Raw genomic sequence first — 56,252 nt, 5'->3', positions numbered from 1 at the left:
GAGGCCCGCCTCGATCATGTTGTTGACGGCGTTGCCGCCGGCGCCGCCGATGCCGAAGACGACGATCCGCGGCTTGAGCTCGGTGGCCTGCGGCGCTGACAGAGAGATGGCCATGGACGTCCCGTCCTTCCCCAGAATTCTTGCGGTCCGGCGCTTCGCGGACGACCCCTGCCGCGAACCGCCCGGTAACGGTGCGTTAAGTACGCGCCGACACCCTTAATCGAGAGTTAACCGCCATAGCGTGAGTCGGACTTTGGTCGAGCTTGGGCGAACGTGATTTTCTGCCTTGCGCATAAGAGAAAACGCGCGAATCGACAGTAAAGCCGCGACGTCGTGACTCAGGCCCGACCTAGAGGTTGTCGCGCAGCCAGAACGCCGCCTTGGCGAACGGATTGGCGGTCGGGTCCAGCGGTTCGCGGCGCAGCTTGGAAGAGGCGAGCTGCCGGGTCGAGACCGCCTCGCGCGGCCCGAAGGCCGAACGGTGCAGAATCCCCGCGGCGGCCGTGAAGGCCGGGCCCGAAGCGGCGTCGGCCAGGTGCGGCACGCGGCGCGGGCGGCCCAGGCGCACCGGGCGGTCGAAGACGCGCACGGCCACCTCGCGCACGCCGGCGAGCTGGCTGGCGCCGCCCGTGAGCACCAGGCCCGCGCCGGGCTCGATCGGGGCGCCCGACGCCTTCAGCCGGTCGCGCAGCAGTTCCAGCGTCTCCTCCACGCGGGGCGCGATCACGCCCTTGAGCAGCGAACGCGGCGCGACCACGGGGCCCGCGCCGGGATCGTCGCCGCGCGGCGGGGCCTCGATCATCTCGCGATCCTCGTTGGCCGAGGCGATGGCCGAGCCGTGCAGCGTCTTGATGCGCTCGGCGCCGGCGATGGAGGTGGAAAGCCCGCGGGCGATGTCCTGGGTCACATGCTGGCCGCCGACCGGCACGGTCTCCACGTGGACGAGGCTGCCGCCCCGGAACACCGCCGCCGATGTCGAACCGCCGCCCATGTCGATGCAGACCGATCCCAGGTCCAGTTCGTCCTCCTCCAGCGCGGCCAGGGCCGAGACGAAGGGCGCGGCGACCACGCCCTCGAGCTGGAGGTGGGCGCGCTCGACGCAGGCGCCCAGGGTGTTGAAGACGGTCTCGGCCACGGACACCACGAGCAGCTCGACGCCGAGCGTCCGGCCGTACATGGCGCGCGGGTCGCGCACGCCGCCCTGCCCGTCCACCGCCCACGCGATCGGCAGGATGTGGATGGCGCGGCGGCCGGGAATCTTGATCTGGGCCAGGGCGTTCTGGATGGCGCGCACGAGATCGCCGTCGGCGATGGGCCGCGCGCCCAGCGACACCCGGCCCGTCACGCGCGACGAGGCGAGCTGGCCGCCGGCGGTGGCGATGGTGACGCCCTGCACGTTCACGCCGGCCACGTTCTCCGCCCGCTCCACGGCCTGGGCGATCGCCTCGGACGCCTCGTCGAGGTTGACGATCGCGCCGCCGCGCACGCCCCGCGACTGGACGTAGCCGACACCGCAGGTGGTGAGCGTGCGGTCGCCGCGGCGCACGCCGTCGGGCTTCATGATGAAGCAGGCGACCTTGGCCGCGCCCAGGTCCACGGCGGCCACGAGCTTTGGCGGCGCAAGCGCGGCCTTCAGGCCATCCTTGCGGCCCTCCTCCTTCTTCGCAGCATCCGGACGCGGGGCGGTCTTCAGCATCGGGCGGACTTTCGGCTCCTTAGGCGCCTTCAGCGGGCGTGGCGGCGGGGGCGGCGGCAGCCACCGTGGGTCGCGGGCGCACCGCGACCATGTCGGGGTTGCGCAGGTCGATACGCTCGAACCCGAGTTCGAGGATGCGCGAGCGCAGGTCGAGCTGTTCCAGCTGCATCAGCGCCTGCTCCTGCTCGACGGCGGGAAGCTGGATCAGCGAGCCATCCTTGAGCCGCAGGTCCCAGCGCCGGTCATCGACGCGCACCAGCGCTTCCAGGCGGGCCATCAGCTTCGGCCGCTGGGCGAGGACGGGCAGGATCTCCGCGGCGTGCTTGTCGCCGCCCGCGCCCACCACGAGCGGAAGCGTCGCGAAGCGGGCGGGGTTGGCCTCGGGGATCGTGAGGCCGTGGTCGTCGATCACCACCGTGCGGCCGTCATGCTGCCAGACGGCGAGCTGGCGGCGTTCCTGGACCGCGATGACCAGGGTGTCGGGCATCAAGCGCACGACCTGCGCCTCCCGCACCCAGCCCACGGCCTCCACGCGCCGGCGCAATTCGTCGAGGTCGACGCCGAGGAGGGGCTGGTCCTTGTAGATGGCGGCCGCCTTCATGATGTCGGGCGAGGCCAGTTCCGAGGCGCCCTGGATGTGCACGGTCTTCAACCTGAAGCCGGCGTCGGCCAGGCGCATGTCGACCGCGTGGCCGACGGCTCCGGCCAGGCGGCCAGCCCGGCCGCCCGTGGCCAACACCACGACCAGCGCCAGCGCCAGCACGCCGGCGGCGATCGAAAGCACCTGGGTGGGTTTGAGGGTCCTGCGCGCGTCGCCGCCCTTGGCCGCGGCGCGCCGGGCCGGACTAGCGGACGCCTTGGCCCGAGGTTTCGCTTCCCCTCGCGATCCCCCCCGCACCGCCGCGGGCATAAGCGTCCTCCGTAATCCAAAGCACCAGACGGTCGAAATCCACCCCCCCATGCGCCGCCTGCTCGGGCACGAGCGAGGTGGGCGTCATTCCCGGCTGGGTGTTGACCTCTAGGAGGACCAGAACGTCGTTAATATCGTCATAACGCAGGTCCGACCGGGTAACGCCTCGGCAACCCAGGGCGGCATGGGCCCGCTCGGACAGTTCCTTAGCTTTTTCCGCCACATGGTCCGGAATCCTGGCCGGAAGTATGTGCTTCGAGCCGCCCTCGCCGTACTTGGCGTCGTAGTCATAGAAGCCCGTCGTCGGAACGATCTCGGTCACGGTCATGGCGCGGCCGTCCATCACCCCCACCGCCAGCTCCAGGCCGCGGATGTAGGGTTCGACCATCACCTCCTCGCCGAACGTCCACGACGGGGCCACCACCTCCTGCGGCGGGCTGTTGGCGCCCTCGAACACCAGGAACACGCCCACCGAGGAGCCCTCGGCGTTCGGCTTGACCACATAAGGCGGCTCCAGCACGTGGCGCGCGGCCACGTCGAAGCGGTTGAAGAGCCCGCCGCCGGGCACCACCACGCCGCCCGCGGCCAGCACGGCCTTGGCCTTGGCCTTGTCCATGGCCAGCGCGGAGGCCAGCACGCCGCAGTGGGTGTAGGGCAGGCCCAGGGTCTCCAGCACGCCCTGGACGCAGCCGTCCTCGCCCCACTCGCCGTGCAGTGCGTTGAAGCAGACATCGGGCTTGAGCGCGCTCAGCACCTGGGCCAGGTCGCGCCCGGCGTCCACGCGGCTGACCTTGGCGCCCAGCCGCTCTAGGGCGGCGGCGCATTCGCGTCCCGAGACGAGGCTCACCTCCCGTTCGGAGGAAAGCCCGCCCATGAGGACGGCGACGTGGTGTCCGGAAAGCGGCGAGGTCATGGGCGACTCGCAATGACGACAGATCGTGGCCTGCGGGTGGCCGACGGCGCAGCCGGGGTCAAGTGCGCGAGAACTTCCGGCGCAGTTTCGATGCGGCCCAGAACAGGACCGCCAGCCCGCAGCCCGCGAGGATGCCGGCGGTCAGGTCGTGCAGGATGGTCAGTCCGAAGGTGGCGATCAGCACCACGCCGGCCCGCCAGTTGGCCAGCAGGCTGGCGAACTCCTTCTTCTCGGCCATGTTCCAGGCGACCACGACCAGCACGCCCGCCAGGGCGGCCAGCGGGATGTAGCGGGCGAGCGGCGCGGCGATCAGCATGAACAGCAGCAGGAAGGCGGCGTGCAGCATTCCGCTCACCGGGCTCCTCGCGCCGGCGCGGATGTTGGTGGCGGTGCGCGCGATCGTGCCCGTCACGCTGATGCCGCCGAACACCGACGAGGCCACATTGGCCAGCCCCTGGGCCACCAGCTCCATGTTCGGGCGATGGACGCGACCGGTCATGCCGTCGGCCACCTTGGCCGAGAGCAGGCTCTCGAGCCCGCCCAGCAGGGTGAAGGACAGCGCGGCCGGCATGATCGCCTGGACCTGGGCCCAGGTGGCGGCCGGCAGATGCGGCGCGGGCAGGCCGCGGGGGATGCCGCCGAAGCGGGTCCCGATCGTTTCGACGGGAAGGCGCAGCAGGCTCGCCGCCACGGTGGCCAGCGCCACGGCCGCCAGCATGCCGGGCCACGTCGGCTTCAGCCGGCGAAGGATCAGGATGAACGCCGCGACGCCCACGCCCAGCGCCAGGGCCGCCGGACTGAACGTGGGGACGGCTGCGGCGAGCGCGATCAGCTTGGGGATCACGGGCCCCGGTTCGGCGCCGGACAGCTTCAGGCCGCCCAGGTCCTTGAGCTGGCTGGCCAGGATCGTCACGGCGATGCCGGCCGTGAAGCCCACGGTCACCGGATGGGGGATGTAGCGGATGAACCGGCCCAGCCGCAGGGCGCCCACCAGCGCCAGCATCAGCCCCGAGAGCATCACGGCCAGGGCCAGCCCCGTGACGCCGTACTTCGCGGCCGTGGCCGAGACCAGCACGATGAACGCGCCCGCGGGACCGCCGATCTGGAAGCGGCTGCCGCCCAGCGCCGAGACCAGGAAGCCGCCGATGATCGCCGTATAGAGCCCGCGGTCCGGCGAGACCCCCGAGGCCACCGCGATGGCCATGGAGAGGGGAAGCGCCAGGATCGCCACGGTCATGCCGGCCATGGCGTCGGCGCGCAGGTCGCCGAGCCCATAGCCTTCCGCCAGCGAAGTGGCGAGCTTGGGCCGGTAGAGGTGCGAAGTCGCCGTTCCGTCAGGCATCGGACATCACTCGGGAATCGTGGGCACTCTAGCCTTGATCGCGATCAAGCGGCAGATGCGCCGACGCCGCAGCATCCCGACCGGCCGCGACGGCCGCTATTTCGGCGCCGCCGCGCGGAAATCGACGTCGGAATTGGCCACCGCATAGACGAAGCCCGCCCACACCGCGACATTCTGGGCCAGCTGCGCGGGGTCGATCTTGTCCAGGGTGTCGTCGGCCGAGTGGTGCAGATCGAAGTAGCGGCTGGCGTCGGTGTTGAAGTCCACGACGGGCACGCCCATCGCCATCAGGCCTTCGATGTCGGACCCGCCGAAGCGGGGCGGCGCCGGGCTCACGGCCGTCTCGAGGGGCGGCAGCGAGGCGCGGAACGCCTTCATCGCCGGATGGTTCGCGCCGGGCTTGGGCAGGCTCACGCTCCAGATGCGCCAGGGCCCGGAATCGCTCTCGCCCGCCACCACGATCTTGCCGGCCTCGTCCTTGTGGGCGGCGGCGTAGGCGCGGCTGGAGCCGCCCTGCTCCTCCGAACCCCACATCACCACCCGGATGGTGCGCCGCGGCGGCCCCGCCTGGCCCGCCAGCTTGGCCGCGGCGGTCATGATGGCCACGCCCGAGCCGTCGTCGATGGCGCCCGTACCCGGGTCCCAGCTGTCGAGGTGGCCGCCGATGACGATCACCTCATCGGGCTTCTCGCGACCGGGGATCTCGCCCACCACGTTCCAGGCCGGCGCGGCCGGATTGACGCTGGACGTCATGTCGAGATGCACGGTCACCGGCTTGCCGCGGGCGACCATGTGCTCCAGCAGTTCGGCGTCGGGGGTGGAGAGCGCCGCGGCGGGAATCCCCGCGTCGGCCCCGCCGCCCGTGTGCGGCAGGCGGGTGTCGTCGGTGGAGATCGAGCGGATCAGGTAGCCCACCGCCCCGCGCCGCGCCGCCTCGGCCGCGCCCATGAAGCGCTGGATGCCCACGGCGCCGTAGCTGGAGCCGTCCTGCGTCCGGCCCATCCGCTGGGTGACCACGGCGATCTTGCCCTTCAGCGAGCCCGGCGGCTGGTCGAGCATCTCCTGATAGCTCTTGAAGAGCGCGATCGGGGCGGTGATCCCGCCCGGCGGCGTCGAGGCCGAGTTGCCGAGGCCCAGGATCACCAGCTTCTGCGGCCAGGGACCGACCACTTCCGCCGACTCCGCGCCCCGCGACCACGCCCGCGTCGTGAAGCTCTCCACGTGGACGTTCTGGAAGCCCAGCTCCTTCAGCTTGGCCACGCCCCAGTCGCGGGCGCGCTCCATGGCGGGCGAGCCCACCGGCCGGGCGCCGACCTCGGTGGTCAGCGATTCCACGACATCCCAGGCGGTCCCGTCGGTGAGCGCCTTGTCGCGGACGGCGGCCACGCCGGCGGCGAGGTCCTGTGCGGCGGCGGGCATGGCGGCCAGCAGGGCCGCGGCGGTCAGGGGGATGAATCTGCGCATGGATCGCCCGTGCTCCCCGGCGTGGCCCCCGTCAAGCCCGCCTGCGGCCAGCGTCGTGTCAGCAGCCGTCGGGCGCCCGGCGCCGGGTCAGGAAATCCGTTCCAGCAGCGCCCCGTCGGCGTCGAGCACGAAGACGTCGGGCATGTGCAGGCTGCGCCACAGGTCGTGAGCGTCGAGGCCCAGCTTCTCGGCGAGATAGAGGCTCATCACCGTGCCGTGGCTGACGGCCAGCAGCGGCGCGCCCTTGTGCCGGGCCAGCGCCTCCGAGAAGCGCACGCAGGCCTCTTCCGGGCTCTCGCCGCCGGGCGAGACCTCCGCCGGATTGGCGAAAGCCTGGGCGATGCTGTCGCGGAACTCCTGCTCGCTGCCGAACGAGGCGTGCGGGCGCTTGTGCTCGTGCAGGCCCGGATCGATCTCCACCTCCAGGCCGAGCGGCGCGGCCAGGATCTGCGCCGTCTGCAGCGCCTTGGGCTCGGGGCTGGCCACCGCGCGCGTGGGCTTCAGCGCCGTCACCCGCTCGATGATCTTTTCGCACCCTTGGCGGCCCTCCTCGCAGAGCGGCCAGGTCGGCGGCGGGGTGTCGGGGTCGATGGCCGGGCGGCCGTGCCGCACCAGGATCAGGGCCGGCTGGCTCATGCCGGCCTCCCGATCCGCTTGATCTCCCAGTGCAGGTCGATCCCGGTGCTGGCCTTCACGTCGGCGCGCACGGCTTCGCCCAGGCCCTCCAGGTCGGCGGCGGTGGCGGAACCGGTGTTGATCATGAAGTTGGAATGCAGTGGCGAGAACATCGCTCCACCGTACGCCTTTCCGCGCCAGCCCGCCTCGTCCACGAGTTTCCACGATGAATGGCCGGGCGGGTTCTTGAAGGTGGAACCGCCGGTCTTCTCGCGGATCGGCTGGGTCTGCTCGCGCCGAGCGGTGATCTCGTCGATGCGGGCCTGCACGGCGGCGGGCTCGTCCGGCCGCCCCTCGAACACCGCCTCCACCCAGACGATGTCGCCGGGCGCCTCGGAATGACGATACGAGTAGCCGAAGTCCGCCAAGGCGAGCTCCCTGCGCGCTCCGGAGCGGTCGTAGCCCCACGCCGAGACAAGCACGTCCTTGGTTTCCGATCCGTAGCACCCGGCGTTCATGGTCAGCGCGCCACCGATCGTGCCCGGGATGCCGGCGTAGAATTCCAGGCCCGCGATCCCCGCCTTGGCCGCCGCCCGCGCCACGGCCGCGTCGAGCGCCGCCGCACCCGCCGTGATCCGAAGGCCCTCGGCCGAGACGGCGGCGAAGGCGCGGCCCGCCAGCCGGATCACCGCGCCCTGCACGCCACCGTCGCGGATGATGACGTTCGAGCCCACGCCGAGAACCGTCACCGGTACATCGGCCGGCAGCGCCTTCAGGAAATCGCGCAGATCGTCCGCGTCGGCCGGCAGGAACAGAAGCTCGGCCGCCCCGCCCACACGGAACCAGGTGAACGGGCCCAGCGGTTCGTCGCGCAGCAGCTTGCCCCGGACGGACGGCAGGGCGTCTCGCCAGTCGCGCGCGGCCAGGCTCATTCCGCCGCCGCGGCCAGGGCGTCCAGCTCGCCGGGAAGCGCATAGGCCCAGCTGGTGATGTCGCCGGCGCCCAGCAGCACCACGAGGTCGCCGGCCTCCGCCTCCTCGCGCACCAGGGCGGCCAGGGCGGCCGGCGCCTCCAGCGGCAGCACCCGGCGGTGGCCGTAGCGGCGCAAGGCCGAGACGAGATGATCGCGGTCGATGCCGTCTAGCGGCGCCTCGCCGGCGGCGTAGACGTCGGCCACCACCACCACGTCGGCGTCGTTGAAGCAGTGGCAGAACTCGTCGAACAGGTCGCGCAGGCGCGTGTAGCGGTGCGGCTGGACCACGGCGATCACCTTGCCGCCGGTCACCGCGCGGGCGGCCTTCAGCACCGAGGCGATCTCGACGGGATGGTGGCCGTAGTCGTCGATCACCCGCACGCCGCCCGAAACGCCCGTGGTGGTGAAGCGGCGCTTCACGCCCTCGAAGCCGGCCAGGCCCTTGCGGATCGCCGCCTCGTCCAGCCCCAGCTCGCGCGCTACGGCGACGGCCGCCAGCGCGTTCAGCACATTGTGGTGGCCGGCCATCGGCAGATGCAGGTCGCCGAACCGCAGGGGATCGCCCTCGCGAGGTCGGATCACCACGTCGAAGCGGGCGCCGTCGGGGCCCATGCGGATGTCCTCGGCGCGCACCTCGGCCTGCGGATTGACGCCGTAGGTGACGAGCCGGCGGTTCTCGACCCGCGCCGCCATCGCCTGGACCTCGGCATGGTCGGTGCAGACCGCCGCGAAACCATAGAAGGGGATGTTCTCCACGAAGTCGCGGAAGGCCTTCTTCACCGCCTCGAACTCGCCGTAGTGGTCGAGGTGCTCGGGGTCGATGTTGGTGACCACCGCGCAGGTGGACTTCAGCTTCAGGAAGGTGCCGTCGCTCTCGTCGGCCTCGACCACGATCCAGTCGCCGGTCCCCACCTTCGCGTTGGTGCCGTAGGCGTTGATGATGCCGCCGTTGACCACCGTGGGGGCCAGGCCGCCGGCGTCCAGCAGCGAGGCGATCATCGACGTCGTGGTGGTCTTGCCGTGGGTGCCCCCTACGGCGACCGAGAACTGCAGCCGCATCAGCTCGGCCAGCATCTCCGCGCGCCGCACCAGCGGCAGGCGGCGTTCGCGCGCGGCGACCATCTCGGGGTTGTCCGGCTTGACGGCGGTCGAATAGACGACGGCGTAAGCGCTCTCCACGTGGGCCGCGTCGTGGCCGATGAAGATCTTCGCGCCCAGCTTCTCCAGCCGCTCGGTGTTGGCGCTGGCCTTGGCGTCCGAGCCCTGCACCGTGTAGCCGGTCTTCATCATGATCTCGGCGATGCCGCTCATGCCGATGCCCCCGATGCCGATGAAGTGCATGGGGCCGATTTCGAAGGGGACGGGTCGTCGCGTCATTGTCACGTGCTAGCGCATCGCGCGACGCTCGGGAACTGGCGCGGTTCAGCGGGCCTGGACGCTCGTCCGCGCCGTCTCCTCGACGACGTCGGCCAGGCGCTCGGCGGCGTCGGGGATGGCGACCGCGCGCGCGGCCGCGGCCATGCGCGCCAGCCGCGCCGGATTGTTCAGCAGCTTGGTGAGCGCGCCCGCCAGGGACTCGACGGTCAGCTGGTGCTCCCGCGCGATCTCGGCGCCGCCCGCCTCGGCCAGCAGCCGCGCGTTCTGGCCCTGGTCGTCGTCGAGCGCGATGGCCAGCGGCACCAGGATCGCGGGCTTTCCCGCCACGGCGAACTCGCAGACCGAGCCCGCGCCGGCCCGGCCGATCACCAGATGGGCGTCGCGCAGGCGGCTGGCGATGTCGCGGAAGAAGGGCGCGATCTCAGCGTCCACCAAGGCGTCGCGATAGGCGCGCCGCGCCGTGTTCATCGACTCGGCGCGGGTCTGCTGCTTGATCACCAGCCGGCGGCGCAGATCCTCCGGCAGGGCCTTCACGGCCTCGGGCACCAGTTCGGACAGCAGCCGCGCGCCCTGGCTGCCGCCGGTCACCAGCACGCGGACCGGGCCATTGGGCTCGGGCGGGATGTAGGGGATGTCGGCCAGCGCCCGCACGGGCGGGCGCACGGGATTGCCCACCACCACGGCGCGCGAGGCCACCTTGGCCGGGGCCTTCATCAGCGTCGGGAAGGCGCAGGCGACCGTCTTCACGTGGCTGGCCAGCATGCGGTTGGCCCGGCCCATCACCGCGTTCTGCTCGTGGATCACCGTGGGCCGGCGATCGAGGATCGCGGCCAGCAGGGCGGGCGCCGAGGGATAGCCGCCGAAGCCCACCACCACCTGCGGCTTGATCTCGCGGAACGCGGCGCGCGCCTGCAGCGTGCCCCGCAGCACGGCGAAGCCCGCCCGCGCCATGCCGATGGGGTCGCCGCGCCGGAAGGTGGCCGCCGACAGCCCGATCCGACGTTCGGCCGGGAAGTCCTGGGCGAGGCCCGCCACGCGTTCGTCGGACGCCAGCACCACGGTCCAGCCGCGGCCGATCAGCACCTCCGACAAGGCCTGTGCGGGAAACAGATGTCCGCCGGTTCCCCCGGCGGCGACGACGGCGACCTTACGCATGATAGCCTCGTGCCCTAGGTGAACGCGCCGGCCTTGGCGAGGCCTTCCTTGGGCGCGTAGGCGCCCGGTCGGCGGCGGGTGAAGGCGAGCGCCAGCCCGAGCGTCAGCCCCATGGCCAGCATGGACGAGCCGCCGTACGAGATGAACGGCAGGGTCATTCCCTTGGTCGGGATCATGTTGAGATTCACCGCCACGTTGATGATCACCTGCTGGCCGACCAGCACGAACAGCGCCGCCGCCGCCACCTGCTCGAACGGGTCCGACAGCTTCATCGAGCGGTAGAGGCCGCGGATCACCACGAACGCGAACAGCGAGATCAGCAGCAGCGAGAAGATCAGCCCGTACTCCTCGGCGCCGACCGAATAGATGAAGTCGGTGTGCAGGTCGGGCACGTGGCGCTTCATCACCCCCTCCCCCGGCCCGCGGCCGAACAGCCCACCGGCGGCCTGGGCCACCGCGGCGGCGTCGACCTGGTGGGTGTCGGCCTTGTCGGGCGAGAAGAAGCGGTCGACCCGGCTGGCCACGTGAGGGAACAGGAAGTAGGTCGACGACAGCCCCGCGATCGCCGTCGCCCCCAGCAGCATCACCCACGACATCGGCACGCCCGCCATCCAGAACGCCGCGCCGAAGGCCACGGTGATCAGCACCGTCTGGCCGACGTCGGGCTGGATGAGCAGCAGGGCCACCGAGATCGCGTACAGCCCGAAGGCGATGGACACGCCGGGCACGCCCTCGCCCTTCTGTCCCTCGGCGAACATCCAGGCCACCAGGATCACCAGGGCCGGCTTCATGTATTCCGACGGCTGGAAGGTGAAGCCGCCGAACTCGATCCAGCGGTTGGCGCCCTTGGCCGTGTGGCCGATGGCCGGCAGCGCCGCCATCACCGCGATGGCGATGATCCAGATGATGAAGGCCGCGCGCCGGGCGCCCTTCACGTCGAGCATCGAGGTCATCACCACGATCACCGACGCGCCGACGGCGAACACGCACTGGCGCACGGCGAAGTGGAACGGGTCGCCGATGTTCATCCGCGCGGCCGCCGCCGGGCTGGCGGCGAACGACATCACCACCCCGATCCCGATGAGCAGCGCCACCACGCCGAGGATCCAGCGGTCGACGGTCCACCACCACACGCCCAGCGGCGAGCGGTCGGAGCGCGGGAAGGCGTGAGCCTGGGAGACGGTCGTCATGCGGTCCCCTTTGCCGCTTGTCCGGCGGCGATGGCCTGGACGGCGGCGCGGAAGGCCTCGCCCCGTTGTTCGAAATCGGCGAACTGGTCGAACGAGGCGCAGGCCGGCGAGAGCAGCACGACGGCTTCACCCCCCGCCGCCCTGGCGTCCTTGAAAGCCGCCGCCGCGGCCGCGGCGATCGTGCCGCACCGGCGGACGTCGGCCTTGCCCTTCAGGGTCGCGGCGAAGGCCGCTTCGGCCTCGCCGACGAGGTAGGCGCGGATCACGCGCGGGAAGAGGTCGTCGAGGTCCTCGATGCCGCCGGTCTTCGGCTGGCCGCCCGCGATCCAGTAGACCTTGGGATAGCTGGACAGCGCCTGGCGCGCGGCGTCGGCGTTGGTGGCCTTGGAGTCGTTGACGAAGCGGACCTTGCCGATCACGCCGACGGTCTCCATCCGGTGCGCCAGGCCCGGGAAGGTCAGCAGCGCCCGGGCCGCCTGCTCGGGCGCGATCCCCAGGCCGCGGGCCGCGGCGTAGGCGGCCGCGCCGTTCTGCCAGTTGTGCCGGCCGGGCAACGAACGCGCCCGCTTCAGGTCGCAGACCTCGGCCGCCCGTTCGCCGGTGGCGTCGTAGAGCAGGCCGTCCAGGGCGTAGACGCCGCGGCCGATCGCCTTGCTGGCCGAGACCGGAACGACCGTCCGCCGGTTCGCCGCCATGATCTCGGTGCAGATCTGCTGCCCCCATGCGTCGTCCACGCCGATGACCGCCGTGTCGCCCTTCCCCTGATTGAGCAGGATGCGCCGTTTGGCGGCGACATAACCCTCCATGTCGCCGTGCCGTTCCAAGTGGTCGGGCGAGATGTTCAGGAGAACGCTGACGTCGGCCTTCAGGCTGGCCGTCAGGTCGAGCTGGTAGGACGACAGCTCCAGCACGTAGACCGCGCCGCCGTGCATGTCGTCGAGGCCCAGCACGCCCAGGCCGATATTGCCGCCGATCCGCACGTCGCGTCCGGCCTCGGCGCAGATGTGGCCGATGAGGGCGGTGGTGGTGGACTTGCCGTTGGTGCCGGTGATGGCGACCACCTTGGGCCGCTTGTGCTCGGGCGCGGCGTTCACCGTGCGGGCGAACAGCTCGATGTCGCCCAGGATCTCGACGCCTTCGGCTTTCGCCTTCTCGACCGTCCAGTGGGGCTTGGGATGGGTGAGCGGCACGCCGGGCGACAGCATGATCGCGGCGAAGTCCGACCAGTCGGCGGTGGTCAGGTCGGTGAGCTTGAAGCCTTCCGCCTTGGCCGCCTCGCGCGCGGCCGGCTTGTCGTCCCAGAGCGCCACCTTGGCCTTGCCGGCCTGGAGCGCGCGCGCCGCCGCCAGGCCCGTGCGGGCCAGGCCGAAGACGGCCACCGTCCTGCCCTCAAAGCCGCGAACCGGGTTCATGACGCGGGACTCACGGGCCTCCTAGCGCAGCTTCAGGGTGGCGAGGCCCAGGAGGGCCAGCATGATCGAGACGATCCAGAAGCGGATCACGACGGTCGATTCCGACCAGCCCAGCTTCTCGAAGTGGTGGTGGATCGGGGCCATCAGGAAGATGCGGCGGCCCGTGCGCTTGAACCACGCCACCTGGATCACGACCGACAGCAGCTCGGCCACGAACAGGCCGCCCACGATGCCCAGCACGATCTCGTGCCGCGTGGAGACGGCCACGGCGCCCAGCCCGCCGCCCAGCGCCAGCGCGCCGGTGTCGCCCATGAAGATCTTGGCCGGCGGGGCGTTGTACCAGAGGAAGCCCAGGCCGGCGCCGATCATCGCCCCCGTGTAGACCGCCACCTCGCCCACGCCGGGCACGAAGTGGAGTTGCAGGTAGTTTGCGAAGACGTAGTTGCCGACCAGGTAGGCGATCACGCCGTAGACGATGGCCGCGATCATCACCGGCACGGTCGCCAGGCCGTCGAGGCCGTCGGTGAAGTTCACCGCATTGGCCGCGCCCACGATGATGAAGGCGCCGAACAGGAGGTAGCCCCACGACAGGTCCACGACCACCGCCTTGAACACGGGGAAGGTCACCGAGGTGAGGAGCTCAGGGCTCTCCGGCGGCTTGGCGGCGAAGAGGATGATCAGGGCGATCGCCGCCATGGCGATCAGGGTCTCCATGACCAGCCGCATCCGGCCCGAGACGCCCGCGGTGCTCTGCTTTGTGACCTTGGCGTAGTCGTCCAGGAATCCCAGCAGGCCGTAGCCCGCGGTGACCAGCAACACGGCCCAGACATAGACGTTCGACAGGTCGGCCCACAGCAGCGTGCCTGCGAACAGGCCGGCCAGGATCATCACGCCGCCCATGGTGGGCGTGCCGGCCTTCTCCAGGACGTGCCGCTCGATCCCCTCGGCGCGGATCGGCTGGCCCTTGCCCTGCTTGGCCTTCATCCAGCGGATGAAGCGCGAGCCCATGGCCACGACCACGAACTGCGCCGTGATGATCGCCAGCCCGGTCCGCACCGTCTGGTACTTCAACAGGTTCAGGATCGGCACATAGCCGGACGAGGCGAAGGTGATGTAGAGCCAGTAGAACATCAGCGCGCGCCTTCGAGGCCCTCCGCGGACGAGGCGAGCGCGGCCAGCGCCTGGGCCACCGCCCCGGCCTTCGACCCGTTCGACCCCTTGACCATCACCACGTCGCCGGCCTCGACGGACCGTGCGACCTGCGGCGCGAGCTCCGCCGCCGTTTCGGCGTAGCCGCCGCGGCGAGTCGGCGGAAGGGCGTCCCAGAGCGATTTCATCAGGGGTCCCGCGCAGAAGGCGAGGTCGATCGACGCAGCCTCGATGGAGGCGGCCAGTCCGGCGTGAAACGCCGGAGCCTCGGGCCCCAGTTCCAGCATGTCGGTCAGCGCCACGAGGCGCCGCCCCGCGACCCGGCGCGCGCCCAGCGTGGCGATCGCCGAGGCCATGGAGACCGGGTTGGCGTTGTAGCTCTCGTCGATCAGCGTGAACGCCCCGCCGGCGACGGGAACGACAGACTCCGCGCCGCGCCCGGCCAGGGGCTCGAACGCGCCGAGGGCCGCCAGCCCGTCGGAAAGGCCGACGTCCAGCGCCTCCAGCATCAGCAGCACGGCCATGCTGTTCAGGCCCCAGTGGAGGCCCGTCTGCAGGATGGGGAAGTCCAATGCCTTGCCATGCAGCCGCGCCTGCACCACCGCGCGGCCGTCGGCGGCCTGGAAGTCGATGAGGCGGGCGTCGCAGCCGTCCGTCGACCCGAAGGTGCGGACCACCGCCCCCGCCTTCTCCGCGGCGTCCCGCAGCAGGTCGAACCAGCGGTTGTCGGCGTTGAGCACGGCCACCCCGCCCGGCTCCAGGCCCTCGAGGACCTCGGCCTTGGCCCGCGCCACCCCGGCCTCGCCGTCCGGGAAGTTCTCGGTGTGCACCGGGCCCACGGTGGTGACGACCGCGGCGTGCGGGCGGACCATGCGGGTCAGCGGCCGGATCTCGTCGGCGTGGTTCATGCCGATCTCGAACACCGCGCGCTCGGTGTCGCGCGGCATGCGCGCCAGGGTGAGCGGCACGCCGATGTGGTTGTTGTAGGACTTGACCGACGCGTGCGCCCGGCCGGCCAGCGCGAGCCCCGCCATGATCGCCTGGGTGACGCTGGTCTTGCCGACCGAGCCGGTCACCGCGCCGCGCATGGCCTGCGGCGCCCGATCGCGCGCGGCGATCCCGAGCTGCTCCAACGCGATCTGGGTGTCGGCCACCCTCACCGAAGGCCCCGGGACCGCGCGGGAGACCAGCGCGCCGGCCGCGCCCCTGGCCATGGCCGCCTCGACGAACTCGTGGCCGTCGCGCACGCCCGCCAGCGCCACGAACAGGTCTCCCGGCTCCAGCGTGCGCGTGTCGATCGAGACCCCGGTCGCGGAGAAGGCCCCGCCAACCGTCCCGCCCGTCGCCTTCGCCATCTCCTCGGACGTCCAGAGCGGGTCAGCCATGCACCAGCTCCAGCGCCTGGGCGGTCTCGGCGACGTCGTCGAACGGGTGGACCACGTCGCCCACGATCTGGCCCTGCTCGTGGCCCTTGCCGGCCACCACCAGGATGTCGCCGTCCTTGAGCATGGCGGCGGCGGCGCGGATCGCCTCGCGGCGGTCGCCGACCTCCTTCGCGCCCGCCGCCCCGGCCAGCACGTCCGCGCGGATCGCCGCCGGCGCCTCCGAGCGCGGGTTGTCGTCGGTGACGATGGCCACGTCGGCCAGCTCGGCGGCCACCCGGCCCATCAGCGGGCGCTTGCCGCGGTCGCGGTCGCCGCCGGCGCCGAACACCACGATCAGCTTGCCGCGGACATGCGGGCGCAGCGCCTTGAGCACCGTCTCCAGCCCGTCCGGCGTGTGGGCGTAGTCCACATAGGCCTCGCCGCCATGCGACCCCGCGCCGACCCGTTGCAGCCTTCCGGGCGCGCCGGTCAACTGCTCCAGGCCGGCGAAGGTCTCCTCGAAACTCAGTCCCGCGGCCCGGCAAAGCCCCGCCGCCACCAGCGCGTTGGAGGCCTGGAACGCGCCGACCAGCGGCAGGCGCACGTCCCACACGCGGCCCTCGGCGCGGATCGACAGGCGCTGGCCCTCGGGCGTCGGCGCCCGCTCCAGCAGCTTCAGCGCCTGGCCCGTCTCGCCGACGCTCATCACCCGCTGGCCCGAAACCACCGAGGCGGCCGCGAAGAACGGGAAGGCCTCGGAATCGGCGTTCAGCACCGCCGTCGCGCCCCGCGGCATGAGTTGCTCGAACAGGCGCAGCTTGGCCTTCAGATAGGCGTCCATGGTGCGGTGGTAGTCGAGGTGGTCCTGGGTCAGGTTCAGGAACCCGGCCGCCGCCAGCCGCACGCCGTCGAGGCGCCGCTGGTCGATGCCGTGGGAGCTGGCCTCCATGGCGAAATGCGTCACGCCGAGCTGGGAGATCCGGCAGAGCAGCTCAGCCACATCACCTGCGTCGGGTGTGGTCAGGCCAGGCGGCGTGAGCTGCTCCACCGTACCGTCCGGCCGCGAGACGGTCAGACCCAGTGTGCCCATGCTGGCCGAAACCTGGCCGGCGCGGGCGAATATCTGTCGGCAGAAATTGGCCACCGACGTCTTGCCGTTGGTGCCGGTGACCGCCACGCAGGTCTGCGGCTGGCGGCCCCAGAAGTTGGCGGCGGCGAGCGCGTAGCCCCGGCGCGGATCGCGGCAGATCACCGTGGGAACCGAGAGGTTCAGGTCCTGCTCGGCGATGACGGCGGCGGCCCCGGCCTCCACCGCCTTGGCCGCGAAGGCCGCGCCATCCGCCTTCGAGCCGGGCAGCGCCGCGAACAGGAAGCCCGGCTTCACCTTACGGCTGTCCGCGGTGACGCCGGTGATCTCGGGATCGGCGCCGACGTCGCGCTTCACGATGCGGGAGAGGCGCGCGCTCATCGGTCTGCGCCCGCGGCGGCTTCGTCTTCGGGCGGCTGCTCGACGGGAACGACCTGCGCCACGCCCGCGGGCTGGCGGCGCACGCCGACGAACGGCGCGATGCGCTCGATCACCCGGCCCACCGCCGGCGCCGCGGCGATGCCGCCGGTCGGGTCGACGCCCAGATGGCCGCGCCCCGGCTCGTCCATGAGCACCAGCACGAAATAGCGCCGCGTGTTCAGGTCGCCCGTGGTCGGGAAGACGGCGGCGAAGGAGGAGACCTGCTTGGTCGTCGAGTAGCGCCGGGCGGCCGGGTCCCACTTGTCGCCGGTCCCGGTCTTGCCGCCGACGTAGAGCCCTTCGATGTTGGCCGACCTGCCGCTGCCGCCCGTGACGTTGGCGCGCATGATCGAAAGCATCTGCAGCGAGGTCTTCTCGGAAACCACGCGCGGACCTTTGACCTTGGCCCCCGCCGGCAGCTTGTGGACGGTGAGCGGCAGGAGTTCGCCGCCGTTCAGCAGCGACAGATAGGCCCGCGTCAGCGCCAGCGGCGTCACGTTGATCCCGTGGCCGAACGACACCGAGGCGATGGCGTCCTCGTCCCACTTGCGCGGCGTCAGCGGCCGGGCGCTCTCGATCAGTTCGATCTTTGCCGGGCTGGTGAGGCCCAGGCGGTCGAAGTACTGGCCCATGCGTTCGGGCCCGACCCGCTCGGCCAGGCGCGCGGTGCCGATGTTGGACGAGTGCTGGAACACCTCCACCAGGTTCAGCACCGCATGCGTGGCGTGGTAGTCGGTGATCGTCCGATAGCCCAGCTTCAGCGGCGTGGTGGCGTCGAAGGTGCTCTCGGGCGTGGCGACGCCCGTGTCGAGCCCGATGGCCACTGTGAAGGCCTTGAACGTCGAGCCCATCTCGAACACCGAGGCCGCCGCCCGGTCCAAGCGCTGTTCGTTGCTCGCCCGGCCGGCTTCGTTCGGGTTGAACGTCGGCCAACTGGTCATGCCCAGGATCTCGCCGGTGTGGACGTCGGCCACGACCCCCACGGCGCCCTTCGGCCGGAACTCGGCCACCGCCTTCCACAGCTCGTCCTCGAGCGCGCCCTGGATGCGCAGGTCGATCGAGAGCGGGACCGGGTCCGGGCCCTGGGCCGCCTCGCGGATATCGTCGTTGAACGCGGCCTCGACGCCGGCCAGGCCTTCGCCGCCGGTGTCGGAGAAGCCGATCAGGTGCGCCGCGGTCGGGCCCAGCGGGTAGATCCGGCGCTTCTCGGGCTCGAAGGTCACGCCGGGCAGGCCCAGCCCGTTGACGCCGTTGCGCTCGTCCGGCGTCAGGGCGCCGATCACGAATACGCGGCGATGCCCGCGCAGGGCCCGCTCCAGCCGCTCGGGATCCAGCGCCGGCAGCGCGGCCAGCAGGCGCCGCCGGGTCTCGCCCGTGTCCCAGATCTCGCGCGGGTCGATGTAGAGCCCGTAGTGCAGCAGGTCGGCGGCCAGCAGCCGGCCGTTGCGGTCGACGAGGTCGGCGCGCGCCGCGCCCTGGGGCGGCGCCATGCCGACCGCGCGCGCGTCCGAGAACAGCGCCGAGCGGGTCGCGCCGGCGGCCAGGCTGAGGAAGCCCAGGGCGAACAGCACCAGCACGAAGAAGATCCGCAGGCGGGTGTCGTCCTCGACCTTGCCCGAGGCCCGGGCGCGTTCGAAGGCGTGCTCCAGGCCCCAGACCCGCTCTCCCAGCCATCGGGGCAGGCTGGAACGGCCGAACGCATGTTGCCCGAGGCTCATGGCCGGGCCTCGGCAAGCTGGACGGGCGCGGCCTCGGACGGCGGCGCCGGCGGCACGCCGGGAACCACGCCTTCGCCGTTGACCAGGGCCGCCACCGCCGACGGCGCCTTGGACTTGGGCGCGGGACCACCCGTCGCGAGCCGGGGCAGCTCGTCCACCGTGGCCTCGCGGCTGGCCGGCACCGGGGCCATGTTCAGGTAGACGGTCGACAGGCGCTCGATGCGGCCGGGCTGCTCCAGGTGGGCCACCTCGGCCTGCAGCAGGCGGATGCGCGCCTGCTCGCCGTGGATCTGGCGCTCGACCGTGGCGATCTCGGCGCGCTCGCGCCCGGCGACGGTCTTGGCCAGGTAGACGCCCACGATGATCGCCACCAGCAGGCCGACGCCGATCAGGTCCACCAGGCGGAAGCCCCGCACCTTGCGCGACAGCACGCTCATGCCGCCGCCTTCCACGCTGCGGCTTCGGTGCGCACGGCCGCGCGCAGCTTCGCCGACCGGGCGCGGGGGTTGGCCTTCACCTCGGCCTCGGACGGGCCCTGGGCGCCGTTGAACAGCAGGCGGAAGCTCGGCGGGGCGACGGCCTCGACCGGCGGGGCGTGGCGCGATCCGGCCGGCGTGCGCCCCGCGCGGACGGCCAGGAAGCTCTTCACGATCCGGTCTTCCAGCGAATGGAAGGTCACGACGCACAGGCGGCCGCCCGCCTTCAGCGTGCGCTCGGCGGCCACGAGGCCGGCCTCCAGCTCGCCCAGCTCGTCGTTCACCGCGATCCTGAGGCCTTGGAACGTGCGCGTGGCGGGGTGGATCTTGGCGCCGCGCCGCCCGCCCAGCGCCTGCTCGACGAACTCGGCGAGCTCCAGCGTGCGGGTGAAGGGTTGCTCGGCCCGGCGGCGCACGATGGCGCGGGCGATCCGGCGGCTCTCCCGCTCCTCGCCGTAGACGAAGATGATCCGCGCCAGCTCGTCCTGATCGGCGGTGTTCACGAGATCGGCCGCCGTCGGCCCGTCCCCGCCCATGCGCATGTCGAGCGGGCCGTCCTGCATGAACGAGAAGCCGCGTTCGGCTTCGTCGATCTGCATGGAGGAGACTCCCAGGTCGAGGGCTACGCCGTCGGCGCAGCCCTCGCCAAGGACCGCGTCCATTTCCGAGAATCGCGCTTCCACAAGGCGGAAGCGGTCGACCGGAAATCCCGCGGCGAAGCGACGGACCGTAGGGTCGCGGTCGAACGCCACGACCTTCGCACCCGTCGCCAGGATCGCGCGGGAGTAGCCTCCCGCGCCGAAAGTGCCATCGATGACCAGATCGCCCGGCCCGCAGGCCAGGTTCTCGATCACCTCGTCGAGTAGGACTGAGATATGCGGATTCGCCGGCGCGTTCATGCCCGGCCTCCGAGGCGGGCGGCCCGCTGCTGGGCGCGCATCTCGGCCAGGCCCTGGCGGGCGCGCTCGCGGTCGGCGGCGCGCTGGGCCCGGTAGGCGTCGCGCTCCCAGATCTCGAAACGGTCGCGCAGGCCGACCACCGCCACCCAGTCGGTCAGGCCGTAAAGCTCGCAGAGATTCTCCGGCAGGGTGATGCGGCCGGCGGTGTCGAACGACAGCTTCTGCATCTCGCCGAAGACGTTGCGCTCGATGGAGTCGCGCAGCTCGTCGCCGAACTCCAGCTCATCGGCCATGGCGCCATAGCGGTCGAACAGCGCCTGGCCGCCGCCCTCGATGCAGTCGGATCGGATGGAGGGAAAGACGAAGACACCGTCGACGGGGCCCGAGAGCGCGGCGCGGTAGTCCTGCGGCACGACGATGCGCCGCTTCGCGTCCAGCTGCTTCTCAAAGGTCGAGAGGAACATCCTCGGCCCGAACCCCCTGTATCGCCGCCCCCGCCTGCCAGCGCCCCGACCCGCTGCTTCGGGCGACGAATGGAAATTGGGTTAACATGGGACTAGGTGGGTTTCAATGACACTTAATGACCTTGGCTGGGAAAAACTTGGGAGATTTCGTCACACCTCTAGGGTGGCAAGTCGTTATCCACAGAACATACTCAGAACTAATGGTTAACGCGGCCGGCGCTACAGTTACGGCGGTTCCGGGATGGGGAGATCAGACGGCCTGTAAGCCGGGTTCTGTGCCGCCTCCCGAAGGAGACGCGGCGGTCATTCCTCTGGACCGACCGTTGCCGGCCGGTTCTCGCGACCTACCCGGAGCCCTCGGGCCGGCGACGGCCCTACCCGCCAGTATCCTTGGAAGGACTTGGCCGGCGCGGGATCCCTATTCGGTCTTGCTCCTGGCGGGGCTTGCCATGCGACCCCTGTCACCAGCGGCCCGGTGCGCTCTTACCGCACCCTTTCACCCTTACCCCGGACGGATCCGGGGCGGTCTGCTCTCTGTGGCGCTATCCCTGGGGTCACCCCCGGTGGGCGTTACCCACCGCCATGTCGTCGTGGAGCCCGGACTTTCCTCGAGCCCGCCGGACGAACCGGGGGCCCGCGACCGCCCGGCCGTCTGATCCGCGCGGAAGGTGGTCGCAGCGGCGCGGCGGGTCAAGCGCCCGCGCTGGCCTTCGATTGGGAACGCTCGCAGAATGCCGCGATGCAGCACCAGCCCGCCCTGATGATCCGGCTCTCGGGCCTCCTGTTCTGGTTCGACGAGTCCCTGCAGTCGAGCCTGGCGAAAGCCGGCTACGTGCCGGTGACCCGCACCCAGTCGATGTTCCTGCTGTGCCTCGCGGCGGGCGAGAACCGGCCGTCCCGCATCGCCTCCCTGCTGGGGGTCAGCCGCCAGGCGGTCAGCCACATCATCACCGACCTGACCCGCCGGGGGCTCATCAGCTTGGCGGTCGATCCGAACGACGCGCGGGCGCGCATCGTGGAATACCGCTACGACGCCCAGGACCTGCGGCGCGCGGCGATCAAGGTCACGTCCGAACTGGAGGCCCTGCTGGAGCGGCGGATCGGATCGGACGCCTTCCGCAGCCTGCGCGCCGGCCTCACGCCGGAGTGGGGCGAGGCCGCCCTGGTGGAAGCGCCGCCGCCCCCCGCCACGGCCGAGCCGAAGCCGCGCCGGGCCAAGCGCGCCTGACGGCGGCTCAGCCGAGCGTGTTGTAGATCGAGGTCGGCCCCGGATATTCGCTGCCGTCGTCGCGCCCCACCTCGCGCGCGATGAGGTCCGTCACCATCCCGTTCAGCCGCAGCACGTTCTCGCGCTGGTCGGCCGCGTAGGCGAGGTTGGCCAGCTCGCCCGGGTCGGCCTCGGTGTCGTAGAGTTCCAGGTCGTTGTGGGCGACCAGCATGTCCCAGTCCCAGGGCGTGTGGTGCTCGGCCGGCGCGAAATAGCGGGCGAACTTCCAGCGGCCGTCGTGGACGCCGCGATGCAGCCGGCGCTTCGACAGGTCGTACATCTTGTCGAACTCGAACGCCTCACCGGCCCCGGGCCGCCGCGCCCCGAAGCGCATCTCCCACATGTAGGCGACGGCGTAGTTGAACAGATGGCCGCGCCGATCGCGCTCGGTCGGCGCCGAGGGGTCGGCCAGCAGGCCGCTGACGTCCACGCCGGGCAGGCCCGGGAAGTCCGCCTCGATCTCGGCCGGCGTCATGCCGGTCAGGCTCATCAGCGTGGGCGCGAGGTCGATCGCGCTCATCAGCCGCTGGGTGCTCCGTCCGCCCGGGAAGTCGGGGTGGACGATGATCATCGGGACGTTCACTTCCTCGCGGTACATGGTCCCGGCCTTCTGGCGCAGGCCGTGCGCCGAGGCGCGCTCGCCGTGGTCGGAGGTGTAGACGATGATGGTGTCGTCCATCTGGCCGCTTTCCTTGAGCGCCCAAAGCACCTGCTCCACCCGGCGATCCACGTCGCGCAGGCAGTTGTAGTAGTAGTTGTTGAAGCGCCGCCACGAGGCCTCGTCGCTGCGCGGCATCGGGCCGTAGAACAGGTCGTTGAACCTCGCGATCCCGGTGTGCGCCTCAGGCTTGGCGCTCAGGTCGTCCTTGTAGAAGCTCTCGGGCAGGTCGAACCCGTTGTCGGTCTCGTAGATCGGGTCGCCCGGCTCGCGCCGCAGCGGAGCCAGCAGGTTCGGGTGCGGCCGTTGCTGCGACTGCTTGCCCGTCGCGTCGTAGAACATGATGTCGTGCGGGTTCAGCAGGCCCACCACCTGGAACCAGGGCTTGCCGCCGGCCTTGTCGAGCCGGGCGTAGTCGAAGAGGGCGCGGGCGGCGTCGGCGGCGACGAACAGGTCCGAGCGGTAGCCGTCCCAGGTCAGCCCCACCGCCTCGCCGTCGAAGCCGTAGTCGTGGAACCCGTACTTTTCCATCGCCGCTTCGGTGGCCGGGTAGATCCCCCCGGGCACCTGGTTCCAGTTGCGCTCGCGGTTGATCTGCGAGAGGTGCCACTTGCCCTTGTAGCTGGTGTAGTAGCCCGCCGCCTGGAGCATGTGGCCCAGCGTCGGCATGTCGGTGGCGGCCACCGGATTGGGCGGCGTGTCCGAGTTCAGGTAGACGCCGGTCCGCTGGGTGTGGTGACCGGAGAAGATGGTGGAGCGCGACGGGCTGCAGGGCGTGGTCTGCACGTGGTAGTTCTCGATCAGCAGCCCCCGCTCCAGCAGCTCGCGATGGGCCGGCAGCTTCTCCAGCAGGCCCTTTGGCCAGCTCGCTAGGCTCTGCTCCTGGTCGGTGATGATCATCAGCACGTTCAGCTTGCGGCCGCTCGCGGCGCGCCGATCGGCGTTCGAGGACACGAGGACTCCCTTTCAGGTTTGCGCGGCGCCCCGCGGCCGACCCGCCTGGGGGCGGGTGTCCAGGGCGGCGCTCAGCCGAGCGTGTTGTAGATCGAGGTCGGCCCCGGATATTCGCTGCCGTCGTCGCGACCGATCTCGCGCGCGATGAGGTCGGTCACCATCGCGTTCAGCCGCAGCACGTTCTTCCGCTGCGCCGGGTCGTAGGCGAGGTTGGTGATCTCGTGCGGATCGGCCTGGGTGTCGTAGAGCTCCAGGTCGTTGAGGCGGTTCAGCGTCTCCCAGTCCTTGGGCGTGTGGTGCTGGGCGGGCGCGAAATACCGCGCGAACTTCCAGCGGCCGTCGTGCACGCCGCGATGCAGCCGGCGCTTCGACAGGTCGTAGATCTTGTCGTAGTCGAGCGCGCCCTGGGTGGTGTTGGGCCGTCCGCCCTTCCGCGGCTCCCACATGTAGGCGACCGCATAGTCGAACAGGTGGCCCCGCCGGTCGCGCTCGGTGGGCGCCGAGGCGTCGGCCAGCAGCCCGCCCACGTCGACGCCCGGCAGGCCCGGAAAGCGCTCCGCCGCCTGGGCCGGCGTCATGCCCGCCAGCCCCATCAGCGTGGGGGCCAGGTCGATCGCGCTCATCAGGCGCTGGGTGCGCCGTCCGCCCGGGAAATCCGGATGGACGATGATCATCGGGACGTTGACCTCCTCGCGGTACATGGTCCCGGCCTTCTGCCGCATGCCGTGGGCCGCGGCGCGTTCGCCGTGGTCGGTGGTGTAGACGATGATGGTGTTGTCCATCTGGCCGCTCGCCTTGAGCGCCCAGAGGATCTGGCCCAGCCGGCGATCCACGTCGCGCAGGCAGTTGTAGTAGTAGTTGATGAACCGATGCCACGACGCCTCGTCGCTGTGGGGGATCGGGCCGTAGAACAGGTCGTTCAGCCGCACGATGGCGCGGTGCGCCTCGGGCTTGGTGCTCAGGTCGTCCTTGTAGAAGCTCTCCGGCAGGTCGAACCCGTTGTCGACCTCGTAGATCGGGTCGCCGGGTTCACGGCGCAGCGGGCCCAGGATGTTCGGGTCGGGCCGGCCCTCCGCCTGGTGGCCGGTGGCGTCGTAGAACATGATGTCGTGCGGGTTCACCAGGCCGACCACCTGGAACCAGGGCTTGCCGCCGGCCTTGTCGCGCCGCGCATAGTCGAACAGGGCGCGCGAGGCGTCGGCGGCCACGAACAGGTCCGAGCGATAGCCGTCCCACGTCAGGCCCACCGACTCCCCGTCGAAGCCGTAGTCGTGGAAGCCGTACTTCTCCATGGCGTTTTCGGTGGTGGGATAAATCCCGCCCGGCACCTGGTTCCAGTTCCGCTCCTTGTTGATCTGGGAGAGGTGCCACTTGCCCTTGTAGCTGGTGTAGTAGCCCGCCGCCTGGAGCATGTGGCCCAGCGTCGGCATGTCGTCGGCCGGCACGGGATTGGGCGGGGTGTCGGTGTTGAGGTAGACGCCGGTCTGCTGGGTGTGGTGGCCGGAGAAGATCGTCGAGCGCGACGGGCTGCAGGGCGTCGTCTGCACGTGGTAGTTCTCGATCAGCAGCCCCCGCTCCAGCAGCTCGCGGTGGTGGGGCAGCTTCTCCAGCAGGCCCGTGGGCCAGCTCGCCGGGCTCTGCTCCTGATCGGTGATGATCATCAGCACGTTCAGCCGGCGGCCGTCCGCGGCGCGGGCCGAGCCCTGCAGTCCGGCCGCCGCCATGGCGCCCATCCCACCCACGAAGACGCGGCGATCGACGGTCCAGGACATGACTACTCCTTCCTCGGCGCGGCCATTCCAGGCGGCCGCGCCGGAGACGCTTACGGAAATGCTGAACGGCGCGGGCGGGCCGGCGCTCAGTAGCGGACGGTGAAGTCGACGCCGAACTCGCGCGGCGCCTGGTAGAACTGTTGGATCGGCGTGGCCCCGGCCGAGATCGCGCCGGAGATGACCTTCTGGTTGGTGAGGTTGCGGCCGTAGACCGACACGGCCCAGCGCTCGTCCGGCGAGGTCAGCGAGACGTTGCCGTTCAGCAGCAGCACCCGGGCGCGGTAGTAGGCCGGGTCGTTGTTGCGGCCCCAGGTGTTGTAGCGGCTGGTGTAGCGCGCATCCCCATGCAGGCCGACGGTCCCGAACGGCGCGTCGATCTTGTAGTCGCCGCTCAGGCTGGCGCTGTATTTCGGCGCGTTGGAGAGGTCGAGGTTGGTGGAGTCCACCGGCACCGCGAACGTGCCCGTCGGGTTCCCGTTCAGCAGGACGGGCACGGCGTTTCCGCATTGGCGCGGCTCGGCCGCGCCATTGGTGAACACCCCGTCGGTGTCGGCGCAGAAGTCAGTGTACTTCGCATAGAGGCGCGCGAAGTTGGCCGTCAGGGTGAAGGCCCGGGTCGGCCGATAGGTGGCCTCCAGCTCCAGCCCATAGGTCTCGGCCGCCGCGATGTTGACGGTGACGTTCTCCGCCCGCACCGCGCCCTGCCGCGTGACCGCGCTCTGCAGGTCGTGGAAGCGGTTCAGGAAGATGGCCGCGTTGAACCGCAGCGTCCGGTCGAACATGTCGGTCTTGGCGCCGACCTCGTAGGCGGTGACCGTCTCGGGATCGTAGGGGCCGACGTTCTCCGGCACGGTGCCGCGCGAGTTGTAGCCGCCGGCCTTGTAGCCCTTGGAGAAGGTCGCGTAGGCCATCGCCTCGGGCGAGAAGCGGTACTGCGCGGTCAGCCGCGGGGTGAACTCGCTCCAGTCTTTCTTGAACGCGCCCTGGAACGACGAGGCCGCCACGAACACGCCGTTGCTCGTGACCCGCGTGTTGATGTCGTAGTTCTTCTTGTCCTTGGAATAGCGGCCGCCGGCCGAGACGGTCAGGGCGTCCGAGAGGTGGATGTTGGCGAGCGCGAAGGCGGCGTAGCTGTCCGTCGACTGCTTGAGGAACGCCAGGCTCGTCACCGTCGGCGTGGACAGGACCGTGTTGTCCTGGCTCCAGTCGTCCGACTGCAGGTAGACGCCGATCACATAGTCGATCATGTGGCCCGACGGCGAGACGAAGCGGACCTCGGCGCTCTTGGAATGGCCCGAGAAGTCCCGCGTCACGTCCAGTCCGGGAACCGGCGTGATCAGCCCGTCGAAGTCGCCGCGGGTCAGGTAGTTCACGTGGCGATAGCCGAGCACCGCGGTGATCTGGCCGCCGGCGGCGTCGACGCTCGTCGTCCAGGACCCTCCGTACGAGCGGGTCGCGGCGAAGGGATTGAACGGGACGGCCGCCTTGCGGATGTCGGTCTTCACGATGTCGGGCAGCAGCTTGTAGGCGGCGCTTCCGTTGTCGATCACGTGCGGCGCCGGGCCGTTGGTCTTCTCCTTCAGCCAGTCCACGACCAGCACGCTCGACACCGCGTCCGAGGGGCGGAAGTCGATGGCGCCGCGGTACGACTGCACGTCGTCGGTGTTCAGGTCGGCGCCGGTGATGACGTTGGTGCTGTAGCCGTCATAGGTGCGCGCGTTGATCGCCAGCTTGGCCGCCAGCATGCCGTCGGCGAACCGGCCGGTGTTCACCTTGCCGCGGAACTGGCGAAGGCCGTTCGACCCCACCGTGGCCCGCGCCTCGACCCCGAAGTCGTCGGTGGGGCGCGCGGTGGTGATGTTGATCGTGCCGGCGAGGTTGTTCTTGCCGAACAGCACGCCCTGCGGCCCCTTCAGCACCTCGACCTGATCGATGTCGAACAGGTCCAGCATCGTGCTCGACACGAACGGCACATAGACGCCGTCGATGATCGTGCTGATCTTCGGGTCGGCGTTGGGGTCGGGGTCGCTGCTGCTCATCCCGCGGATCGACACCATCGGCACGTTGGCCACGAGGCCCTCGGTCTGCAGCACCACGTTGGGCGCCAGGCCGTTCAGGCCGGTGATGTTGCTGACGCCCGCCGCCTCCACGGCGCTGGCGGTGAAGGCCGCCACGGCGATCGGCACGTCCTGGACGCTTTCCGACCGCCGCTGGGCGGTCACGATGACCTCCTGGACGGCGGCGCCATCGTCCGCGCCGGAAGCCGTCTGGGCGAAAGCCGGCGTCGCCAGCACGGCCGCCAGTGCCGAACCGAGCAACGCGCGTTGAGCCGTCAGATGCATGGAAATTCCCCCCTGCTCGTTGTCGGGGTTCACGTCCGCGGGCGCGTCCCCGTTTGCCTTGAGGCCGTCATAGCGCCCTTCGCATTATTATACAATAATTGTATTATTAGTATGCTATGTAATTTGTGTACGCAGGGCCGTGCCCCACCGTACAGATTTGATTTCACGTTGATATCCCGGCGCGACCCGGAGGCCTCTCAGCCTCCCAGGCGAAGCAGCGCGATCAGGCGGGCGCGAGTTTCGCCGTCGGCGATTCCGTCCACCTTCTCCTGCCGCCAGTGCCGCTGGAACGCGCGCACCACCGCGGCGGTGTCGGCGTCGAACTTGCCCGACGGCGGCAGGTCGTAGCCCAGGCGGGTGAAACCGGCCTGCAGGGCGAAGACGGCGGCGCCCTCCTCCCCCTCCCCGATCGGCGCGCCCGGCGCGGCGTCGGTCTCGACCCACAGGCCATGGCCGGCCTCGGCCAGCCGCTTCCAGGGGAACAGCTCGCCCGGATCCTCCTTGCGCGCCGGCGCCACGTCGGCGTGGCCCACGATGTCGCGGTCCTCGATCATCCAGCGACCGCGGATGTCGCCCACCAGTTCGATCACGGCCGCGATCTGCGCCTCGGGGAACGGGCGGTAGCCGAACTCGTGGCCCGGATTGACGATCTCGATGCCGATGGAGTCGCCGTTGATGTTGCGCCGGCCGCGCCAGTACGAGACGCCGGCGTGCCAGGCGCGGCGCTCCTCGGCCACCAGGCTGAAGACCCGGCCGTCCTCCTCCACCATGTAGTGCGACGACACCTTGGCCTCCGGGTCGCGCAGCCGGTCCAGGGCTTCGGGGCCGGTCTTCATGCCGGTGTAGTGCAGCACGAGGATGCTGGGCGGCGCGGTGCGAACGTCGAAGTTGGGCGAAGGCGCCTCGATCAGATTCATCGCGATCGGTTCCAGACGGCGAGCAGCAGCGGCATCACCTGGTTGCCCCTGAGCGCGATGATCAGCACGCCGGAAAGCGCCACCGCGCTGCCGATCGCCATGCGCAGGCCGAAGGGGTCATGCAGGATCGCCACGCCGAGGGCGATGGTGGAGAGCGGCGTCAGCAGCGTAAACGCCGAGATCAGGTTGGCCTCGTAGCGCTGGATCAGGAAGTAGTAGGCGGTGTGCGCCGTCACCGAGACGACGAAGGCCGAGAACACCAGCGCGGCCAGGAACGGCCAGCCAGCGGAGAGTCCGGCTTCCACCTGACCCGGTTCGAGCAGGGCGGAGAGGATCGTGAGCGGGATCACCGAGCAGAGGCCCACCCAGGCCTGGAAGGTCAGCGGCCGCACGCCCTCCATCTGTTTCATCATCACCGCCCCCAGCGACCCCATGAAGGCGGCCGCGGCCACCAGCAGCAGGCCGGTGGAGATACGCACGCCGTGCGGGTCCCACATCACGGTCATCGCCCCGGCGAAGGTGAGCATGATCCCCAGCCCCCGCCGCCAGTGGATCCGTTCGCCCAGCATCAGCATCGACAGCAGCGTCGTCATCGGCATGCCGAGCTGGAGCACCACGGCGGCCGAGGAAGGCGTGGACAGCTTCAACCCCACGAACATCAGGGCGAAATTGCCGCCGCCCATCAGCAGCGCCACCAGCACCAGCCGCCAGATCGGTCGCGGCGCGGGGCGCAGGAACGGAAACGTCACCGCCGCCACCAGGGCGAAGCGCGTCGCCGCATAGAACAGCGGCGGCACGTCCAGGATGCTCACCACATACTTCGAGACGATGTTGTTGGCCGCCCAGATCAGGCAGACCGCCAGCATGATCGCAAAGTCGCGGAGGGCCATCGGCCCCCCGTTAGGGCGCCGCGCCGCCTGGGAGCAAGCTCAAGCCTTCAGGAACGCCTCAAGGTCGCGGTTCACCTGCTCCATATGGGTCACGAACAGGCCGTGCGGCGCCCCGGGGTAGACCTTCAGCTCCGCGCCCGGGATTCCCGCCGCGAACCGCCGGCCGGTGATCTCCAGCACGGCCGAGGCGTCCTTGTCGCCGTGCAGGATCAGGGTCGGCCGGTCGATCTTCGCCAGGTCGGGCCGCACGTCGGCCTCGATCAGGCCGCGGAAGCTGGCCACGGCCACCGGCGCAGGGGTCGTCAGCATCTCGACCACCAGCCACTCCTGCATCGGCTGCGAGGTCTGGGGCGTGAAGAACGGGGCCTGGTTGTCGCGGATCCACTTCGGGAAGTCCGCCTTCCATTCGGCCATGCGGGCGTCGAAGTAGGCGCGCGGCGCGCCAAAGGCGTTGTCGGCCGTCTGGATGAGGCACGGGCCGGCGGGCGCCAGCATCGCCAGCCTGCGGACCCGCCCGGTCCCGTGCCGGCCGAGATAGCGGGCCGCCTCCGACCCGCCCATGGAATGGGTCACGAGATCGAACTGCTTCAGTCCCAGGCCGTCGACCACCGCGCCGATATCGTCGGCCAGGGTGTCGATGTCGTAGCCGCCGGCGGGAACGTCCGACCGGCCGTGGCCGCGCCGGTCGAAGGCGATGCAGCGGAAGCCGGCGTCCGACAGGTGCGCCACCTGATAGGCCCACATTTCGCTTGAGAGCGCCCAGCTCGCGGCGAAGACCACCGCGGGGCCCTCGCCCCAGTCGCGGTGGAACAGCCGGGTCCCGTCGTTGGCGACCAGGGGCTGGTGGCGCCGCGAGGCGGCCAGCGCCGGCCGCCCCCCCGAGGCGGCGGCGGCCACGGTTCCGGCGGCGAGGCCCGAGAGCAAGAGGTCGCGGCGATGCATGGCGTGTCTCCTTCTTGAGCCTCAGGAGACCGCGCCTCGCGCGCCGGGTCGATTATGCGCGAGGTAACGGCGCGGCGTCGGCCGCCGTCAGGGCGCCATCACGTTCAGCACCGCCAGGCTCATCGCCTCCACGCCCGTCCGGATCGACGGCTCGGGCGTCGGCGCGAAGCCGGGATTGTGGTTGCCCGGCAGGAGTTCGCCACGCTTGGCGGCCTCGGCGATCAGCTTGGGGTCGTAGCCGCCGATGCTGAAGAACAGCGAGGGCGCGCCCGCGATGATGAACTCCGAATAGTCCTCGCTGGGGTTGATCGGCGTGGGCATCACCGTGGCCTTGTCGCCGAACGCGGCCTGGAACACCGGCGCCGTGCGCGCGGTCAGGTCGGCGTCGTTGATCACCGCGCGGCCGCCCACCTCGATGTCCACGTCCGGCGCCGGCGCGCCCGACATGGCCGCCACCGCGCTGGCGGTGCGCCGGATGCCTTCGAGCAGCTTCTCGCGCACCTCCGTCTCGTGGCTGCGGATGGTGCCGCGCAGGATCGCCGTGTCGGGGATGATGTTGCCGGCGCTGCCGGTCTGGATCGCGCCGATGCTGATGACGCCGAACTTGCCGGGGTCCTTCTCGCGGCTGATCACCGTCTGCACGTCGGTGACGAAACGCGCGGCCTCGATCACCGGGTCGACGGACTCGTTCGGCGTCGAGCCGTGGGCGCCGCGGCCGTGGAAGGTGATCTCCAGGCTGTCGGAGTTCGAGCTGTAGGCCCCGGCCCTGTACTGCACCGTTCCCGCCGGCGCGGGGCCGACGTGCAGGGCGAAGCCGTAGTCGGGCTTGCCGAAACGCTGATAAAGGCCATCGGCCAGCATGGCGCGCGCGCCCTGGGTGGTCTCCTCGGCGGGCTGGCCGACGAACATCAGCGTGCCGTGCCATTGCGCCTTCATGGCCACCAGCGCGGTCGCCGTCCCCACCCAGGCCGCCATGTGGATGTCGTGGCCGCAGGCGTGATCGACGGGCGTGGGCTTGCCGTTCCAGGTGGTGACCACGTGGCTCTCGTAGGGAAGCCCGGTCTTCTCCTCCATGGGCAGGGCGTCCATCTCGGTGCGCACAAGGACCATGGGCCCCGGCCCGTTGCGATAGATCGCGACGATCCCCGTGCCGCCCACCTTCTCGGTGACCTCGAAGCCCAGCGCCCGCATCTCCTTGGCCAGCTTGGCCGCGGTGGCGGTCTCCTGCATGCCGAGCTCGGGGTGCTGGTGGATATCTTTGTAGAGAGCGTCGAGATGGGCGTAGCTGCGATCCAGCACCCCGTCGACGAACGCCTTGTCGGTCGTCACGTCCCGGGCCTGGGCCGGCGCCGTCAGGGCCAGCGCCGCCCCCGCGGCCAGGAGGGATCGACGGAGAATGCGGAACGGAATCATCGGCTCACCTGCGCTGCGATGAGCCGATGTTAGCGGCGCCGCCTAGTGTTGCGCGAGAAACTCGTCCAGGGCGTCGGCGAAAGTCTCCGGCTGGTCGATCATGATGAAATGCGCGGACTCGGTGACCTGCTCCGGGCGCACCGTCGCCGCCGGCGCATAGGCCGCCCGGTAGACGCGGTCCGCCATCCCCGCCGGCATGCCCACCGGCGTATAGTCGGGGAACAGCAGGACGATGGGCGTGCCGACCGCGGCCAGCCCGGGCCGCAGGTCGAGGGTGAGGTCCTCGTACATGGCCCGCGCCACCACCTTGCGGTCGCTCTCGGCGCCCCACTCGGCGATCATGTGGCGCGCGTCGGCCAGCTTCGACATCTGGGCCATCTGGGGTTCGATCGCCTCGGCCGAGGCGGGCTTTTCCGCCGCTGCCAGCATGGCGTCGCGCATCTTCGCGGCCCGCGGCTCGATCTGCTCGACGGTGACGCTCGGCCCGCCCTGCAGCACGCCGAAGAACGGTAGGGCGTCGACGATCAGCGCCTTCTTCAGCACCTCGGGATGGGTCTCGGCGAGGTACAACGTCATGGTCCCGCCCAGCGAGTGGCCGATGACGACGGCCGGCGTCAGCTTCTCGCCTCGCAGATAGTCGGCGATCGCCTCGGCGGTCGGCTTGACCACCTCGCCCTCGGCGTTGGCGCGGGACGGCTCGCCCGCGAAGCCCGCCACCTGGATGAGGTGCAGCCGGTAGCGCGCCCGCAGGCTCTCGGCCACGGTCCTCCAGGTCGCCCGCGACGACGCGAGCCCGGGGATGAAGACGAGGTCCGGCCCCTCGCCGACGATCTCGTCCGAGAAGCGGTCGCGCACGACGACCCTGGAATCGGGAAACAGGCGGTTGGAGTCGGCCGCGGCCGCCGGCGCGGTAAAGGCGAGAACGGCCACCAGGACCGCGATGGGCTTGAACATGAGGGAGCCTTGAAGAGGGATTGCGTCCCCTAGTCGCCGCCGCGCGCCATGGCGGATGCGCATCGGCTCCTAAAGTTTCACCGCGCCCGTGGTGATCTTCTCGTAGACCAGCTTGGTCACCCGCACATAGCCGCGCTTGGGGTCGTGGAAGAACAGCGGCCCCCGCACCTTGGCCGGGTCGTAGCCGTCGGCGACCAGGTCCATCTTGCGGATCTTGAACGTGCCCGTCGTATCCATGGCCGGCAGCACGCGGATGAAGAGCGGTTGGGCGTAGGACGGAAGCTCCTGCGCCACATGGGCGCTGAAGGCCTTGGCGTCGAAAGGGCCTTCCGTGACCAGGGCGGCCATGCCGGCGCGGCCGTCGGCGCCTTCGACCGGCACGCCGTAGACCGTGGCCTGCGCGACGCCCTCAAAGGCCTGCAGGCGTTCGGCCACCTCGGTGGTCGACACGTTCTCGCCCTTCCAGCGGAAGGTGTCACCGATCCGGTCGACGAAATAGAGATAGCCCTCGGCATCCATCCTCATCAGGTCGCCGGTGGCGAACCAGGCGTCGCCGCGCTCGAAGACGTCGCGGAGGATCTTCTTCTCCGAGGCCTGACGGTCGAGATAGCCGGTGTATTCGGTCCGGGCTTCGCCGCTGATCTTGCCGACGCACTGGCCCACCTGGCCCGGGCCGCATTCGACGCACAGGCCGCTCGGGCCGCGGATCACCTCCTCGCGGTCGACGTCGAACTGAATGAGCCGGATGTTGAACCGCTTGCGCAGCCACTTGGGCGCACGACCGATCGCGCCCTCCTTGCCGTCGAAGTTGAACAGGCTGACGTTGCCCTCGGTCGAGCCGTAGAATTCCAGGATGTCGGGGATCCGGAAGCGCTGCTTCATCACCGGCCAGATGTCGGGCCGCAGGCCGTTGCCGAACGCCAGCCGGATCTTGTGGGCGGTCTCGTCCGGCCCCGGCTCATGGTTGACGAGGTAGCGGCAGAGCTCGCCGATGTAGACGAACATCGTACAGCCCTCGGCGACGACGTCGCTCCAGAAGTGGCTGGCCGAGAACTTTCGCCGCAGCACCACCGAGCCGCCGTTGAGCAGCGCCGCGCCCAGCGCGCAGAGGCCGCCGGTGGCGTGGTAGAGCGGCAGCGTCACGTAGATGCGGTCCGACAGCCGGGCGCCCGTCGCGCCCGCGAAGCCGCGCATGTAGAGCTGGGCCCGCATGTGGGTGACGCGCGCCGCCTTGGGCATGCCCGTCGTGCCGGACGTGTAGATCAGCAGCGCGGTGTCCGCGGCGGTCATGTCCTCGCGCACGGCGCGGTCGGGCGGGAGCTGGCTGCAGCTCTTCAGCGCCTGCACGAGGTCGCGCTGGTCGCCGTGCGCCGGGCCCAGCACCCATTCGTGCATCGGCCTGTCCAGACGCTGGCGCACCGTCTCGAACACGGGCGAGGTCTCGGCGTCGACGATCACATGCGCCGCGCCGGACAGGTTCAGGCAGTGGGCCAGCGGCGGCCCCGAGAGCTGGTTGTTGATGAGCGCGGTGACGACGCCCACCTTCGACAGCCCGTACCAGACCGCGAAATATTCCAGTCGGTTCGGCATGAACAGCGCCACGGTCTGGCCGCGACGCAGGTTGAGCCCGATGGCCCAGTGGGCGTAGCGGTTGGCCATGCCGTCCAGCTCGGCATAGGTGACCGTGCGCCCTTCGAAGGTCATCGCCGGCCGCTCGCGCCAGCGTTCGACCGCGGCCTGGAGGTCGTCGCAGATCAGGTTGGGGCTTTCCCGCGCGATCGACTTCACGCGCCCCAGCGTGCGGTTCAGTCCGCGCAGGAACCGCCAGTCGCGCTTGATACGAGCCCTGAACGTCATGGCGCCTCCCGGCATGACCTTGGCGAGAGCCGGTCACACCGGTCAAGCGGGGCTGATCAGGAGACACGTTCGCGGGGCGTCTGGCCCGAGACGTTCGGGAACCCAGTTCGCGTCACGCCGTTCTGATGCTCCGACACCACGCGGAGGCAGCGAAATGTCCATGAACACCGACGGGCAAGCGCCCATGCCGTCGCCCGAAGGCGGCTCCCCCCTCTTCGCCTCGACCCCGGCCTGGGAGCGCACGCGCAAGCGTCGCAGCGTGGCCGGCGGAAGGAAGACCGGCGGCTCGAACGCGGCGCCGCTCGTCGCGGTCGCCGCCGTCGTGCTCGGCCTCGGCTTCGCCGGCGCGGCGGCGTGGTACGCCACTCAGGAGAGCCGGAGCGTTCCCGAGCTCGCGTCTGGCGGCGTCGAGCCCGCGCCGACGCCGCCCGACCTGACGGCGCAGATCGCGCCGCCCATGGAGCCCGCCGTCGAGCCGATCGAGCAGGCGGCCCTCGACACCACCCCGCAACCTGCGCCGTCGCCGGCGAAGGCCGCGCCGAAGCGGCAGGCCCCGGCCCGCGCCGCCGGAGCGGACGAGACCGGCGTCAACGCCTCGTCGAGCGAAGCCGAGCTCCCGAGCGGGCCGACGCCCTACTCCGAGCTCAACCCGCAGGTCTCGACGCCCTCCGTCACGCAGGCCCCCGCGGCGATCCCCGAAACGCCGCCGACGCTGCCCTCCGACCGCCCGGCGGTCACGCCCCTGCCGCAACCCGACGACGGCTCGCCGCCGACAATCTGACGGGCCCCGAGGCCGCGTCGCGGGAACGCGGCGCGGCCCGGGCGGTCCAGGCGACACGCTATACGTGCGACGTCTCGCCACTCAGGACATGTTCGTAGGGGATAGATCGGAATATTAACCACGTAGCGGTCGTGAGAGTCTGGATGCGGTGAGGGAGAGCACCGTGTCCGCGATCGATTTCGACAGCATTCCCAGGCAAGCCGGCCCCAGGCGACTAAGGTCCAGGCAACTCGGTGTCGTGGCGCGTCTGGCCGGATGGTTCGCCGCCGGCCAGGGTCGCGTCGCTCCGCCGCGCCCGGCCCGCGGTCGCGCGGGTTGCGCGGCGGCCCCGGCCAAATGCCCCGCCGGCCGCTCGTGCGGCGTCGTCGCGCGGCTTCAGGCGGAACAGCAGCGCGGACGGCAGATCGAGCAGGCGCTTTCCCACTACGTCGCGCCGCACGTCCTTGAGCGGCTGATGGCGGACCCGGAAGGCCTGAGCCTGGGCGGCGAGACGCGCGAGGTGACCGTGCTCTTCGCCGACATCCGCGGCTTCACGTCCCTCGCCGAAGCCCTGAAGTCCGATCCTCAGCGGCTGGCGCAGCTGACCAACGCCGTCCTGGGCCCGATGACCGACATCGTGCTGGATCACGGCGGCGCCATCGACAAGTACATGGGCGACTGCGTGATGGCCTTCTGGGGCGCGCCCGACGAAGACCCGGAGCATCCGCGCCGCGCCCTCGAGGCCGCGCGGGCGATGATCGCGGCGATGGACGACATCAACCTGAAGGTCCGCCGCGCCTTCGCCGACGCGTTCGACCTGCCGCGCCTCAAGATCGGCGTGGGCGTGAACACCGGCGAATGCGTCGTGGGCAACCTCGGCAGCGAGCGGCGCTTCGACTATTCCGTCCTGGGCGATCCGGTGAATGTGGCCTCGCGGCTGCAGAGCCTCTGCAAGATCTTCGACGTCTCGCTGCTGGTCGGCCAGGCGACGGCCGACCACATGTGGCGCGATTCCATCCTGTCGGAAGTCGACCGGATCGTGGTCCGCGGCCGCCGCGAGCCGCAGATGATCTATACGCTCGCCCGCGGCGCCTTGCGCCAGCTCAGCCCAGCAGGCTGACGAAGAGCGGCGCCAGATAGGCCAGGAGCAACAGGCCGAAGCCGATGATCACCGCGCGCCCGATCCACCGCGACCGGCGCGCCCGGGCTTCGTCCGTCGAATCGGGCGTCGAATCGGGCGTCGGATCGGGTTCGCTCACAACTCAGCCCTCGTCGTCCGGAACGGCGATCAGTTCGATCTCGAAGAGCAGCGCGCTTCCGGGCGGGATCGGCGCGCGGTCGCGGTCGCCGTAGGCCAGGTCGGCCGGGATCACGAAGTCCCAGGTCTCGCCCACCCGCATCATCGGCACACCCTCCTGCCAGCCCTTGATCAGGCGATCCAGCGGGAAGGTCGCCGGCTCGCCGCGCTCCCGGGAGGAATCGAACACCCGCCCGTCGATGAAGCGACCGACGTAGTGGATCGTCACCGTCGCGCCGGGCGCGGGATGCGGTCCTCTGGCGGCCTTCGCGCGATGGTACTGCAGGCCCGACGGCGTGGTCTTCCAGCCCGGGCGCGCCGCGCTCCACGCCAGATAGGCCTGCTGGCCCTGGACCCATTGTTCCTGCGGCGTGCCGGTGTAGTGGGGCGCGGGTGTCGGCGCGGAGGTCGCGCACGCGCTGAGGCCGAGGGCCGGGATGGCGGCGAGGACGGCGAGGCGGCGCATGGGGGTCTCCGGACAATCGCGGCCCCGTACCTACGCCGTCGCGGCGCGGTTGGGGAGATGCGCCGTCGCGGGCGCGTCCTCGGTCCGGATTTCGGGGGGTGTTGGCGTCGGCTGGCCTAGCGCCCGACCGGGAGGGCTGGGGGGGCTGTTCAGGGTTCCTGGCCGGATGCGGGCCAGCCGACGAAGAGAGATATGCCCACCGCTTGTGTTCGCGACTTGCCTGGAATTGGGCCTTTTCAGGGCGTGTCGGCTCCGCAACAGGGCGCGGCGAATCCGCGCCGGGCCCGATCCGGGGGTTGCCCCGCGGCGGCGGCTGAGGGATGAAGGTTGCGAACGGCGGCCATCCAGTCGGTCGCCGGGGCGTGGGGCCCCGCGGCGCTTCCGGGATTCTAGGATCCCGTGCGGTGTTGAAAAGAAGCGGCAGAGGCGGCTCGCAAGGGCCGCCTTTCTTGCATCTGGCCCCTGCAATTCATCTGACCCCCGCAATTCTGCCGCGGGCCCCTTGGCGCGGCGCGCCAGAGCCGCCATGTGCTTCGCCTGACAACGTAAGCACATAGGGAGGCGACGGAATGGGCGCATTGCCGGAACGCGGGCTGCAGCTCCGCTCGATCATCAAGTCGGACGGGACGCTCGAATTGAGCCTGGCCGAGGTGGCGGTGGCGCCGCCCACGGGCTCGGAAGTCCTGGTGCGGGTCGAGGCCTCGCCGCTCAACCCGTCCGACCTGGGCCTGCTGCTGGGGCCCGCCGACCTCTCCACCGCCAAGGCGTCGAGCGCCGACGGCCGGCCGGTCCTGACGGCCCAGGTGCCCGAGCGCTTCATGAAGGCCATGGCCGCCCGCCTCGACCAGTCCATGCCCGTCGGCAACGAGGGCGCGGGCGAGGTGATCGCCGCCGGGCCGGACCCGGCCGCCCAGGCCCTGCTCGGCAGGACCGTGGCGATGCTGGGCGGCGCCATGTACGCCCAGTACCGCACCCTCTCGGCCGCCGACGTCCTGCCCCTGGGGCCGGATGCGACGGCGGCGGACGGCGCCTCGTGCTTCGTCAATCCGCTCACCGCCCTCGGCATGGTCGAGACCATGCGGCAGGAGGGCCATAAGGCGCTCGTCCATACCGCGGCGGCCTCCAACCTGGGCCAGATGCTGAACCGCATCTGCCTGAAGGACGGCGTCGACCTGGTGAACATCGTGCGCAGCGCCGAGCAGGCGAAGCTCCTGAAGGACATCGGCGCGAAATACGTGCTCGACTCCACCGCGCCCGACTTCATGGACCGGCTCATCGACGCCCTGGCCGAGACCGGGGCCACCATCGCCTTCGACGCCATCGGCGGCGGCAAGCTGGCGAGCCAGATCCTCACGGCCATGGAAGCGGCCGCCAACCGCACCGCCGGCGCCTACAGCCGCTACGGTTCGACCGTCCACAAGCAGGTCTACATCTATGGCGGCCTCGACACCGGCCCGACCGAGCTGGCGCGCGCCTACGGCATGGCCTGGGGCATCGGCGGCTGGCTGCTCACCCCGTTCCTGATGAAGCTCGGGGCCGAGGGCGTGCAGCGCCTGCGCCAGCGTGTGGTCGACGAGCTTAAGACCACCTTCGCCAGCCACTACACCGCCGAGATCTCGCTGGCCGAGGCGCTCGACCCCAAGGTGGTGGCCGCCTACAACCGCAAGGGCACGGGCGCGAAATACCTGATCAACCCCGCGAAGGGACTTTAGGCCGCCACCAGCTCGCGGCGCACGAGGCGCGCGTAGTCGTCCATCAGGCCCAGCGAGAGGGCGCCCGGGGTGAAGCTGTACTCGCCGATCTGCGAGACCGGCGTCACCTCGGCCGCCGTGCCGACCACGAAGCACTCCGTGAAGCCGGAAAGCTCCTCGGGGCGGATGTGACGCTCGACCACCTCGTAGCCCTTGGACTTGGCCAGCCGGATCACCGTCTGGCGCGTGAGGCCGTTCAGGAAGCAGTCGGGCGTGGGCGTGTGGATCACCCCGTCCTTGACGAAGAAGACGTTCGAGCCGGTGCTCTCGGCCACGTAGCCGCGGTAGTCGAGCATCATCGCGTCGGTGAAGCCGTCCTTCTCCGCGGCGTGCTTGGAGATGGTGCAGATCATGTAGAGGCCGGTGGCCTTGGCGTGGACCGGCTCGGTCTCCGGGCTCGGGCGCTTGTACTTGGCCCAGCACATGCGGATGCCCTTGGCCTTCTCCTCGGGCGAGAAATACGACGGCCAGTCCCAGACCGCGATCGCCACGTGGATCTTGGTGTTCTGGGCCGAGACGCCGATCATCTCGGTCCCGCGCCAGGCGATCGGGCGGATGTAGGCGTCGGTCAGGCCGTTCTTGGCGCAGGTGTCCTTGCAGGCCTGATCGATCTGCGCCACCGTGAACGGGATTTCGAAGTCCAGGATCTCTGCGGACTTGAACAGACGCTCGGTATGCGCCGTCAGCTCGAAGATCTCGCCCCCGTACATCCGCTCACCCTCGAAGACGGCCGAAGCGTAGTGCAGGCCGTGGGTCAGCACGTGCACCTTCGCCTCGCGCCAGGGCGTGAACTGGCCGTCGAGCCAGATCCAACCGTCGCGATCGTCGAAGGGAACCAGGGACATGAGGGAAAATTCTCCTTTCGCAGCGGTCCCTTGAACCGCCCCGGAGCCGCCGCGTCAAACGAATTGGACCCTCGCCGGTGAGCGCGCCGGCCGACGCTCGACTGATCCTGCGCGACGAGGAGCTCGACGCGGGCCTGGAGCTGCTGCTGCTCGCCGAAGCCGCACTCTGGGCCGCCGTCGATCAGGGCCTGGCGGAGGAAGACCTCGGCCTTGGGCGCTCCCACTGGCGGGCCGCCTTCCTGCTCCGCCGGCGCCCGGGCGTGGGCGTGCAGGAGCTCGCCCATCTCACCAGCCTGTCGAAACAGGCGGCCAGCCGCATCCTCGTCGACCTGGCCGCCAAGGGCCTGGTCGAGAAGCAGGCGGGCGACGTCGACGGCCGACGGCGCAGCGCGGTCCTCACCGCCCGGGGCGAGGCCTTCGAGACCCAGATCACCGAACGCCTGCGCGGACAGCTCGTGCGCGCCTATCGCATGGCGGGACTGGACGGAGTGGCGGGCGCCAGGGCCATACTGGCCGCCATGGCCGGCGGGCGCACGCGCAGCCGCGCCGCAAGCGGGGGACTCCCATGAGCCTTTCCGACTCTCCGCCGCGCGGCCGGCACCTGCTGGTGGTCGACGACGACGACCGGATCCGCGACCTGCTCAAGGAGTACCTCACGCGCGCGGGCTTCCGCGTCACCGCCGCCTCGGGCGGGGCCGCCGCCCGGCGGCTGCTGGGCTCCCTCGACTTCGACCTGGCCGTGTTCGACGTGATGATGCCGGGCGAGGACGGCTTCTCGCTCACCCGCTGGCTGCGCGACCAGCGCGGCGCCTCGGGGCGCACCCCCGTCCTGATGCTGACCGCCCGCGGCGAGGCCGGCGACCGGATCGAGGGATTGCGCCTGGGCGCCGACGACTACCTCGGCAAGCCGTTCGAGCCCGAGGAGCTGCTGCTGCGGATCGAGGCCATCCTGCGCCGCGCCGGCGGCCGGCCGGCCGCCAACGGCGTGCTGTCGCTGGGCCGCTGCGCGTTCGACGCCGATCGCGGCGAGCTGACCTGCGGCGGCGAGCCGGTGCGCCTCACCGAGGCCGAAACCACCCTGCTGCGCCAGCTCGCCCGGACCCCGCACGAGGCCGTCGACCGCATGGACCTCGCGGGCGAAGAGGTCGATCCCTCCGGCCGGGCCGTCGACGTCCAGGTCACCCGGCTGCGCCGCAAGATCGAGGACGACCCGAAGGCGCCCCGCTATCTGCAGACCGTCCGCGGCGTCGGCTACCGACTGGCGCCCGACTGATGGGCGGCAGGGAACGCGAGCCACACACGCTCCTCCCCCGTGGCGCAGCCGACGGGGGAGGTGGCTCGGCGCGCCGCGCCGAGACGGAGGGGGCGCGGGATACGAACTTTGGGCGGCAGGGCCTCACGCCCCCTCCACCATGCTTCGCATGGTCCCCCTCCCCTGCGCCGCGCGCAGGGGAGGAGCTCTAGGATGAAGCTCCCCTCCTCCGGCCGGGTCCTCCTGCGCTGGCTGAAGCGCCGGCTGCCCGGCACGCTGTTCGGCCGGTCGCTGCTGATCATCGTCCTGCCGGTGGCGCTGATGCAGATCGCCGTCACCTACGTCTTCTTCGACGCCCACTGGCAGACCGTGACGGCGCGGCTTTCCGAGGGCCTCGCCGGCGACATCGCCTGGGCCGTCGAGAGCTACAAGGAAGACCCGACCCCGCAGACGTTCGCGCGCCTGTCGCAGCGGGCCGAGGAGTCCATGAGCCTCTCCATCGCCCTGCAGCCGGGCCGCCAGCTGCCGGCGCGGCGGCGCGACCCGCCGGTGCTGTTCGAGCCGTTCTTCGCCCCCATCGACCGATCGCTGAACCGGGCGCTGACCGAGCGGCTGGACGATCCGTTCTGGTTCGACACCACCCGCTACCCCGCCTACGTCGACATCCGCGTGGCCGTGCAGGGCGGGGTCATGCGCATCCTGGCGCCGCGCGAGCGCGCCTTCGCCACCCAGGGCCACATCTTCGTGCTCTGGATGACCGTGGCCACCGTGCTGCTGACCGCCATCGCCATCCTGTTCATCCGCAACCAGGTGCGCGCCATCGAACGCCTGGCCAACGCCGCCGAGGCGTTCGGGCGCGGCGCCGACACGCCCACGTTCAAGCCGCACGGCGCCAAGGAGGTTCGCCGCGCCGCCAGCGCCTTCCTCGACATGCGCGCCCGCATCCAGCGCCACATCGAGCAGCGGACGGCCCTGCTGGCCTCGGTCAGCCACGACCTGCGCACCCCGCTCACCCGCCTGAAGCTGACCCTCGCCCTGGCCGAGCCCTCCCGGCGCACCGCCGAGATGAAGCGCGATCTCGCCGACATGGAGCACATGATCGACGAATACCTCGCCTTCGCCCGTGGCGAGGGCGGCGAGGCGGCCGAGCCCGTGCGGCTGCGCCCGCTCATCGAGGCCGTCAGCGAAGGCGCGCGGCGGCTGGGCGCCCAGGTGGAGGTGAAGGTCGATCCCGACCTGGCGGCCACGGCGCGGCCCAACGCCCTGAAGCGGGCGCTCTCCAACCTCGTGATGAACGCCGCCGCCCACGGCGACCGCGTCGAGGTGGCCGCGCGCCGGGCCGCCGCCGGCGCGCTGGAGATCGTGGTGGACGACAACGGCCCCGGCATCCCGGCCGAACAGTACGAGGACGCCTTCAAGGCCTTCGCGCGCCTGGACGAGAGCCGCAACCAGAACGTCAAGGGCGTCGGCCTGGGGCTGGCGATCGCCCGCGACGTCGCCCGCGGCCACGGCGGCGACATCCTGCTGGACCGCTCCCCGCTGGGCGGCCTGCGGGCGGTGGTGCGCCTGCCCGGCTGACCCGGGGAACGCCGTTCACACGCGGTTCACGGAGCCCCGCCAAGCTTCGCCTCGCCAGATTCGGAGCCTCCCATGCGCGCCCTTCCGCACGCCGCCGTCCTCGCCAGCCTTGCGCTCGCCGCGACGCCGGCCCTCGCCGCCGATCCCGTGGAGGGCGAATGGCTGACCCAGAGCGGCAGCGGCAAGGTGCGCATCGCCCCCTGCCCGAACCAGCTCGAGCGCCTCTGTGGCCAGATCACCTGGCTGCGCCGTCCCGAGGACGCCAAGGCCAAGGACGCCAACAACCCCGATCCGGCGTTGCGCACCCGCACGATCCTGGGCCTGCCCATGCTGTGGGGCTTCAAGCCGGCCGGGGCCGGCCGCTGGAGCGGCGGCAAGATCTACGATCCGGAGGCCGGCAAGACCTACGACAGCAAGCTGTCGATCCGCCCCGACGGCGCCCTCAAGGTGGAAGGCTGCATCCTGATGGTCTGCCAGGCCCAGAAGTGGACGCGGAACTAGAGCCCGTCAGGGTGAAGTGGGAACCGGTTCACCCGCCCGGACGGGCTCTACACTCTTGAAGATCGAGCCTTCTTGTCCGGATCAGGTGATCCCACCTGATCCGGGAAGGCTCTAGCTCCCGAGTTCGCGTGACCGGCGCGCGGCGGCGGCCACGGCCTCGCGCAGCAGCGGCGGCAGTCCCGCCTCGCCCATCAGCACCTCCAGCGCCGCCGCCGTGGTTCCCCCCGGCGAGGTGACCTGGCGGCGAAGCTCGGCCGGATCCTCCCCCGTGCGCGCCAGCAGGGCCGCGGCTCCGGTCAGGGTCGAGCGCGCCAGGCGTCGGGCGTCGTCCGGCGGAAGGCCCGCCTGGGCGCCCGCGGCCTCCAGCGCCTCGATGAACGCATAGAGATAGGCCGGCGCCGAGCCGGAGACCGCGGTGGCGGCGTGCATCAGGGCCTCGTCGTTCAGGTCGACCACCGCACCCAGCGGCTCGAACAGGGCGTGCGCGCGGGCGAGCGCGGCGGGATCGTCGGCGTACAGGCTCGCCGTGCCCTGGCCGATCGCCGCGGCCGTCGTCGGCATGACGCGCCCGACGGGCCGTCCGCCGAACTCACGGGCGATGTCGTCCGCCCGGACGCCCGCGCAGATCGAGACGATCACCGCGCCCGAGCCCAGCCACGGCGCGGCCTCGGCCGCCGCCTCGCGCCACATCTGGGGCTTCACGGCCAGCACCACCGTGCGGGCGTTGGCCAGGTCGCCTTCCGGCGGATTCAGCGCGGCCCCGGCGGCCTGCGCCGCCAGCGCCGCCGGGCCGGGATGGGGATCGCGGATCATCAGGTCCGAGGCGGCGAACGCGCCGGCCGCCAGCCAGCCCTCCACCATCGCGCCGCCCATGCGCCCGGCGCCCAGCATCAGTATGGGTGTGATCATGGCCGCGGGATCCTTCCTCGGCCCGACCTTTAGCCGCGCCGCGGCGGCGGCAAAACCCCGCAGCCGGGATCAGGCGGCCTTGCGCCGCCCCTCCGCCGCCACGGGCCCATCGCCCGCGCCCACCTGGAAGGCGGCGACCAGTTGCGTCAGCCGCTCGGCGTCGCCGGTCAGCGATTGGGCCGCCGCGGTGGCCTCCTCGACCATGGCGGCGTTCTGCTGGGTCATCTGGTCGAGACCGCCCACGGCGCTATTCACTTCCTTGAGGCCCGTCGCCTGCTGGTCGGCGGAGTTGGCGATCTCGGCGATCACCCCATTGATCTCGCCCACCTCGGACATGATCCGCTGCAGCGCCTCGCCGGTCCGGCCGACCAGATCCACCCCCTCGCCCACCTGGGCGGCCGAGTTTGCGATCAGGTCCTTGATCTCCTTGGCGGCCTCGGCCGAACGCTGGGCCAGGGCCCGGACCTCTGAGGCGACCACGGCGAAGCCCTTGCCGGCGTCGCCGGCCCGGGCGGCTTCCACCCCGGCGTTGAGCGCCAGCAGGTTGGTCTGGAACGCGATCTCGTCGATCACCCCGATGATCTGGCTGATCTGCTTGGACGAGCCTTCGATGGCGTTCATGGCGTCGATGGCCGCCTTGACCACCTGGCCCGACTCCTCGGCGTGGGTCCGCGCCGCGCCCACGACGCCGCGCGCGCGACCCGCGTCGCTGGCGGTGCGGCGGACGGCGCCGGTGATCTCGTCGAGCGCCGCGGCGGTCTGCTCCAGGGTCGCGGCCTGCCCTTCGGTGCGGCGCGACAGTTCGCCGGCCGCGCGGGCGATCTCGCCGATGCTGCCGCGCACGCCGGCGTTCACGGCGACAATGGTGCGCACCGTCGAGCCGAGCTGCTCGGCGGCGGCGTTGAAGTCGCGCTTCAACTGGCCATAGCGGTCAGGCACCTGGGCCGTGATGCGGTGGGAGAGGTCCCCGGCCGCGAGCCGCTCCAGCGCCTCAGCGAGCGCGGCGACGACCGCCTGGGCCTCGGCGTCGGACGCGCGTTGAAGGGTCGCGCGCTCCTCGGCGGCGGCGGCTTCGCCCGTGCGGGCGGCCTCGGCCTCGCGGCTGGCGGCCTCGGCCCGGTCACGCGCCTCGGAGGCGGCGGCGAGCGCCGTGGTCGAGCGCAGGAACATCGAGTTGATGCTGGCCCCCGCCCAGATCAGCACGCCGGCCTCGAGCAGCAGGATCACGGCGTGGATCAGGACGCGGCCGATGTCGCCCCCGCCCGGGAACACCGCCGCCGGCAGCACGAACGACAGCAGCAGGTGGTGGACCGCCACGACGGTCGTCGCCGCGGCGATCGCCCGCCAGTCACAGTAGCCGATGAGCATCGCCAGGCAGGCGAAGTAGGCCATGTGCATGTCGATCTGCCACGGATGGCCCGCGAAGGCGGCCACCTGGAGCGAGATCGAGGCCATCAGCGCCACGCTGGCGGTGACCCGCGCGACCGGCCCCTCGCCCGTCAGGCGCCGGACGATCGTGGCGCCCGCCGCCGCCCCGCTCGCGGCGAGCCCCAACGCCAGCCAGGCGCCGTGGGTGAAGGCCGCGCTGGCGCACACGATCGGCGCGAGCAGCCACAGGCACCAGAGGATGATCCGGTCGGTGAAGCGTCGCTGCTCGTCAATGGTCTCGAACACGTCGGTCTCTCAGTTGAGGCAGGCGGCTGTGCCCGCCGGCGAAACAGAAAACAGGGCCCCGGCCCGTCGAAGTCGCTGGGGCGCGCGACCTTCCGGGTCGCGGACGACGACGATGAAGGGAACCGCGCCCAGATCACGGACCGCGCCGGCCTCGCCGGCGGCGGCGAACACCCGGCCGCGGCTCCACCAGGGCGGGAAAACCCCGGCGGCCTCGTGCGGATCCGGCGGCGGAGCCCCGGTCACCACCAGCAGGACAGCCGACGACAAGCCGATCAGGCCGGAGACGGCCGAGCCGATAAGAATGTCGCGGTTGGGAACGCGCATGCGCGACCCATGGCGGGTGCGCGTTGCCGATTGCCTAACGGCGCCGGGGCCTATGTCTCGCGGGAGTTGTGGCCCGTCCGGGCCTGGCGCACGGCCGTCACCGACCACCACCCCAGGGTTGAGCTGACACCGCCCCGCGCTGCGATTTGCCGCAGGCCCGCGAGGCCGGGCGACTAGAGCCTTCCCGGATCAGGTGGGCCCACCTGATCCGGACGAGAAGGCTCGATCTTCAAGCATATGGAGCCCGTCCGGGCGGGTGAACCGATATCCACTTCACCCTGACGGGCTCTAGGCCTCGCCGACGGTCTCGAACATGCAGGCGGCGATGGCCTCCTGCGGGGTCTTGGCGCCGCGCAGCAGGAAGTCGTACGCCGGGAAGAAGCGGTCGGCGGCCTCGACGGCCACGTCGATCATCGCCGCGGCCTGGGCCAGGCTCGGCTGCTCGCCGGTCATCAGCGCCATGCCGTGGCGGAAGATGATCTCGCCTTCCTCCCACAGCTCGAAGTGGCCCAGCCAGACGCGGGGATTGATCGTACCGATCAGCTCAAGCGCCGTCTGGCGCTGGGCGCGCGGCACCACCAGGTCCATCGACAGGCAGAGCTGCAGCGTGTCGCCCTCGGGGCGCCAAGCGAACCACAGCTCGTAGTCCTTCCAGTCGCCGGCGAGGGTGAAGGCGAGATCGCCGTCCTCGGTCCGGTCGAAGGGCAGGTTTTCGGCGGTCAGAACGTGCTCGACCACGTCGAGCGGATCGTTCGTCAGGACGAGATTTTCATCGGTCTGCGAGGTGTCCATTACGACCCCTTATCGACTCGGACCGGGAACGGAACGCCGCCCTCGAATCGTCCGTGAAGTCGAACCTAAACTGTTTCTTGAGAGTTGTGTCAGCGCGTTCTTGTCGCGGGCGAGCCGCATTCGCGTCCCGTGCGCAGGGCCTAGGCCTTCGGCTTGGTCTTGCGCGCAGGCTTGGCCGGCGCCTTGAGCGCCTCCAGCTCGGCCCGAAGCGCGGCGACCTCGGCCTTCAGCGCGTCGTGGTCCTCGCGGCGGACCAGATCGAGCTCGGCCACCAGCCGGTCGCTCTGGCTGCGGAACGCCGCCTTGGCTTCCTCGCCGGCGGCCTGGGCCAGGCCCATGGCGGCGGTGGTCAGGCGGGCGATCTCGTCGAGGATCGGATTCTGGGTCTGCATTCCTTGGGTCTTTCGCGCGGGCGGGCCGCCACGCGCCCTATATGGCCTTTCGGGGGATGAAAGCGAAGGGCTTCTCGTCTAAGTCCCATCGCAGGTGCCGGAGCGGAGCCCGACGTGCAATTCCCCAACATCGACCCGATCCTCGTCCACATCGGGCCTTTCGCCATCCGCTGGTACGCCCTGGCCTACGTCGCGGGCATCCTCCTGGGGTGGCGATACGCCACAGGCCTGCTGCGCAACAAGAAGCTCTGGACGAACCGCCCCGCGCCCTTCTCGCCCGAGCAGATGGACGACCTGATCCTCTGGATCGCGCTGGGCGTGATCCTGGGCGGCCGCCTGGGGCACGTCATCTTCTACACGCCCGCCATGATCTGGCAGAACCCGATCGGCATCGTGAAGGTCTGGGAAGGCGGCATGAGCTTCCACGGGGGCGTCATCGGCGTCTCCATCGCGATGATCGCCTTCGCCTGGCGCAACAAGCTCGACCTGCTGCGCATGGCCGACGTGGTCTGCGCCGCCTATCCGATCGGCCACTTCCTCGGCCGCATCGCCAACTTCATCAACGGCGAGCTCTGGGGCCGCCCCACCGATCTGCCCTGGGGCATGGTGTTCTGCAACGAGCAGATCGTGAAGACCTACGGCTACTGCCCCGCCGGCTCCATGCCGCGCCATCCCAGCCAACTCTACGAGGCGGCCTTCGAGGGCCTGATCCTGTTCCTCATCCTGCGCTGGGCGACCCATGTGGCGAAGCTGGGCAACCGCCGCGGCGTGATCGTGGGCGTCTTCCTGGTCTTCTACGCCCTCTTCCGCATCGCCATCGAGAACGTGCGCGAGCCCGACGTCGGCATGCCGAACTTCCCCTTCGGCCTGACCATGGGGATGATCCTGTCGATCCCCATGATCTTCGGCGGCGCCTTCCTGATCTGGCGCGGCATGCGTGAGCCGATGCCCGCGGCCCTCCCCGCCGAGGAGGCCCCGCTCGCCGGCCAGCCCGCGCCCAAACAGGCGTGAGCGCCGGCCTCAAGGCGCGGCTGGCGGCCCAGATCGCCCAGACCGGGCCGCTGACGATCGCCCAGTACATGACCGCCTGCCTGCACGATCCGCAGGACGGCTACTACGCCACGCGGCCGGCGCTGGGGGCCGGCGGCGACTTCATCACCGCGCCCCTGGTCAGCCAGATGTTCGGCGAACTGATCGGCGTCTGGGCCGCCTCGGCCTGGCGGCTGATGGGCGAGCCCGATCCCTTCCTGCTGGTGGAGATGGGCCCGGGCGACGGCACGCTGATGGAGGACGTCCTGCGCGCCGGCCGCGCCCTCCCCGGCTTCCGCGAAGCCGCCGTGGTCTGGCTGGTCGAGACCTCCGGCCCGCTGCGGGACCTCCAGCGGCAGCGGCTGGGCGAGGCCGTGGCCTGGGCGGACTCCCTCGACGACGTCCCGGCGGGCCGGCCGATGCTGCTGATCGCCAACGAGCTCCTGGACTGCCTGCCCGCGCGCCAGTTCGTCCGCACCGCGACCGGCTGGATGGAGCAGGTGGTGGGCCTGGACCCGGACGGCGATCTCGCCTTCGGGCTGGTCCCGGCGTCAGCCGCGCCGCCCGACGCCCGCGACGGCGCGGTCTTCGAGGTCTCGGCGGCCCAGGAAGCCCTCGGCGCCCTCCTCGGCGAACGGCTCGTCCGCGACGGCGGCGCGGCCCTGCTGATCGACTACGGCCGCGACACGCCCGGCTTCGGCGACACGCTTCAGGCGCTCCGCCGCCATGAGAAGGTCGATCCCCTGGCCTGCCCCGGCGAGGCCGACCTCACGGTCCACGCCGACTTCCCCGCCGTGATGGCGGCCGCCGAGCGCGAGGGCGCCGAGTCCGCCATCTTTACCCAGGCCGCGTTCCTCGCCCGGCTCGGGATCGGCGAGCGCACCGAAGCCCTGGTCCGCGCCCGCCCCGACAAGGCCGCCGTGATCGGTCGCCAGCTCCACCGGCTGGTCGGCGGCGACCAGATGGGGGAACTCTTCAAGGCCTGCTGCGTCCACTCACCCGGCTGGGTCCCGCCTGCCTTCGAGGAAGCCTGAGTGCCTGAACTCCCCGTCCTGACCTCGCCGCTGCTCGACCTGCCGGGCGTGCGCCACGCGTTCTTCACGCGCCAGGGCGGCGTGTCGGAGGGAATCTACGCCAGCCTGAACGTCGGCCAGGGCTCGAACGACGATCCCGCCGCCGTGGCCGAGAACCGCCGGCGCGCCGCGGCCCATCTCGGCGGAACGCTGGTCACAGCCTATCAGGTGCACTCGGCCGAGGCGGTCGCCGTCACGGGCGCCTGGCCGGACCGACCGCCGGAGGTCGACGGCGTGGCCACCGCGACGCCGGGGGTGATCTGCGGCGCCCTGGCCGCCGACTGCGCCCCGATCCTGCTGGCCGACGCCGAGGCGCGGGTCGTGGGCGCCGCCCACGCCGGCTGGAAGGGCGCGCTCACCGGCGTCGCCGAAGCGGCCATCGCCAGGATGGAGGGCCTCGGCGCGCGGCGGGATCGGATCGTGGCCGCCGTCGGTCCTTGCATTGGCCCGGCCAGCTACGAGGTGGGCCTGGAATATGTGGCCCGCTTCACCGACGCCGATCCGGCCTACGCCCGCTTCTTCGGGCCGGGCGCCAACGACGAGAAGCGCCAGTTCGACCTGCCCGCCTTCGTGCTCGCGCGGCTGCGGGCCGCCGGAATCGCCGCCTGCGAGTGGATCGGCCGCGACACCTGCGCCGAGGCCGACCTGTTCTTCTCCAACCGGCGGGCGTTCAAGCAGGGCGAACCCGACTACGGCCGGCTGCTGTCGGCCATCGTCCTGCTCTAGCCGCGAGGGGTGGACTCGGGCGATGGCGCTGCATAGAAGCGCGCGCATCGCGACAATATGGTCCTGGGGGGTCCGATGAAGCTGCTGGCCGGCAACTCGAATCGCACTCTGGCGCAGGCCGTCGCCAGCCATCTCGACCTGCCGCTGACGCGGGCCCAGGTGAAGCGTTTCGCCGACAACGAGGTCTGGGTCACCATCGACGAGAACGTCCGCGGCGAGGACGTCTTCGTGCTGCAGTCCACCAGCTATCCGGCCAACGACCACCTGATGGAGCTGCTGATCTGCATCGATGCGCTGAAGCGCGCGTCGGCGCGGCGGATCACGGCGGTGATGCCCTACTTCGGCTATGCGCGGCAGGATCGGAAGACCGGCGGGCGCACGCCCATCTCGGCCAAGCTGGTGGCCAACCTCATCACCCGGGCCGGGGCCGACCGGGTGCTGACCATGGATCTGCACTCCGGCCAGATCCAGGGCTTCTTCGACATCCCCACCGACAACCTCCTGGCCGCGCCGCTGATCGCGGGCGACATCAAGGACAACTACGACAGGTCCAGCGAGCTGCTGATCGTCTCGCCCGACGTGGGCGGGGTCGTGCGCGCCCTGGCCGTGGCCAGCCGCCTCAACGCCGACCTGGCGATCGTCGACAAGCGCCGCCCGGCGCCCGGCAAGTCCGAGGTCGCCAACATCATCGGCGACGTCCAGGGCCGCCGCCTGATCCTCTATGACGACATCGTCGATTCGGCTGGCACCCTCTGCAACGCCGCCCAGTCGCTGATCGACGCCGGCGCGATCGAGGTCTCGGCCTACGTCATCCACGGGGTGCTCTCCGGGGCCGCCGTCGACCGGGTGAAGAACTCGGTGCTCAAGGAGCTGGTGATCAGCGATTCGATCGAGGCCTCCGACGAGGTGTCGGCCGAGCCCAAGATCCGCCGGGTCTCCTGCGCGCGGCTGGTGGCCGAGGCGATCCGCCGCATCGCCAACGAGGAGAGCGTGTCGAAGCTCTTCGACTGAGCGGCGCCCGCTGGCGCGATATCGGGCCGGCCCTGCTTGCCCAGATCGCGCGACGCCGGTTATGGCAGGGTGTTTCGGGGGCGGAACACGGAAGAACCACTCCACGCAGAGGGAGGCCGCCTGATGCCGCGTCGCGCACGACTGAAGCCCTGGATCGGGATCGCCCTCGCCGCCGCCGTGGCCGCCGCCTGCGCCGAGCCGCCGCCCGAGATCGCCCCGCCCCCGCCGCCTGCGCCGCCCAGCGTGGCCCTGTCGCCCAAGCTGGTGGAGCTGGCCAGCGCTTATCGGTTCTACATGGTCCGCGCCACGGCCATCACGCCGGACTTCGCCGACGGCGAAGGGGTGGCCAAGTCCCTGCGCGAGGGCGCCTCCTACGAGCCGGGCCAGCTGGTCCGCGGCGCCATCGCCTACGCCGCGGTGGCGGCCCTGCAGGACAAGACCTTCGTCGACGGCGTGCGCCAGTACGCCAAGGATCCGGCGACCCGTCAGCAGGTGACCTACGAACTGCTGAGCAACCCCCGCTACGTGCTCGGCCTGCCGGGCGTCGACAGCGCCGCCGGCCTCGTCGTCGCCGGCCTCGGCGGCCAGGCCCAGGCGCTCTACGACGAGGGCAAGGCGGTCAAGCAGTCGGCCTACGACCTCCAGCGTCAGGCCTGGTCGAAGAAGGACGTGATCGGCCGCGACGAACGCCTGGCCGGCGCCAAGTCGCTGTCGTCCTCGGCCATGGTCGGCGACGCCGGCGAGACCGCCCAGCTCATGCAGGCCTCGAGCGGCGCCCCGGTGCTCGGCCTCACCGCCTATCCCGTGGCCCAGCCCTATACGCCGACCGTCGTGCGCGGCCTCGCCATCGCCGCCCTGGCGGCCCTGGGCCAGGCGGGCGACGACCATCTCGAAACCGTGCTCGGCCTGATGGAAGAGCCGAATGTCGGCGGCTGCATGCGCTCGTCGAAGCTCAACCTCTATCAGTGCCTGGCGGTCGCGCGGCCGAACTACGAGGACATCTTCTGCCTGGGCCAGCACGCCATGATGGACACCGGGCGCTGCCTGATCCGCGCCTCGGGGCTGCCCGAGCCCTACGAGCCGCGCTTCGTGCCTACCCAGGAGTCGGTCGACAAGGGCTATCCGGCGAAGAAGAAAAAGCCCCCGGCGCGCAAGACCAAGAAGAAGAGCTGAACGCGCGCCAACGGCGCCGTTGCGCCCGCCGGGCGTTTTGTGTATCTACGCCCACCTTTCGGACCGGATCGGTCACAGGAATTCCGTCGCCGCGCGCGAGAGCCGCGCGGCGCCTTCGTTTTGAGGCAAGGCCATGGCCGAGATCGTTTTGAACGTCGAAGTGCGCGAAAAGACCGGAACGGGTAACGCGCGTGAAGTCCGTCGCGCCGGCAAGGTGCCGGGCGTCCTCTACGGCGGCGACAAGGACCCTGTCGCGATCGCGGTGAAGTCGAACGAGTTCCGCAAGGCGCTCTACACGGGCAAGCTGCTGGGCCACCTCGTGACCCTGAAGTACGGCAAGGAGACCCAGCCGGTGATCGCCAAGGCGGTCGACATGCATCCGGTCACCGATGAGCCGTGGCACTTCGACCTCTACCGGGTCGACGAGCACCAGCAGATCACCATCGACGTGCCGGTGCACTTCGCCCACCAGGAAACCGCCCCGGGCCTGAAGCGCGGCGGCAACCTCGCCGTGGTGCTGCACACCGTGGCCGTCTCCTGCTCGGCCGATTCGATCCCCGAGGAGATCGTGGTCGACCTGGAGGGCCTGGAGATCGGCGCCACGATCCGCGTCAGCGACCTGAAGCTGCCCGCCAAGGTCTCGACCGCCCTGGACCCGGAACTGGTCGTCGCCTCGATCGCCGGCTCCAAGACCGAGACCGCCGCCGAGGGTGAAGAAGGCGAAGCCGCCGAAGAGGCCGGCGAGGAATAATCCTCGCCCCTTTCGCGGGGGCCGCGCGTGCTCATCATCGCGGGGCTGGGGAATCCCGGCCAGACCTACGCCAAGAACCGCCACAACATCGGCTTCATGGCCGTTGACGAGATCGCGCGCCGCTGGGGCTTCTCCGCGGCGCGTTCGCGTTTCCGGGCTCTGGCCAGCGAAGGCGCCATCGAAACGCCGCAGGGCCCTGTCAGGACGCTCCTCCTGAAACCCCAGGGCTACTACAACGAAAGCGGCCGATCGGTCGGCGAGGCGCTGAAGTTCTTCAAGCTGCAGCCGTCGGACCTCGTCGTGTTCTACGACGAGATCGACCTCGCGCCGGGACGTTTCCGGATGAAGACGGGCGGCGGCGCGGCCGGCAACAACGGGGTGCGTTCCATCGTCGCCCAGGTCGGCCCCGACTTCCGCCGCGCCCGGCTGGGCACCGGTCACCCGGGCGACAAGGCGCTGGTGCACGGCCACGTGCTCTCCGATTTCCACAAGGCCGACCTGAAGTGGGTGGAGCCCCTGCTGCAGGCCTGCGCCGACGCCGCGCCCCTGCTGGCGGCGGGCGAGGACGACAAGTACCAGACCGAGGTCATGCGCCTCGCGCCCGCGGAGAAGGTCGATCCGCGCAAGCTGGCGAGGGACGGCTCATGAGCTTCCTCGGCGGCGGCCTCCTCTACCTCCTGCTCTCGCTGGCCATGGCGGTGCATGTGGTCCGCACGGGCCGCCCCTACTGGTGGCTGCTGATCATCCTGCTGCTGCCGTTCGGCTCGCTGATCTACGCCTTGGCGATCGTCGCCCCGGAACTGTTCGGCGGCGTGCGCGCCCAGCGCTTCGCCGCCGAGACCCGCGCCGTGCTCGATCCGGGGCGCGAATACCGCGAGGCGAAACGGGCGTGCGACGAGACGCCCACCGTGCGCAACCAGTCGCGCCTGGCCGCCGCCGCGGCGGGGCTTGGCCACCACGCCGAGGCCGAAGCCCTCTATCGCGAGGCCGCCCAGGGAGTGCACGCCGAGGACCCCTCGCTGCTGCTCGGCCGCGCCCAGGCGCTGCTCGAGTTGGGGCGTCCGGCCGAGGCGCTGGAGGTGCTCGACCTGATCCCCGGCGGCGAGACCGTCGATCCGTTCTCCCCGCCGGCCGTCCTGGCGCTGGCGCGCGCCTACGACGCCCTGGGCCGCACCGCCGAGGCCGAGGCCGCGTTCGTCGAGGCCTCCGAGCGCATGGCCGGGTTCGAGGGCCTGGCCCGTCACGCCGCCTTCCTCGCCCACACGGGCCGCACCGCCGAGGCGCGCGAGATGGTCGCCGACATGGACCGCCGCATCGGCAAGATCCCCGGTCCGCTGCGCGCCGAGGCGCGTCACTGGCGCGATCTCGCCGCCCGGGCGCTGTCCGCCGGCTGAGGCGCCCGCCCGGACCGCTCAGGCCGGGTCGGTGGAAATGCCAAAGAGGCGCGCGCCGGCCTGTTGGCCCGTCAGGTCCATGGTCGCCCGCCGCGCCTCGGGCGCCAGATGCAGGAGGTGTTCCTGCAGGCCCATTCCGAAGCAGGACCAGATGAACGCATCCAGCCGGTCGCAGGGCCCCGCGACATGGCGCGCCAGCCACGCCGCCGACGTCTGGCCCGACAGCCGGCGCAGGCTCAGCGCCACCGGCCGCAGGTCGTCGTTGCGCGCCCCGGCCAGGAACAGGGCGAGCATGGCCCCCACTTCCCAGCGCATCTCGCCCGCCGGACCGATCAGCGCGTCGCCCACGTCGCCCGCCCGCCGGTCGGCGTCGAGCGTCGCGTGGGAGATCCCGTCGCGGAGCTGGGTGAAGGCGGCATGGACGATGTCGGCCTTGGTCTCGAAGAAGTAGGTGGTCGAGGCCAGCGACAGGCCCGCCGCCTGGGCGACGCTGCGCAGCGTCACCGCGTGGAGGCCCCGCTCGCCGATCAACCGCAGCGCCGCGCCCACCAGGCGCTGGGCGCCGGCCGGCCGCTCCGGCAGCGTCCCCGGCGGGGTCGCGGCGGCGAGCCACGGGGTGGCGGCGGGCGTGGGCCGCCCATCGAGCCGTTCGGCCACCCGCAGCATCGCCGGCGACAGCCACAGCAGCGCCGGGGCCGGCGTCGTGTCGATCAGGGCGAACCGCGTGGCGGTCCGCGCCACGTGGCTCCAGACCAGCGCCGCGCCGTCGTCCCCGCCGAGGCGGCGCGCGGCCTCGGCCCAGAATCGGTCCTGCGCCGCGTGTTCGTCATGGATGGCGCGGGCGAGTTCGGCGGGCGCCTCGCCGGCCATCGGCTCGAACTCCAGCAGCGCCAGGCTCTCGCCGCGCTGGGCGAAAGCCAGGTCCGACACCGCCGCCACGACGAACGCCCAGGCCGGAGACCCCGCCGTGGCCTCCGCGAGCCGCCGCCGGCGCCAGGCCTCGCGCCGGCCCCGCAGGTTGCGGTGGACCTCGCCCAACAGCCCGTCGCGGCCGCCGAAATGGTAGTTCACCGCCGACGGGCTGGCGCCCGCGTGCTGGGCGAGCGCCCGGGCCGTCAGCGCCGACGGGCCGCCGTCGACGGTGATCGCGGTGGCCACCTCCACCAGGCGGTTCGACGCCATGTCGCTGCCGAGTGCGGACATCGCCCTCTTCTAGCCTGCGCCGCGCCGGCCGCGAAAGGGAACTGTACGACCGTTCGATGAAAACGCGGGCGCTCGCGCCCTCGGATTGGGCGCCCCTTCCGCATCAAGGGTAGATGGACCCGAAAGGGCCGGCCTTCATCCATTCATCACAGAAGCTTCGCGCTGTTCACACGTTCGAAACGTAAGCCTCCCGCCGATCCAAACGACGGGGGTTCTGAATGTTTCGGCTGGCTCACGCCACGCGCGGACGGCGCGCGGCCTTGTTTCTCGGCGCGGCGACCGCGCTGGTCCTGAACGTATCGGCCCGGGCGGCCGAGGCCGCCGACGACGAGGCCCGCTCCACCGGCCTGGCGGAAGTCGTCGTCACCGCCGAGAAGCGCGAGACCAACCTCCAGAAGACGCCCATCTCCATCTCGGTGGTCGGCGGGGAGCAATTGGCCGACCGCCACGTCCAGAGCCTGGAAGACCTGATGGACGGCGGCGTGCCGTCGCTGCGCATCGCGCCGTTCTTCTCGCGCAGTTCGGCCCTGACGGTCGGCATCCGCGGCATCGTGCCCTTCGACGCCAACCAGCCCAGCCGCGACGCCGGCGTCGGCGTCTACATCGACGGCGTCTACCTCGGCCGCTCGCAGGGCCTGGGCACGGCCCTGTTCGACATCGAGCGCATCGAGGTGCTGAAGGGCCCGCAGGGCACGCTGTTCGGCCGCAACTCCACCGGCGGCGCGGTCAGCATCGTCAGCCGCAAGCCCTCGGGCGACTTC

The 56,252-nt window shown here is 71.0% G+C and carries 54 protein-coding genes and 1 other RNA gene (1 of these 55 running past the window's edge); 17 read left to right on the top strand and 38 right to left on the bottom strand.

Annotated features, from left to right (window positions below):
- The 20 genes from ftsZ to rnpB all read right to left on the bottom strand — a co-directional run.
- On the bottom strand, positions 1-114 hold the beginning of the coding sequence (gene ftsZ, locus GC203_RS11090) for a cell division protein FtsZ (protein WP_293454256.1). 1,392 nt of this gene lie to the left of the window's left edge; only the first 114 of its 1,506 coding nucleotides appear in the window; its start codon is at positions 112-114; the stop codon falls past the left edge of the window.
- A 235-nt stretch (positions 115-349) separates the two neighbouring features.
- Positions 350-1,696 (bottom strand): cell division protein FtsA, encoded by a 1,347-nt coding sequence (ftsA, locus tag GC203_RS11085; RefSeq protein WP_293454255.1) that lies wholly within the window; start codon positions 1,694-1,696, stop codon positions 350-352.
- A gap of 19 nt (positions 1,697-1,715) precedes the next feature.
- Positions 1,716-2,606: an FtsQ-type POTRA domain-containing protein gene (locus GC203_RS11080; RefSeq protein ID WP_293454253.1), complete on the bottom strand. Its 891-nt coding sequence runs from the start codon at positions 2,604-2,606 to the stop codon at positions 1,716-1,718.
- Positions 2,542-3,519 carry a D-alanine--D-alanine ligase gene (locus GC203_RS11075; protein WP_293454251.1) on the bottom strand — a complete coding sequence of 326 codons (978 nt, stop codon included), beginning with the start codon at positions 3,517-3,519 and terminating at the stop codon, positions 2,542-2,544. The genes GC203_RS11080 and GC203_RS11075 overlap by 65 nt, the downstream gene beginning before the upstream one ends.
- Before the next feature lie 58 nt (positions 3,520-3,577).
- The gene (locus tag GC203_RS11070) at positions 3,578-4,861 is read right to left on the bottom strand and encodes a SulP family inorganic anion transporter (RefSeq protein WP_293454248.1); all 1,284 of its coding nucleotides are present in this window, start codon (positions 4,859-4,861) and stop codon (positions 3,578-3,580) included.
- Between the two features lie 96 nt (positions 4,862-4,957).
- On the bottom strand, positions 4,958-6,325 hold the full coding sequence (locus GC203_RS11065) for a M20/M25/M40 family metallo-hydrolase (protein ID WP_293454245.1): 1,368 nt from the start codon (positions 6,323-6,325) through the stop codon (positions 4,958-4,960).
- An 87-nt stretch (positions 6,326-6,412) separates the two neighbouring features.
- Entirely contained in the window at positions 6,413-6,961 is a 549-nt protein-coding gene (locus tag GC203_RS11060) for a histidine phosphatase family protein (protein ID WP_293454243.1), read from the bottom strand.
- Positions 6,958-7,872, bottom strand: a complete 915-nt coding sequence (gene murB / locus GC203_RS11055; RefSeq protein WP_293454240.1) for a UDP-N-acetylmuramate dehydrogenase — start codon at positions 7,870-7,872, stop codon at positions 6,958-6,960. Before murB ends, GC203_RS11060 begins: the two co-directional genes overlap by 4 nt.
- Complete coding sequence (murC, locus tag GC203_RS11050) at positions 7,869-9,296, bottom strand: UDP-N-acetylmuramate--L-alanine ligase (protein ID WP_293454238.1); 1,428 nt, start codon at positions 9,294-9,296, stop codon at positions 7,869-7,871. Before murC ends, murB begins: the two co-directional genes overlap by 4 nt.
- Positions 9,297-9,335: 39 nt before the next feature.
- Positions 9,336-10,445: an undecaprenyldiphospho-muramoylpentapeptide beta-N-acetylglucosaminyltransferase gene (murG, locus tag GC203_RS11045; RefSeq protein WP_293454236.1), complete on the bottom strand. Its 1,110-nt coding sequence runs from the start codon at positions 10,443-10,445 to the stop codon at positions 9,336-9,338.
- A 14-nt stretch (positions 10,446-10,459) separates the two neighbouring features.
- Positions 10,460-11,635 (bottom strand): putative lipid II flippase FtsW, encoded by a 1,176-nt coding sequence (ftsW, locus tag GC203_RS11040; protein ID WP_293454234.1) that lies wholly within the window; start codon positions 11,633-11,635, stop codon positions 10,460-10,462.
- Complete coding sequence (murD, locus tag GC203_RS11035) at positions 11,632-13,047, bottom strand: UDP-N-acetylmuramoyl-L-alanine--D-glutamate ligase (RefSeq protein WP_293454232.1); 1,416 nt, start codon at positions 13,045-13,047, stop codon at positions 11,632-11,634. Before murD ends, ftsW begins: the two co-directional genes overlap by 4 nt.
- A 21-nt stretch (positions 13,048-13,068) precedes the next feature.
- Positions 13,069-14,178, bottom strand: a complete 1,110-nt coding sequence (gene mraY, locus GC203_RS11030) for a phospho-N-acetylmuramoyl-pentapeptide-transferase (protein WP_293454230.1) — start codon at positions 14,176-14,178, stop codon at positions 13,069-13,071.
- The gene (gene murF, locus GC203_RS11025; RefSeq protein WP_293454228.1) at positions 14,178-15,581 is read right to left on the bottom strand and encodes a UDP-N-acetylmuramoyl-tripeptide--D-alanyl-D-alanine ligase; all 1,404 of its coding nucleotides are present in this window, start codon (positions 15,579-15,581) and stop codon (positions 14,178-14,180) included. The genes mraY and murF overlap by 1 nt, the downstream gene beginning before the upstream one ends.
- The gene (locus GC203_RS11020) at positions 15,574-17,028 is read right to left on the bottom strand and encodes a UDP-N-acetylmuramoyl-L-alanyl-D-glutamate--2,6-diaminopimelate ligase (protein ID WP_293454226.1); all 1,455 of its coding nucleotides are present in this window, start codon (positions 17,026-17,028) and stop codon (positions 15,574-15,576) included. The genes murF and GC203_RS11020 overlap by 8 nt, the downstream gene beginning before the upstream one ends.
- Positions 17,025-18,785 (bottom strand): penicillin-binding protein 2, encoded by a 1,761-nt coding sequence (locus GC203_RS11015; protein ID WP_293454225.1) that lies wholly within the window; start codon positions 18,783-18,785, stop codon positions 17,025-17,027. The genes GC203_RS11020 and GC203_RS11015 overlap by 4 nt, the downstream gene beginning before the upstream one ends.
- Positions 18,782-19,222 (bottom strand): cell division protein, encoded by a 441-nt coding sequence (locus GC203_RS11010; RefSeq protein WP_293454224.1) that lies wholly within the window; start codon positions 19,220-19,222, stop codon positions 18,782-18,784. The genes GC203_RS11015 and GC203_RS11010 overlap by 4 nt, the downstream gene beginning before the upstream one ends.
- Complete coding sequence (gene rsmH, locus GC203_RS11005) at positions 19,219-20,160, bottom strand: 16S rRNA (cytosine(1402)-N(4))-methyltransferase RsmH (protein WP_293454223.1); 942 nt, start codon at positions 20,158-20,160, stop codon at positions 19,219-19,221. Before rsmH ends, GC203_RS11010 begins: the two co-directional genes overlap by 4 nt.
- Positions 20,157-20,624: a division/cell wall cluster transcriptional repressor MraZ gene (locus GC203_RS11000; RefSeq protein ID WP_293454221.1), complete on the bottom strand. Its 468-nt coding sequence runs from the start codon at positions 20,622-20,624 to the stop codon at positions 20,157-20,159. Before GC203_RS11000 ends, rsmH begins: the two co-directional genes overlap by 4 nt.
- Positions 20,625-20,870: 246 nt before the next feature.
- An RNA gene (rnpB, locus tag GC203_RS10995) (RNase P RNA component class A) lies at positions 20,871-21,280 on the bottom strand.
- An 83-nt stretch (positions 21,281-21,363) separates the two neighbouring features.
- On the opposite strand from rnpB, the gene GC203_RS10990 reads away from it, so the two are divergent.
- Positions 21,364-21,852 (top strand): helix-turn-helix domain-containing protein, encoded by a 489-nt coding sequence (locus GC203_RS10990; protein ID WP_293454219.1) that lies wholly within the window; start codon positions 21,364-21,366, stop codon positions 21,850-21,852.
- A gap of 7 nt (positions 21,853-21,859) precedes the next feature.
- Here GC203_RS10990 and GC203_RS10985 read toward each other — a convergent pair whose 3' ends face one another.
- The 9 genes from GC203_RS10985 to GC203_RS10945 form a co-directional block, all read right to left on the bottom strand.
- Positions 21,860-23,503, bottom strand: coding sequence for a sulfatase-like hydrolase/transferase (locus GC203_RS10985; protein WP_293454216.1), 1,644 nt, complete (start codon positions 23,501-23,503; stop codon positions 21,860-21,862).
- Positions 23,504-23,574: 71 nt separating this feature from the next.
- The gene (locus tag GC203_RS10980) at positions 23,575-25,275 is read right to left on the bottom strand and encodes a sulfatase-like hydrolase/transferase (protein WP_293454213.1); all 1,701 of its coding nucleotides are present in this window, start codon (positions 25,273-25,275) and stop codon (positions 23,575-23,577) included.
- An 86-nt stretch (positions 25,276-25,361) separates the two neighbouring features.
- On the bottom strand, positions 25,362-27,593 hold the full coding sequence (locus tag GC203_RS10975) for a TonB-dependent receptor (RefSeq protein WP_293454210.1): 2,232 nt from the start codon (positions 27,591-27,593) through the stop codon (positions 25,362-25,364).
- 221 nt (positions 27,594-27,814) lie between these two features.
- Entirely contained in the window at positions 27,815-28,540 is a 726-nt protein-coding gene (locus GC203_RS10970) for an N-acetylmuramoyl-L-alanine amidase (protein WP_293454829.1), read from the bottom strand.
- On the bottom strand, positions 28,531-29,424 hold the full coding sequence (locus tag GC203_RS10965; protein WP_293454208.1) for a DMT family transporter: 894 nt from the start codon (positions 29,422-29,424) through the stop codon (positions 28,531-28,533). Before GC203_RS10965 ends, GC203_RS10970 begins: the two co-directional genes overlap by 10 nt.
- A 39-nt stretch (positions 29,425-29,463) precedes the next feature.
- Positions 29,464-30,366 carry an alpha/beta hydrolase gene (locus GC203_RS10960; RefSeq protein WP_293454205.1) on the bottom strand — a complete coding sequence of 301 codons (903 nt, stop codon included), beginning with the start codon at positions 30,364-30,366 and terminating at the stop codon, positions 29,464-29,466.
- Positions 30,367-30,453: 87 nt separating this feature from the next.
- Complete coding sequence (locus GC203_RS10955; RefSeq protein ID WP_293454202.1) at positions 30,454-31,779, bottom strand: amidohydrolase; 1,326 nt, start codon at positions 31,777-31,779, stop codon at positions 30,454-30,456.
- A gap of 42 nt (positions 31,780-31,821) precedes the next feature.
- Positions 31,822-32,733, bottom strand: coding sequence for an alpha/beta hydrolase (locus GC203_RS10950; protein WP_293454200.1), 912 nt, complete (start codon positions 32,731-32,733; stop codon positions 31,822-31,824).
- 69 nt (positions 32,734-32,802) lie between these two features.
- The gene (locus GC203_RS10945) at positions 32,803-34,590 is read right to left on the bottom strand and encodes a long-chain-acyl-CoA synthetase (RefSeq protein WP_293454198.1); all 1,788 of its coding nucleotides are present in this window, start codon (positions 34,588-34,590) and stop codon (positions 32,803-32,805) included.
- Positions 34,591-34,744: 154 nt separating this feature from the next.
- On the opposite strand from GC203_RS10945, the gene GC203_RS10940 reads away from it, so the two are divergent.
- On the top strand, positions 34,745-35,371 hold the full coding sequence (locus GC203_RS10940; protein WP_293454195.1) for a hypothetical protein: 627 nt from the start codon (positions 34,745-34,747) through the stop codon (positions 35,369-35,371).
- A 163-nt stretch (positions 35,372-35,534) separates the two neighbouring features.
- Positions 35,535-36,470 carry an adenylate/guanylate cyclase domain-containing protein gene (locus GC203_RS10935; protein WP_293454193.1) on the top strand — a complete coding sequence of 312 codons (936 nt, stop codon included), beginning with the start codon at positions 35,535-35,537 and terminating at the stop codon, positions 36,468-36,470.
- On the opposite strand, the gene GC203_RS10930 is transcribed toward GC203_RS10935, so the two are convergent.
- Positions 36,454-36,609 (bottom strand): hypothetical protein, encoded by a 156-nt coding sequence (locus tag GC203_RS10930; protein WP_293454191.1) that lies wholly within the window; start codon positions 36,607-36,609, stop codon positions 36,454-36,456. The genes GC203_RS10935 and GC203_RS10930 overlap by 17 nt on opposite strands.
- A 3-nt stretch (positions 36,610-36,612) precedes the next feature.
- Positions 36,613-37,113, bottom strand: a complete 501-nt coding sequence (locus tag GC203_RS10925; RefSeq protein ID WP_293454189.1) for an FKBP-type peptidyl-prolyl cis-trans isomerase — start codon at positions 37,111-37,113, stop codon at positions 36,613-36,615.
- 569 nt (positions 37,114-37,682) lie between these two features.
- Here GC203_RS10925 and GC203_RS10920 point away from each other — a divergent pair.
- Positions 37,683-38,825, top strand: a complete 1,143-nt coding sequence (locus tag GC203_RS10920) for a zinc-binding dehydrogenase (RefSeq protein WP_293454187.1) — start codon at positions 37,683-37,685, stop codon at positions 38,823-38,825.
- Here GC203_RS10920 and GC203_RS10915 read toward each other — a convergent pair.
- Positions 38,822-39,709, bottom strand: a complete 888-nt coding sequence (locus GC203_RS10915) for a branched-chain amino acid aminotransferase (protein WP_293454184.1) — start codon at positions 39,707-39,709, stop codon at positions 38,822-38,824. The two genes, GC203_RS10920 and GC203_RS10915, sit on opposite strands and share 4 nt — an antisense overlap.
- Before the next feature lie 77 nt (positions 39,710-39,786).
- Here GC203_RS10915 and GC203_RS10910 point away from each other — a divergent pair, with 77 nt between their 5' ends.
- The 4 genes from GC203_RS10910 to GC203_RS10895 all read left to right on the top strand — a co-directional run bounded on the left by GC203_RS10910 (position 39,787) and on the right by GC203_RS10895 (position 43,040).
- Complete coding sequence (locus GC203_RS10910) at positions 39,787-40,278, top strand: MarR family transcriptional regulator (RefSeq protein WP_293454182.1); 492 nt, start codon at positions 39,787-39,789, stop codon at positions 40,276-40,278.
- A complete protein-coding gene (locus GC203_RS10905; RefSeq protein WP_293454180.1) occupies positions 40,275-40,982 on the top strand; it encodes a response regulator in 708 nt (235 codons plus the stop codon). Before GC203_RS10910 ends, GC203_RS10905 begins: the two co-directional genes overlap by 4 nt.
- 192 nt (positions 40,983-41,174) lie before the next feature.
- Positions 41,175-42,539 carry an ATP-binding protein gene (locus tag GC203_RS10900; protein WP_293454178.1) on the top strand — a complete coding sequence of 455 codons (1,365 nt, stop codon included), beginning with the start codon at positions 41,175-41,177 and terminating at the stop codon, positions 42,537-42,539.
- 72 nt (positions 42,540-42,611) lie between these two features.
- The gene (locus GC203_RS10895) at positions 42,612-43,040 is read left to right on the top strand and encodes a DUF2147 domain-containing protein (protein WP_293454176.1); all 429 of its coding nucleotides are present in this window, start codon (positions 42,612-42,614) and stop codon (positions 43,038-43,040) included.
- A gap of 111 nt (positions 43,041-43,151) precedes the next feature.
- Here the strand turns inward: GC203_RS10895 and proC are convergent, their stop codons facing one another.
- From proC to GC203_RS10870, 5 genes are all read right to left on the bottom strand, one after another.
- Positions 43,152-43,946, bottom strand: a complete 795-nt coding sequence (gene proC, locus GC203_RS10890) for a pyrroline-5-carboxylate reductase (protein WP_293454826.1) — start codon at positions 43,944-43,946, stop codon at positions 43,152-43,154.
- Positions 43,947-44,018: 72 nt separating this feature from the next.
- Positions 44,019-45,623, bottom strand: coding sequence for a HAMP domain-containing methyl-accepting chemotaxis protein (locus GC203_RS10885; RefSeq protein WP_293454174.1), 1,605 nt, complete (start codon positions 45,621-45,623; stop codon positions 44,019-44,021).
- Positions 45,624-45,632: 9 nt separating this feature from the next.
- Positions 45,633-45,947 carry a hypothetical protein gene (locus tag GC203_RS10880; RefSeq protein WP_293454172.1) on the bottom strand — a complete coding sequence of 105 codons (315 nt, stop codon included), beginning with the start codon at positions 45,945-45,947 and terminating at the stop codon, positions 45,633-45,635.
- A 288-nt stretch (positions 45,948-46,235) separates the two neighbouring features.
- The gene (locus GC203_RS10875; RefSeq protein WP_293454170.1) at positions 46,236-46,739 is read right to left on the bottom strand and encodes a YbjN domain-containing protein; all 504 of its coding nucleotides are present in this window, start codon (positions 46,737-46,739) and stop codon (positions 46,236-46,238) included.
- A gap of 140 nt (positions 46,740-46,879) precedes the next feature.
- Positions 46,880-47,131, bottom strand: coding sequence for an accessory factor UbiK family protein (locus tag GC203_RS10870; RefSeq protein ID WP_293454167.1), 252 nt, complete (start codon positions 47,129-47,131; stop codon positions 46,880-46,882).
- Positions 47,132-47,245: 114 nt separating this feature from the next.
- Between GC203_RS10870 and lgt the strand changes: the two genes are divergently transcribed.
- From lgt to GC203_RS10830, 8 genes are all read left to right on the top strand, one after another.
- On the top strand, positions 47,246-48,142 hold the full coding sequence (gene lgt / locus GC203_RS10865; RefSeq protein ID WP_293454165.1) for a prolipoprotein diacylglyceryl transferase: 897 nt from the start codon (positions 47,246-47,248) through the stop codon (positions 48,140-48,142).
- Positions 48,139-49,194, top strand: a complete 1,056-nt coding sequence (locus GC203_RS10860; RefSeq protein ID WP_293454164.1) for a class I SAM-dependent methyltransferase — start codon at positions 48,139-48,141, stop codon at positions 49,192-49,194. Before lgt ends, GC203_RS10860 begins: the two co-directional genes overlap by 4 nt.
- Complete coding sequence (pgeF, locus tag GC203_RS10855) at positions 49,195-49,959, top strand: peptidoglycan editing factor PgeF (RefSeq protein ID WP_293454163.1); 765 nt, start codon at positions 49,195-49,197, stop codon at positions 49,957-49,959.
- Positions 49,960-50,034: 75 nt separating this feature from the next.
- Positions 50,035-50,970, top strand: coding sequence for a ribose-phosphate pyrophosphokinase (locus GC203_RS10850; RefSeq protein ID WP_293454161.1), 936 nt, complete (start codon positions 50,035-50,037; stop codon positions 50,968-50,970).
- Positions 50,971-51,093: 123 nt separating this feature from the next.
- Positions 51,094-52,143 (top strand): hypothetical protein, encoded by a 1,050-nt coding sequence (locus GC203_RS10845; protein ID WP_293454158.1) that lies wholly within the window; start codon positions 51,094-51,096, stop codon positions 52,141-52,143.
- Between the two features lie 133 nt (positions 52,144-52,276).
- Positions 52,277-52,894 carry a 50S ribosomal protein L25/general stress protein Ctc gene (locus tag GC203_RS10840; RefSeq protein WP_293454155.1) on the top strand — a complete coding sequence of 206 codons (618 nt, stop codon included), beginning with the start codon at positions 52,277-52,279 and terminating at the stop codon, positions 52,892-52,894.
- 27 nt (positions 52,895-52,921) lie between these two features.
- The gene (gene pth, locus GC203_RS10835; protein ID WP_293454153.1) at positions 52,922-53,542 is read left to right on the top strand and encodes an aminoacyl-tRNA hydrolase; all 621 of its coding nucleotides are present in this window, start codon (positions 52,922-52,924) and stop codon (positions 53,540-53,542) included.
- A complete protein-coding gene (locus GC203_RS10830) occupies positions 53,539-54,288 on the top strand; it encodes a tetratricopeptide repeat protein (protein ID WP_293454151.1) in 750 nt (249 codons plus the stop codon). The genes pth and GC203_RS10830 overlap by 4 nt, the downstream gene beginning before the upstream one ends.
- Positions 54,289-54,306: 18 nt before the next feature.
- Here the strand turns inward: GC203_RS10830 and GC203_RS10825 are convergent, their stop codons facing one another.
- Positions 54,307-55,491 (bottom strand): TetR family transcriptional regulator, encoded by a 1,185-nt coding sequence (locus GC203_RS10825; protein WP_293454149.1) that lies wholly within the window; start codon positions 55,489-55,491, stop codon positions 54,307-54,309.
- A gap of 218 nt (positions 55,492-55,709) precedes the next feature.
- On the opposite strand from GC203_RS10825, the gene GC203_RS10820 reads away from it, so the two are divergent.
- Positions 55,710-56,252: TonB-dependent receptor (locus GC203_RS10820; protein WP_293454146.1), on the top strand; the 543-nt coding region annotated here is incomplete at its 3' end.

This window comes from Phenylobacterium sp. (genome assembly GCF_016124325.1).
In the GTDB taxonomy this organism is placed as follows: domain Bacteria; phylum Pseudomonadota; class Alphaproteobacteria; order Caulobacterales; family Caulobacteraceae; genus Phenylobacterium.
Note: the sequence above shows the minus strand (reverse complement) of the source record. Positions and strands in the feature narration are given on the sequence as shown.

Bases quoted from the DNA above. Each gene is read 5' to 3' on its own strand.
- murD (WP_293454232.1), bottom strand. From the start codon at position 13,047: ATGAACCCGGTTCGCGGCTTTGAGGGCAGGACGGTGGCCGTCTTCGGC.
- GC203_RS10895 (WP_293454176.1), top strand. From the start codon at position 42,612: ATGCGCGCCCTTCCGCACGCCGCCGTCCTCGCCAGCCTTGCGCTCGCC.
- GC203_RS11015 (WP_293454225.1), bottom strand. From the start codon at position 18,785: ATGAGCCTCGGGCAACATGCGTTCGGCCGTTCCAGCCTGCCCCGATGG.
- mraY (WP_293454230.1), bottom strand. From the start codon at position 14,178: ATGTTCTACTGGCTCTACATCACCTTCGCCTCGTCCGGCTATGTGCCG.
- murB (WP_293454240.1), bottom strand. From the start codon at position 7,872: ATGAGCCTGGCCGCGCGCGACTGGCGAGACGCCCTGCCGTCCGTCCGG.
- GC203_RS11065 (WP_293454245.1), bottom strand. From the start codon at position 6,325: ATGCGCAGATTCATCCCCCTGACCGCCGCGGCCCTGCTGGCCGCCATG.
- GC203_RS11060 (WP_293454243.1), bottom strand. From the start codon at position 6,961: ATGAGCCAGCCGGCCCTGATCCTGGTGCGGCACGGCCGCCCGGCCATC.
- GC203_RS10960 (WP_293454205.1), bottom strand. From the start codon at position 30,366: ATGCATCGCCGCGACCTCTTGCTCTCGGGCCTCGCCGCCGGAACCGTG.
- ftsW (WP_293454234.1), bottom strand. From the start codon at position 11,635: ATGACGACCGTCTCCCAGGCTCACGCCTTCCCGCGCTCCGACCGCTCG.
- GC203_RS11080 (WP_293454253.1), bottom strand. From the start codon at position 2,606: ATGCCCGCGGCGGTGCGGGGGGGATCGCGAGGGGAAGCGAAACCTCGG.
- GC203_RS10845 (WP_293454158.1), top strand. From the start codon at position 51,094: ATGCCGCGTCGCGCACGACTGAAGCCCTGGATCGGGATCGCCCTCGCC.
- GC203_RS10870 (WP_293454167.1), bottom strand. From the start codon at position 47,131: ATGCAGACCCAGAATCCGATCCTCGACGAGATCGCCCGCCTGACCACC.
- GC203_RS10945 (WP_293454198.1), bottom strand. From the start codon at position 34,590: ATGACGTTCAGGGCTCGTATCAAGCGCGACTGGCGGTTCCTGCGCGGA.
- rsmH (WP_293454223.1), bottom strand. From the start codon at position 20,160: ATGAACGCGCCGGCGAATCCGCATATCTCAGTCCTACTCGACGAGGTG.
- murG (WP_293454236.1), bottom strand. From the start codon at position 10,445: ATGCGTAAGGTCGCCGTCGTCGCCGCCGGGGGAACCGGCGGACATCTG.
- GC203_RS10850 (WP_293454161.1), top strand. From the start codon at position 50,035: ATGAAGCTGCTGGCCGGCAACTCGAATCGCACTCTGGCGCAGGCCGTC.
- GC203_RS10905 (WP_293454180.1), top strand. From the start codon at position 40,275: ATGAGCCTTTCCGACTCTCCGCCGCGCGGCCGGCACCTGCTGGTGGTC.
- GC203_RS10965 (WP_293454208.1), bottom strand. From the start codon at position 29,424: ATGGCCCTCCGCGACTTTGCGATCATGCTGGCGGTCTGCCTGATCTGG.
- GC203_RS10875 (WP_293454170.1), bottom strand. From the start codon at position 46,739: ATGGACACCTCGCAGACCGATGAAAATCTCGTCCTGACGAACGATCCG.
- GC203_RS11000 (WP_293454221.1), bottom strand. From the start codon at position 20,624: ATGTTCCTCTCGACCTTTGAGAAGCAGCTGGACGCGAAGCGGCGCATC.
- GC203_RS10825 (WP_293454149.1), bottom strand. From the start codon at position 55,491: ATGTCCGCACTCGGCAGCGACATGGCGTCGAACCGCCTGGTGGAGGTG.
- GC203_RS10830 (WP_293454151.1), top strand. From the start codon at position 53,539: ATGAGCTTCCTCGGCGGCGGCCTCCTCTACCTCCTGCTCTCGCTGGCC.
- GC203_RS10950 (WP_293454200.1), bottom strand. From the start codon at position 32,733: ATGTTCAAGCCCATCGCGGTCCTGGTGGCCGTTCTCGCCTTTACCGCG.
- GC203_RS10955 (WP_293454202.1), bottom strand. From the start codon at position 31,779: ATGATTCCGTTCCGCATTCTCCGTCGATCCCTCCTGGCCGCGGGGGCG.
- GC203_RS10980 (WP_293454213.1), bottom strand. From the start codon at position 25,275: ATGTCCTGGACCGTCGATCGCCGCGTCTTCGTGGGTGGGATGGGCGCC.
- ftsA (WP_293454255.1), bottom strand. From the start codon at position 1,696: ATGCTGAAGACCGCCCCGCGTCCGGATGCTGCGAAGAAGGAGGAGGGC.
- GC203_RS10840 (WP_293454155.1), top strand. From the start codon at position 52,277: ATGGCCGAGATCGTTTTGAACGTCGAAGTGCGCGAAAAGACCGGAACG.
- GC203_RS10880 (WP_293454172.1), bottom strand. From the start codon at position 45,947: ATGCGCGTTCCCAACCGCGACATTCTTATCGGCTCGGCCGTCTCCGGC.
- GC203_RS11075 (WP_293454251.1), bottom strand. From the start codon at position 3,519: ATGACCTCGCCGCTTTCCGGACACCACGTCGCCGTCCTCATGGGCGGG.
- GC203_RS11010 (WP_293454224.1), bottom strand. From the start codon at position 19,222: ATGAGCGTGCTGTCGCGCAAGGTGCGGGGCTTCCGCCTGGTGGACCTG.
- GC203_RS10900 (WP_293454178.1), top strand. From the start codon at position 41,175: ATGAAGCTCCCCTCCTCCGGCCGGGTCCTCCTGCGCTGGCTGAAGCGC.
- GC203_RS10940 (WP_293454195.1), top strand. From the start codon at position 34,745: ATGTCCATGAACACCGACGGGCAAGCGCCCATGCCGTCGCCCGAAGGC.
- GC203_RS10915 (WP_293454184.1), bottom strand. From the start codon at position 39,709: ATGTCCCTGGTTCCCTTCGACGATCGCGACGGTTGGATCTGGCTCGAC.
- GC203_RS11070 (WP_293454248.1), bottom strand. From the start codon at position 4,861: ATGCCTGACGGAACGGCGACTTCGCACCTCTACCGGCCCAAGCTCGCC.
- GC203_RS10925 (WP_293454189.1), bottom strand. From the start codon at position 37,113: ATGCGCCGCCTCGCCGTCCTCGCCGCCATCCCGGCCCTCGGCCTCAGC.
- GC203_RS11020 (WP_293454226.1), bottom strand. From the start codon at position 17,028: ATGAGCGCGCGCCTCTCCCGCATCGTGAAGCGCGACGTCGGCGCCGAT.
- GC203_RS10920 (WP_293454187.1), top strand. From the start codon at position 37,683: ATGGGCGCATTGCCGGAACGCGGGCTGCAGCTCCGCTCGATCATCAAG.
- murF (WP_293454228.1), bottom strand. From the start codon at position 15,581: ATGGCTGACCCGCTCTGGACGTCCGAGGAGATGGCGAAGGCGACGGGC.
- GC203_RS10990 (WP_293454219.1), top strand. From the start codon at position 21,364: ATGCAGCACCAGCCCGCCCTGATGATCCGGCTCTCGGGCCTCCTGTTC.